Origin of the sequence: Photorhabdus luminescens subsp. luminescens, from assembly GCF_001083805.1 — a bacterium.
GTDB lineage: Bacteria > Pseudomonadota > Gammaproteobacteria > Enterobacterales > Enterobacteriaceae > Photorhabdus > Photorhabdus luminescens.
The window spans coordinates 634,384-692,054 of the sequence record NZ_JXSK01000002.1; the positions used below are offsets into that span (position 1 = coordinate 634,384).

General features: G+C 42.2%; 54 protein-coding genes and 1 pseudogene (2 of these 55 only partly in view). 22 read left to right on the top strand and 33 right to left on the bottom strand.

The features are described 5' to 3' along the window. From yhdP to mreB, 6 genes are all read right to left on the bottom strand, one after another. Nucleotides 1-1,584: the 5' end (the start) of an AsmA2 domain-containing protein YhdP gene (gene yhdP / locus TI10_RS07715; RefSeq protein ID WP_049582719.1), read on the bottom strand. The gene continues 2,229 nt to the left of window position 1, outside the view; the window shows 1,584 of its 3,813 coding nt (coding positions 1-1,584); its start codon is at nucleotides 1,582-1,584; its stop codon lies beyond the left edge, outside the window. Nucleotides 1,585-1,631: 47 nt separating this feature from the next. Beyond that, nucleotides 1,632-3,101: a ribonuclease G gene (rng, locus tag TI10_RS07720; protein WP_049582720.1), complete on the bottom strand. Its 1,470-nt coding sequence runs from the start codon at nucleotides 3,099-3,101 to the stop codon at nucleotides 1,632-1,634. Continuing rightward, nucleotides 3,098-3,685 (bottom strand): Maf family protein, encoded by a 588-nt coding sequence (locus TI10_RS07725; RefSeq protein WP_049582721.1) that lies wholly within the window; start codon nucleotides 3,683-3,685, stop codon nucleotides 3,098-3,100. The genes rng and TI10_RS07725 overlap by 4 nt, the downstream gene beginning before the upstream one ends. A 208-nt stretch (nucleotides 3,686-3,893) precedes the next feature. Then, entirely contained in the window at nucleotides 3,894-4,382 is a 489-nt protein-coding gene (gene mreD, locus TI10_RS07730) for a rod shape-determining protein MreD (protein WP_049582722.1), read from the bottom strand. Further along, entirely contained in the window at nucleotides 4,382-5,416 is a 1,035-nt protein-coding gene (gene mreC / locus TI10_RS07735; RefSeq protein WP_049582723.1) for a rod shape-determining protein MreC, read from the bottom strand. The genes mreD and mreC overlap by 1 nt, the downstream gene beginning before the upstream one ends. Before the next feature lie 110 nt (nucleotides 5,417-5,526). Continuing rightward, nucleotides 5,527-6,570 carry a rod shape-determining protein MreB gene (gene mreB, locus TI10_RS07740; RefSeq protein ID WP_011148194.1) on the bottom strand — a complete coding sequence of 348 codons (1,044 nt, stop codon included), beginning with the start codon at nucleotides 6,568-6,570 and terminating at the stop codon, nucleotides 5,527-5,529. A gap of 672 nt (nucleotides 6,571-7,242) precedes the next feature. Between mreB and acuI the strand changes: the two genes are divergently transcribed. The 4 genes from acuI to accC all read left to right on the top strand — a co-directional run bounded on the left by acuI (nucleotide 7,243) and on the right by accC (nucleotide 10,744). After that, nucleotides 7,243-8,220 carry an acrylyl-CoA reductase (NADPH) gene (gene acuI / locus TI10_RS07745; protein ID WP_049582724.1) on the top strand — a complete coding sequence of 326 codons (978 nt, stop codon included), beginning with the start codon at nucleotides 7,243-7,245 and terminating at the stop codon, nucleotides 8,218-8,220. A 209-nt stretch (nucleotides 8,221-8,429) separates the two neighbouring features. Further along, nucleotides 8,430-8,882 carry a type II 3-dehydroquinate dehydratase gene (gene aroQ / locus TI10_RS07750; RefSeq protein ID WP_049582725.1) on the top strand — a complete coding sequence of 151 codons (453 nt, stop codon included), beginning with the start codon at nucleotides 8,430-8,432 and terminating at the stop codon, nucleotides 8,880-8,882. Between the two features lie 29 nt (nucleotides 8,883-8,911). Then, nucleotides 8,912-9,382 carry an acetyl-CoA carboxylase biotin carboxyl carrier protein gene (gene accB / locus TI10_RS07755; protein WP_049582726.1) on the top strand — a complete coding sequence of 157 codons (471 nt, stop codon included), beginning with the start codon at nucleotides 8,912-8,914 and terminating at the stop codon, nucleotides 9,380-9,382. Between the two features lie 12 nt (nucleotides 9,383-9,394). Next, nucleotides 9,395-10,744, top strand: coding sequence for an acetyl-CoA carboxylase biotin carboxylase subunit (accC, locus tag TI10_RS07760; RefSeq protein ID WP_049582727.1), 1,350 nt, complete (start codon nucleotides 9,395-9,397; stop codon nucleotides 10,742-10,744). A gap of 67 nt (nucleotides 10,745-10,811) precedes the next feature. Here the strand turns inward: accC and TI10_RS25870 are convergent, their stop codons facing one another. Further along, nucleotides 10,812-10,970, bottom strand: a complete 159-nt coding sequence (locus tag TI10_RS25870; protein ID WP_244161539.1) for a hypothetical protein — start codon at nucleotides 10,968-10,970, stop codon at nucleotides 10,812-10,814. Next, the gene (lhgO, locus tag TI10_RS07765) at nucleotides 10,952-11,998 is read right to left on the bottom strand and encodes an L-2-hydroxyglutarate oxidase (RefSeq protein WP_244161540.1); all 1,047 of its coding nucleotides are present in this window, start codon (nucleotides 11,996-11,998) and stop codon (nucleotides 10,952-10,954) included. Before lhgO ends, TI10_RS25870 begins: the two co-directional genes overlap by 19 nt. 474 nt (nucleotides 11,999-12,472) lie before the next feature. On the opposite strand from lhgO, the gene TI10_RS07770 reads away from it, so the two are divergent. The 5 genes from TI10_RS07770 to fis all read left to right on the top strand — a co-directional run bounded on the left by TI10_RS07770 (nucleotide 12,473) and on the right by fis (nucleotide 16,654). After that, nucleotides 12,473-12,715: a YhdT family protein gene (locus tag TI10_RS07770; RefSeq protein ID WP_049582728.1), complete on the top strand. Its 243-nt coding sequence runs from the start codon at nucleotides 12,473-12,475 to the stop codon at nucleotides 12,713-12,715. Continuing rightward, complete coding sequence (gene panF / locus TI10_RS07775) at nucleotides 12,705-14,150, top strand: sodium/pantothenate symporter (protein ID WP_049582729.1); 1,446 nt, start codon at nucleotides 12,705-12,707, stop codon at nucleotides 14,148-14,150. Before TI10_RS07770 ends, panF begins: the two co-directional genes overlap by 11 nt. A 42-nt stretch (nucleotides 14,151-14,192) precedes the next feature. After that, nucleotides 14,193-15,083 (top strand): 50S ribosomal protein L11 methyltransferase, encoded by an 891-nt coding sequence (gene prmA, locus TI10_RS07780; RefSeq protein WP_049582730.1) that lies wholly within the window; start codon nucleotides 14,193-14,195, stop codon nucleotides 15,081-15,083. Nucleotides 15,084-15,366: 283 nt separating this feature from the next. Next, entirely contained in the window at nucleotides 15,367-16,332 is a 966-nt protein-coding gene (gene dusB / locus TI10_RS07785; protein ID WP_074524945.1) for a tRNA dihydrouridine synthase DusB, read from the top strand. Nucleotides 16,333-16,357: 25 nt separating this feature from the next. Continuing rightward, the gene (fis, locus tag TI10_RS07790; protein WP_010847912.1) at nucleotides 16,358-16,654 is read left to right on the top strand and encodes a DNA-binding transcriptional regulator Fis; all 297 of its coding nucleotides are present in this window, start codon (nucleotides 16,358-16,360) and stop codon (nucleotides 16,652-16,654) included. Nucleotides 16,655-16,845: 191 nt separating this feature from the next. On the opposite strand, the gene TI10_RS07795 is transcribed toward fis, so the two are convergent. Continuing rightward, the gene (locus TI10_RS07795) at nucleotides 16,846-18,009 is read right to left on the bottom strand and encodes an MFS transporter (RefSeq protein WP_049582731.1); all 1,164 of its coding nucleotides are present in this window, start codon (nucleotides 18,007-18,009) and stop codon (nucleotides 16,846-16,848) included. A gap of 103 nt (nucleotides 18,010-18,112) precedes the next feature. On the opposite strand from TI10_RS07795, the gene TI10_RS07800 reads away from it, so the two are divergent. After that, on the top strand, nucleotides 18,113-18,892 hold the full coding sequence (locus TI10_RS07800; protein WP_049582732.1) for an AraC family transcriptional regulator: 780 nt from the start codon (nucleotides 18,113-18,115) through the stop codon (nucleotides 18,890-18,892). A 282-nt stretch (nucleotides 18,893-19,174) separates the two neighbouring features. Here the strand turns inward: TI10_RS07800 and TI10_RS07805 are convergent, their stop codons facing one another. The 7 genes from TI10_RS07805 to TI10_RS07835 all read right to left on the bottom strand — a co-directional run bounded on the left by TI10_RS07805 (nucleotide 19,175) and on the right by TI10_RS07835 (nucleotide 26,633). Beyond that, nucleotides 19,175-20,434 (bottom strand): insecticidal delta-endotoxin Cry8Ea1 family protein, encoded by a 1,260-nt coding sequence (locus TI10_RS07805; protein ID WP_049582733.1) that lies wholly within the window; start codon nucleotides 20,432-20,434, stop codon nucleotides 19,175-19,177. A 29-nt stretch (nucleotides 20,435-20,463) separates the two neighbouring features. Beyond that, a complete protein-coding gene (locus TI10_RS07810; protein ID WP_049582734.1) occupies nucleotides 20,464-20,865 on the bottom strand; it encodes a hypothetical protein in 402 nt (133 codons plus the stop codon). A 919-nt stretch (nucleotides 20,866-21,784) separates the two neighbouring features. Continuing rightward, nucleotides 21,785-22,486, bottom strand: coding sequence for a high-affinity branched-chain amino acid ABC transporter ATP-binding protein LivF (gene livF / locus TI10_RS07815; RefSeq protein WP_049582735.1), 702 nt, complete (start codon nucleotides 22,484-22,486; stop codon nucleotides 21,785-21,787). Between the two features lie 2 nt (nucleotides 22,487-22,488). Further along, entirely contained in the window at nucleotides 22,489-23,262 is a 774-nt protein-coding gene (gene livG, locus TI10_RS07820; RefSeq protein WP_049582736.1) for a high-affinity branched-chain amino acid ABC transporter ATP-binding protein LivG, read from the bottom strand. Then, nucleotides 23,259-24,536 (bottom strand): high-affinity branched-chain amino acid ABC transporter permease LivM, encoded by a 1,278-nt coding sequence (locus TI10_RS07825; protein WP_049582737.1) that lies wholly within the window; start codon nucleotides 24,534-24,536, stop codon nucleotides 23,259-23,261. The genes livG and TI10_RS07825 overlap by 4 nt, the downstream gene beginning before the upstream one ends. After that, nucleotides 24,533-25,459, bottom strand: a complete 927-nt coding sequence (gene livH / locus TI10_RS07830) for a high-affinity branched-chain amino acid ABC transporter permease LivH (protein ID WP_049582738.1) — start codon at nucleotides 25,457-25,459, stop codon at nucleotides 24,533-24,535. The genes TI10_RS07825 and livH overlap by 4 nt, the downstream gene beginning before the upstream one ends. A 61-nt stretch (nucleotides 25,460-25,520) precedes the next feature. Next, nucleotides 25,521-26,633, bottom strand: coding sequence for a branched-chain amino acid ABC transporter substrate-binding protein (locus TI10_RS07835; RefSeq protein ID WP_049582739.1), 1,113 nt, complete (start codon nucleotides 26,631-26,633; stop codon nucleotides 25,521-25,523). Between the two features lie 387 nt (nucleotides 26,634-27,020). On the opposite strand from TI10_RS07835, the gene panM reads away from it, so the two are divergent. Then, nucleotides 27,021-27,419, top strand: a complete 399-nt coding sequence (panM, locus tag TI10_RS07840) for an aspartate 1-decarboxylase autocleavage activator PanM (protein ID WP_049582740.1) — start codon at nucleotides 27,021-27,023, stop codon at nucleotides 27,417-27,419. Here the strand turns inward: panM and TI10_RS07845 are convergent. Then, the gene (locus TI10_RS07845; protein WP_049582741.1) at nucleotides 27,407-28,546 is read right to left on the bottom strand and encodes a glycerate kinase; all 1,140 of its coding nucleotides are present in this window, start codon (nucleotides 28,544-28,546) and stop codon (nucleotides 27,407-27,409) included. The two genes, panM and TI10_RS07845, sit on opposite strands and share 13 nt — an antisense overlap. Before the next feature lie 194 nt (nucleotides 28,547-28,740). Between TI10_RS07845 and TI10_RS07850 the strand changes: the two genes are divergently transcribed. Beyond that, entirely contained in the window at nucleotides 28,741-29,124 is a 384-nt protein-coding gene (locus TI10_RS07850) for a DUF2599 domain-containing protein (RefSeq protein ID WP_049582742.1), read from the top strand. 99 nt (nucleotides 29,125-29,223) lie between these two features. Here TI10_RS07850 and TI10_RS07855 read toward each other — a convergent pair. The 5 genes and pseudogenes from TI10_RS07855 to ftsY all read right to left on the bottom strand — a co-directional run. Then, nucleotides 29,224-29,439 (bottom strand): annotated as a pseudogene (locus TI10_RS07855) (hypothetical protein); the annotation flags it as partial. Between the two features lie 104 nt (nucleotides 29,440-29,543). After that, entirely contained in the window at nucleotides 29,544-30,398 is an 855-nt protein-coding gene (rpoH, locus tag TI10_RS07860) for an RNA polymerase sigma factor RpoH (RefSeq protein WP_049582744.1), read from the bottom strand. Between the two features lie 281 nt (nucleotides 30,399-30,679). After that, entirely contained in the window at nucleotides 30,680-31,654 is a 975-nt protein-coding gene (gene ftsX, locus TI10_RS07865; protein WP_049582745.1) for a permease-like cell division protein FtsX, read from the bottom strand. After that, the gene (gene ftsE, locus TI10_RS07870; protein ID WP_049582746.1) at nucleotides 31,647-32,312 is read right to left on the bottom strand and encodes a cell division ATP-binding protein FtsE; all 666 of its coding nucleotides are present in this window, start codon (nucleotides 32,310-32,312) and stop codon (nucleotides 31,647-31,649) included. Before ftsE ends, ftsX begins: the two co-directional genes overlap by 8 nt. A gap of 6 nt (nucleotides 32,313-32,318) precedes the next feature. Further along, entirely contained in the window at nucleotides 32,319-33,743 is a 1,425-nt protein-coding gene (gene ftsY, locus TI10_RS07875) for a signal recognition particle-docking protein FtsY (protein ID WP_049582747.1), read from the bottom strand. 159 nt (nucleotides 33,744-33,902) lie between these two features. On the opposite strand from ftsY, the gene rsmD reads away from it, so the two are divergent. From rsmD to TI10_RS07895, 4 genes are all read left to right on the top strand, one after another. Then, entirely contained in the window at nucleotides 33,903-34,487 is a 585-nt protein-coding gene (rsmD, locus tag TI10_RS07880) for a 16S rRNA (guanine(966)-N(2))-methyltransferase (protein WP_049582748.1), read from the top strand. Nucleotides 34,488-34,510: 23 nt separating this feature from the next. After that, nucleotides 34,511-34,777 carry a DUF1145 family protein gene (locus tag TI10_RS07885; protein WP_049582749.1) on the top strand — a complete coding sequence of 89 codons (267 nt, stop codon included), beginning with the start codon at nucleotides 34,511-34,513 and terminating at the stop codon, nucleotides 34,775-34,777. A 254-nt stretch (nucleotides 34,778-35,031) separates the two neighbouring features. Continuing rightward, nucleotides 35,032-35,658: a lysoplasmalogenase gene (locus TI10_RS07890; RefSeq protein ID WP_049582750.1), complete on the top strand. Its 627-nt coding sequence runs from the start codon at nucleotides 35,032-35,034 to the stop codon at nucleotides 35,656-35,658. 151 nt (nucleotides 35,659-35,809) lie between these two features. Continuing rightward, nucleotides 35,810-38,089: a zinc/cadmium/mercury/lead-transporting ATPase gene (locus TI10_RS07895; RefSeq protein ID WP_049582751.1), complete on the top strand. Its 2,280-nt coding sequence runs from the start codon at nucleotides 35,810-35,812 to the stop codon at nucleotides 38,087-38,089. 150 nt (nucleotides 38,090-38,239) lie between these two features. On the opposite strand, the gene tusA is transcribed toward TI10_RS07895, so the two are convergent. After that, nucleotides 38,240-38,494: a sulfurtransferase TusA gene (gene tusA, locus TI10_RS07900; protein WP_049582752.1), complete on the bottom strand. Its 255-nt coding sequence runs from the start codon at nucleotides 38,492-38,494 to the stop codon at nucleotides 38,240-38,242. A gap of 186 nt (nucleotides 38,495-38,680) precedes the next feature. On the opposite strand from tusA, the gene TI10_RS07905 reads away from it, so the two are divergent. Beyond that, nucleotides 38,681-39,355 (top strand): 7-cyano-7-deazaguanine/7-aminomethyl-7-deazaguanine transporter, encoded by a 675-nt coding sequence (locus TI10_RS07905; protein ID WP_049582753.1) that lies wholly within the window; start codon nucleotides 38,681-38,683, stop codon nucleotides 39,353-39,355. Between the two features lie 117 nt (nucleotides 39,356-39,472). On the opposite strand, the gene fucR is transcribed toward TI10_RS07905, so the two are convergent. The 4 genes from fucR to fucP all read right to left on the bottom strand — a co-directional run bounded on the left by fucR (nucleotide 39,473) and on the right by fucP (nucleotide 45,027). Then, nucleotides 39,473-40,180 carry an L-fucose operon activator gene (gene fucR, locus TI10_RS07910; RefSeq protein WP_049582754.1) on the bottom strand — a complete coding sequence of 236 codons (708 nt, stop codon included), beginning with the start codon at nucleotides 40,178-40,180 and terminating at the stop codon, nucleotides 39,473-39,475. A 214-nt stretch (nucleotides 40,181-40,394) separates the two neighbouring features. Beyond that, complete coding sequence (fucK, locus tag TI10_RS07915; RefSeq protein WP_049582755.1) at nucleotides 40,395-41,840, bottom strand: L-fuculokinase; 1,446 nt, start codon at nucleotides 41,838-41,840, stop codon at nucleotides 40,395-40,397. A gap of 57 nt (nucleotides 41,841-41,897) precedes the next feature. Further along, complete coding sequence (gene fucI, locus TI10_RS07920; RefSeq protein WP_049582756.1) at nucleotides 41,898-43,676, bottom strand: L-fucose isomerase; 1,779 nt, start codon at nucleotides 43,674-43,676, stop codon at nucleotides 41,898-41,900. A gap of 28 nt (nucleotides 43,677-43,704) precedes the next feature. Continuing rightward, nucleotides 43,705-45,027: an L-fucose:H+ symporter permease gene (fucP, locus tag TI10_RS07925; protein ID WP_049582757.1), complete on the bottom strand. Its 1,323-nt coding sequence runs from the start codon at nucleotides 45,025-45,027 to the stop codon at nucleotides 43,705-43,707. A 465-nt stretch (nucleotides 45,028-45,492) separates the two neighbouring features. Between fucP and fucA the strand changes: the two genes are divergently transcribed. Continuing rightward, on the top strand, nucleotides 45,493-46,143 hold the full coding sequence (fucA, locus tag TI10_RS07930; protein ID WP_049582758.1) for an L-fuculose-phosphate aldolase: 651 nt from the start codon (nucleotides 45,493-45,495) through the stop codon (nucleotides 46,141-46,143). Nucleotides 46,144-46,635: 492 nt separating this feature from the next. Then, entirely contained in the window at nucleotides 46,636-47,736 is a 1,101-nt protein-coding gene (locus TI10_RS07940; RefSeq protein ID WP_049582760.1) for a glycerol dehydrogenase, read from the top strand. Nucleotides 47,737-47,962: 226 nt separating this feature from the next. On the opposite strand, the gene TI10_RS07945 is transcribed toward TI10_RS07940, so the two are convergent. Then, a complete protein-coding gene (locus TI10_RS07945; protein ID WP_049582761.1) occupies nucleotides 47,963-48,394 on the bottom strand; it encodes a DUF29 domain-containing protein in 432 nt (143 codons plus the stop codon). Nucleotides 48,395-48,586: 192 nt separating this feature from the next. Continuing rightward, a complete protein-coding gene (locus TI10_RS07950) occupies nucleotides 48,587-49,018 on the bottom strand; it encodes a DUF29 domain-containing protein (RefSeq protein ID WP_049582762.1) in 432 nt (143 codons plus the stop codon). Nucleotides 49,019-49,623: 605 nt separating this feature from the next. Here TI10_RS07950 and glpT point away from each other — a divergent pair. Next, entirely contained in the window at nucleotides 49,624-50,976 is a 1,353-nt protein-coding gene (gene glpT, locus TI10_RS07955; RefSeq protein ID WP_049582763.1) for a glycerol-3-phosphate transporter, read from the top strand. A gap of 179 nt (nucleotides 50,977-51,155) precedes the next feature. After that, nucleotides 51,156-52,232, top strand: coding sequence for a glycerophosphodiester phosphodiesterase (gene glpQ / locus TI10_RS07960; protein ID WP_049582764.1), 1,077 nt, complete (start codon nucleotides 51,156-51,158; stop codon nucleotides 52,230-52,232). Nucleotides 52,233-52,282: 50 nt separating this feature from the next. On the opposite strand, the gene epmA is transcribed toward glpQ, so the two are convergent. The 4 genes from epmA to TI10_RS07975 all read right to left on the bottom strand — a co-directional run bounded on the left by epmA (nucleotide 52,283) and on the right by TI10_RS07975 (nucleotide 55,494). Further along, nucleotides 52,283-53,260 (bottom strand): elongation factor P--(R)-beta-lysine ligase, encoded by a 978-nt coding sequence (gene epmA, locus TI10_RS07965; protein ID WP_049582765.1) that lies wholly within the window; start codon nucleotides 53,258-53,260, stop codon nucleotides 52,283-52,285. A gap of 241 nt (nucleotides 53,261-53,501) precedes the next feature. Then, nucleotides 53,502-53,651, bottom strand: coding sequence for a hypothetical protein (locus TI10_RS24905; protein WP_155416466.1), 150 nt, complete (start codon nucleotides 53,649-53,651; stop codon nucleotides 53,502-53,504). 557 nt (nucleotides 53,652-54,208) lie between these two features. Continuing rightward, nucleotides 54,209-54,622, bottom strand: a complete 414-nt coding sequence (locus tag TI10_RS07970; protein ID WP_049582766.1) for a fascin domain-containing protein — start codon at nucleotides 54,620-54,622, stop codon at nucleotides 54,209-54,211. A gap of 458 nt (nucleotides 54,623-55,080) precedes the next feature. After that, nucleotides 55,081-55,494, bottom strand: a complete 414-nt coding sequence (locus TI10_RS07975; protein WP_049582767.1) for a fascin domain-containing protein — start codon at nucleotides 55,492-55,494, stop codon at nucleotides 55,081-55,083. A 604-nt stretch (nucleotides 55,495-56,098) separates the two neighbouring features. Here TI10_RS07975 and frdA point away from each other — a divergent pair. After that, nucleotides 56,099-57,671, top strand: partial view of a fumarate reductase (quinol) flavoprotein subunit gene (frdA, locus tag TI10_RS07980; protein ID WP_049582768.1) — the 5' portion only. The gene runs 233 nt beyond the window's last position; only the first 1,573 of its 1,806 coding nucleotides appear in the window; its start codon is at nucleotides 56,099-56,101; its stop codon lies off the right edge, out of view.

Consider the following 57,671-nt stretch of genomic DNA (forward strand, 5'->3'; position numbering starts at 1 on the left):
AATTGAAGCTGTCAGATAGTCAGTCAGAGGTTTCCCCATCAAAGGTTCTGGAAAATATCGCCAGGCATCACCTGCATCATAAACCCGGACTCCCGCCAAAATACTTAGCGCAGGAGGTTGTTCTTTAGGCTGTTGATAACGAAAATCACCATTAACCCACAATGATTTCGCTTGCAAATCCAGCCCTTGACTCCAAAGTTGTAAACCTCGCTCACCTTGCCGCCAGAGTATTTCGCCGTGACTTTGGGATATCTCAAACGGCGCCAGAAACATATTTCGATAATCAACGACACTATCCTGCAAAGCAAAACTCAGTTTGCCTTGCCGCAAGCTGCCATTGAGAGAACCAGAGAAATTATCAATAGAGGGCAATTCCTGCCAGCGCTGCCAACTGACATTCTGCCATTGCATACTGATTCGGGAATCATCTGCCATTCTGGGTGTAATATCGAGAGCAAGATACTTTACCAATCCTTGTGGCTGACGACGCTGCCAATCCTTCACAACATCAGGAGTCAAAAAAGAAAAAGTCGGTAAAATGCTACTTAGCCGTTCAAGTTGAATGTTTTTTGCCCGGACACGCCAATGATCATGACCATCAGCTCTCTTGGCTTCCGGCAGATAGAGCACTGATACTTTCCCTGACGGCCATTGCTGACCATCAGTGATCAAATTTGCCAACTCAGGCGCATCAAACAACCAACCATTATCTTGGCGACGCATTCGTAATACCAGATCACTGACAGAAAGGTTGTGGGGTTTGCCAGCAACTTTCCAATTAGCTTCTCCCTGACGGAGTTGTAACTGGCCGCCATCAATTCGACCATCTTTAAGCATAATCCAGCTAGACAAACTAAACTCGGCATCCTTCAACCCAGTATTATCCTGCAACCAATGACTTAACCACGGGTGAATATCAACATTATCTGCCTGCAAATAAATAGTACCGTTATCCAGTACGCCATTAGTGTCATGCAAATCAAATTTAACTTGTATATCCCCATGCTGATTATTGATAGAAGAGAGACTAATTTTCCCTTGAGCACGGTGACGATTATCTTTATTCAGCCAGGTTAATTGTGGTAACAGCAGATCAGCACGTTCACCAGAAGGAGTCAGGAAAGTAAAACGACTATCTTGCAGATTAAAATGATCAAACTGCTCTAGAAACAGATCAGAAAATAGATCCGATTGGGAAAACATATTACCGCTTTGATTATTAAACAGCGGTTGATAGTAATCTACTTGTAATTGATAAAAAGTAAGATCGCGGAAATTCCAACGCATTCTTAGCAAAGATAACCAGATATCCAATGCAACCGTGATCTTTTTGGCTTTCACATCTGCATTTGCAGTTTTTACACTGATATCACGTAATTCAAAAACAGGCCCAAAAGATTCCCATTTTCCCGCAATATATCCAGCATCAATAGGTACACCAATAATTGACTCAACTTTAGCGAATAATTGTGGGCGGTAATCATTAATATGTGGCAGTAGAAAACGTAACCCACTGACAAGCAAAGCCACAATGATAATGACTATTGCGGCTGTCGCTAATAATACTCCCGGCAGTCGCCTCACACACATCTCCTTGGTTACCAATGCTAATATGACAGAAAATCAAATGGTTACATCATAACTACGTCAAATTGTTCCTGACTGTAGAGCTGTTCTGTATGAACTTTTACCTGTTTACCGACAAAAATCTCCACTTCCGCCAGTGCATGAGATTCCTCCCCTTTCAGCGCTTCGGACACTGCTGGCGAGGCATAAATAAGGAAACGATCTGCATCAACTGCCCGGTGCACACGCACAATTTCACGCATAATCTCATAACAGACAGTTTCAACCGATTTTACAGTTCCCCTTCCCTTACAAGTCGGGCAGTCGCTGCAAAGTATATGCTCTATACTTTCACGAGTCCGCTTACGGGTCATTTCCACCAGTCCGAGTTGGGAAAAACCATTAATCGTCGTTTTAACACGATCTTTACTCAGCGCGTGTTCAAGAGAAGCTAATACCCGTCGACGATGCTCTTCGCTATTCATATCGATAAAATCGATAATAATAATACCACCCAGATTACGCAGCCTTAATTGTCTGGCAATAGCTTGCGTCGCCTCAATATTGGTATTAAAAATAGTTTCTTCCAAATTGCGATGCCCGACAAATGCGCCAGTATTAATATCAATTGTGGTCATCGCTTCAGTTTGGTCAATAATCAAATAACCGCCTGATTTTAATTCAACTTTGCGATCGAGTGCTCGCTGAATTTCATTTTCTACATCAAACAGATCGAAAATAGGCTGACTACCGTTATAAAGTTCCAATCTGGCGGTCATTTTAGGAATATATTCGCGAATAAATTCCTGTAACTGAGTAAACGTCAAACGAGAATCCACACGAATACGATCAAGGGCTGCGCCGGCGAAATCACGCAAAATACGATGGGCCAAAGCCAATTCGCCATAAAGTTTATTTTTAGTGATATTGCGCTTTTTACGCTCCATCACCTTACTCCACAATCGTTTCAAGAAAGCCGCATCTTGAGCTAATTCTTCGTCACCAACGCCCTCGGCAGCCGTCCTAATAATGAAACCGCCATGTTCATCACAATAGTCAGCAACAATATTTTTCAGACGATTACGCTCTTCTTCACTTTCAATACGTTGTGAAACCCCGACATGAGATGCACCGGGCATAAATACAAGATAACGGGAAGGTAAGGTAATATCGGTCGTTAACCGAGCGCCTTTAGTGCCAAGGGGATCTTTCACTACCTGAACCATTAAATCTTGTCCCTGGCGAACCAACTCAGCAATATCTTTGACATGAAAGTTCTTTTGCTCCTCACCAGCAATACATTCTGTATGAGGCACAATGTCTGAAGCATGAAGAAAAGCGGCTTTTTCCAGACCAATATCCACAAAAGCAGCCTGCATCCCTGGTAATACCCGGCTTACACGACCTTTGTAAATATTGCCGACAATTCCTCTTTTGGCTTCCCTTTCTATATGGATTTCTTGCAAAATCCCACCATCAATGTAAGCAACGCGCGTTTCGGATGGTGTAATATTGACTAATAACTCTGCTGTCATGTGTTCCCCTTTCCATCAACTAACGCAAAAAACTTTGTGATTAATTCGTGCGTTTCCACCAATGGCAGACCAACAACTGAGTGATAACTACCATTAAGCGTTTTAACAAAGCAACCCGCTTTTCCCTGAATACCATAAGCACCCGCTTTGTCCATCGGCTCACCGGTTGCTACATAATCCAAAATTTCCTGTGTGGATAATTGGCGAAAGGTCACATCTGTAATGACTATATCACTTAAAGTACGCTGATTATCTGATAAAGCAATAGCGGTAATCACCTGATGACACTGACCGGAAAGTGCGCTGAGCATTTCAACGGCATGTTGTTCATTGCGCGGTTTTTCCAAAATCTTACCATTCAATACAACAACAGTATCCGCTCCTAGCACCGGAAAATCTTCTGGCGCAATAGCAACCCCCGCCTGAGATTTATCTTTTGCTAATCGGCTAACATATTGACGCGAAGTTTCACCCTCTTGCCATTGCTCCTTTACCTGAGGAGAAAGAATTTCAAATTTAAAGTCCAATAACTCAACCAGCTCACGCCGCCTTGGTGAGCCGGAAGCCAGATAAAGGGTTTTCATGATGATATCGTCCTTACTACTACCTATCTCATTAGGCTATTTCATTTGCCATTTTGAATCTGGAGCAGAGCTTAATCCTCACGTAATCCAGGCACGCTTCGGTTACACTCTCTACTCGCATCCTCAAGTTACTTGGAAAGAATGGCCTGCATCAGTAACGCCTGCTGGAATAAGCTCTATCAGGACATTAAAAACTGCGATCCGACCACTAATGTACATTAAACTGACGACGGATTTTTCGCATTAACAGGAACAACCACGGCCAAAGAATACCATTGACCAAACTGTTCCAGAATACTTCTGGATGAAAAGCAACATTTGATAACAAAAATTCTGCCCAAAACACACTGAAATCCATCAGTACCGATAAAGCAATGACGACCAAAGCCTGCTGCCAAAGCGCCATATTGCGGAATAATTGAAACTTAAATGACACCAAATAACTCACAAGACTGTAAGCCAAAGCGTTAACACCCAGTGTCGCCCCCTGAATCAAATCTACGATGATCCCCAATACAAAACCGGTCCCAACACTGACTCTATGAGGTAACGCCATTACCCAATAAATCAACAATAGCGCCGACCAAGTTGGCCGATACATATAAATTTGCTCCGGCCACGGCATAATTTGCAGCACCATTGCAACCAAGAAAGATAACCAAATGATCCAACGCCCATGACTCCGGTATTGATTCATTAACGATTTCCCGAATTTATAAATTTAGCAGACGTTATTGTCGATTCAGCATTTTTCACTCTTTCTGTTGTCTTGGTTGTTTCATCAGAAACAGACGATGGTGCTGGTGGCCCCATTTCATTCGCATGCGGCAATACCTGAGGCATCATTTGCATTAAACGTTCATTGGCTACACGATAAACCTCTGATGGAGGTAATGGTTCAGATGGATTATTATCCGCTCCCCACAACAACAACAAATAACGCAAACGCTGTAATTCTGCCGTTGGTCGGGCGTGAATCACCGTATAGGCCCGCTGATTATCGACTTTAACTGACGAAACCACCGCTACCGGATAACCTTCCGGGAAACGCCCCCCTAACCCAGAAGTCACCAACACATCTCCAACCCGAATGTCTGTGTTGCTTGGTAATAGCTCAAACTGCAAATCATCAGCACAACCCGCACCCGCAATAATAGCCCTGATATCATTACGTAAAACCTGAATTGGCAAAGCATGAGTCGTATCACAAATCAGTAATACCCGGCTAGTAAACTGACTGACAGCAACGACTTGACCAACAATGCCTTTATCACTGATAACAGGTTGTCCTTCATAAACACCTTCTCTTGATCCTTTATCGATGACGACCTGATCACTATAAGGATTAGCCCTACCGGAGATCACCTGCGTCACCATCATGTGTTCATCCTGACGTAAAGGCGACCCCAATAGCTCACGCAAACGGGAATTTTCCTGTTTAAGTTGCCCTAATAACAGCATATCACTGTTTTTCATCAATAATTCTTGGCGTAAAGCCCGATTTTCCAATCGAAGTTGTTCACGGGAAGCAAGGGTTTCTGATACACCATCAAGCACTTGACGCGGGCCATTGGCGAGAAAATAAAATGGACTGACTACCGTATCCATATAATTACGGACTTTACTGAGAGCATCAAGGCGGCTGTCTGCCACAACCAAAGCAATGGCAACAATAACAGCAAAGAAAAGTCGTAATTGCAGGGAAGGCCCCCTGCTAAAAATTGGCTTCATAAGCTGCGCTATTCCAAACTGTACTGTTTCATAAACAATGGAATTCCCAGACAGCAATCGCAAGGAGGTCTGAGCTGCCCGTCATTCCTCCCTCACTTGCAAGTTAACACTCACTCCTCACTGAAGAGTTCACCGCCATGCATATCGATCATTTCAAGCGCTTTTCCGCCACCACGGGCAACGCACGTCAATGGATCTTCCGCAACAATGACAGGAATACCCGTTTCCTCTATCAGTAAACGGTCAAGATTGCGTAATAATGCGCCACCACCAGTCAAGATCATGCCTCGTTCTGAAATATCAGAAGCCAATTCTGGCGGACACTGTTCAAGAGCGACCATGACAGCACTGACAATACCCGTTAAAGGCTCTTGCAAAGCTTCAAGAATTTCGTTGGAGTTAAGCGTAAAGCCGCGTGGCACACCTTCAGCCAAGTTACGACCACGAACTTCAATCTCCAACATCTCATCGCCAGGATAAGCAGAACCGATGGTGTGCTTAATACGCTCAGCGGTTGCCTCGCCAATCAGTGAACCATAATTACGACGAACGTAATTGATAATAGCCTCATCAAAACGATCGCCACCGATACGTACAGAAGATGAATAAACAACCCCGTTCAAAGAGATAACCGCCACTTCCGTGGTGCCGCCGCCAATATCCACAACCATTGAGCCTGTGGCTTCAGAAACAGGTAAGCCAGCACCAATCGCCGCAGCCATAGGTTCTTCAATCAAAAATACTTCTCGAGCGCCAGCACTAAGCGCCGATTCACGGATTGCCCGACGCTCAACTTGAGTTGCGCCAACCGGTACACAAACCAAAACTCGCGGGCTTGGACGCATGAAACTGTTGCTATGAACTTGCTTAATAAAGTGTTGCAGCATCTTCTCAGTAACATAAAAATCAGCAATCACCCCATCTTTCATCGGACGAATTGCCGCAATATTACCCGGTGTTCGACCCAGCATTTGCTTTGCTTCCTGCCCAACGGCAGCAACACTTTTCGATGAACCTGCACGATCCTGACGGATTGCGACAACAGAAGGTTCATTCAATACAATACCCTGACCTTTGACGTAGATAAGGGTATTGGCGGTACCCAAGTCAATAGACAAGTCGTTGGAAAACATGCCACGAAATTTTTTAAACATAGCGAAAGGATAATCCTGCAAGCTGGGGACGGAACAAAACCCGTCTACTCTACCAACCACATGAAGCAGCGACAAGGCGCACAAACACCTGCTTCAATAAAAAAGTGGCTACGTTATTCATATCAACAGCGCGATATTCTACGTTACTTCTCCCAAACGGAGCAGAAAAAAACTGCATAAAAATGGGTTAATTTTACCAATTGTTCCATAACGAAATGCAAGAACCACCTAATTTTGCATAATTCAACATTATGGCGCTACTGGATGATACCACTGGTACCGTACTGGCTAAATCCGCCGCTGCTTTTGACCAATAGTTATTCCGGTAAGTTCACATCAAACTCATACCTATAAATTCATACCTCTGCTCACCATTACCAACACTTAACCACAAGTACATAGTCTGTGTAGTGAACAAATTAATGATGTAATAAACTGCGACTAAAATACAATACTTTCTGCTAAAAAATAATAAAAAACAGAATTTTCTGAAATAGAACGCCATATGCAACTAATGCTGGAATATGACAATGAGATTACAGATAAAAATGCGGATAAATTCTGTTTTATAATCCACCAACACTTTATTTTTTCTTATCTACCTTATGTAAATTACTCATTTTTATCTATCCTTATTTAATGACAAAATCGATTACAGAGAACGGAACAATAATGAAAGCCCTGCTACTCAAACAACAACAGAACCAATTATCAGCGTCCATAGAAGAAGTTGATGCTTCTCATCTTCCTGTGGGAGATGTTACCGTCGATATTCACTGGTCAACTCTCAACTACAAAGATGCATTAGCAATTACAGGCAAAGGGAAAATTATCCGTCAATTCCCGATGATACCGGGTATTGATTTCTCTGGCATTGTACACAGTACCGAAGATCCCCGTTTTCATATCGGTCAACATGTATTATTAACCGGCTGGGGTGTAGGAGAAAATCATTGGGGTGGACTGGCAGAACAAGCCAGAGTTTCAGGCGAATGGTTGACACCTTTACCTACCGGTCTGGATAGCAGACAAGCAATGATCATTGGTACTGCTGGTTTTACCGCAATGCTGTGCGTTATCGCCCTGGAACAAGGCGGCGTTAAGCCAGAAAGTGGCGATGTTATTGTGACAGGCGCCAGCGGTGGTGTAGGGAGTACAGCGATAGCGCTACTCTCACAACTTGGCTATTCCGTTGTTGCCGTTAGCGGTAGACAAGAAAATCATGAATATTTGTTATCTCTGGGGGCAAAAAAGGTTTTGCCACGCCATGAATTTAGCCAACCACCTCGCCCACTGGAAAAACAACTTTGGGCCGGAGCTATTGACACTGTAGGCGATAACGTACTGGCAACAATACTGGCTCAAACTCACTATAACGGTACCGTTGCAGCCTGCGGCCTCGCCGGTAATGCAAATCTGCCAACCACAGTGATGCCATTTATTTTACGTAACATACGTCTACAAGGAGTAGAGTCCGTCACGGTGCCATCAGCCAAGCGACCTGCCGTATGGCAACGCCTGCAAGAGCTGTTACCCGCTTCTTTTTATCGGCAGGCAACAACTGAGATAACACTGGAGCAAACAGTGGAATATGCTAATAAATTGATAACTAATCAGGTTACAGGACGTACTTTAGTAAGAGTTCGTTAAGAATTGTGATTAGCCTCTAAAGTAGAGTGGTTTTATTCTTGACATTTTTTCTGATAAGACCAGTATTTAGCTGCTAAATGCTACGATATGATTATAATGTCGCGCTTTATCGTGGAAATAAACTGAGTAGCTGTTACAAAAAGATGACAAATCGTTAATATCGGATTATGTTGGGGCATTGTTGACAAATCGCCGGAGATACCAGCACAATGGCAGACAAGTTTCACATTTTACTCCTTAACGGCCCTAACCTGAATATGTTAGGAAGCCGGGAGCCTGATATCTATGGCAACTTAACACTTGATGATATCGTCAGCAAATTGTCTGAAGAAGCCCACCAATTAGGGGTCAAATTCAGCCACCTGCAATCTAACGCAGAATTTGAGCTGATAAATAGAATTCATTCTGCACAGGGCAACATTGATTTTATCTTAATTAACCCTGCTGCATTCACGCATACCAGCGTGGCGCTGCGTGATGCATTGTTGACAGTAAAGATCCCATTTATTGAGATCCACCTCTCCAATGTTCACGCGCGCGAGCCATTTCGTCATCACTCATATCTTTCAGATATTGCCGTTGGTGTAATCTGCGGTCTAGGGGGAGATGGCTATAGCTTTGCATTACAGGCAGCGGTAAACCGCTTGTCAAAACTCAACTAAATAAAACAGAAGAGTACGGAATCACACTCATGGATATTCGTAAGATAAAAAAACTGATCGAGCTGGTTGAAGAATCTGGCATTTCTGAACTGGAAATTTCTGAAGGGGAAGAGTCAGTGCGCATCAGCCGCGCATTAGCCCCCCAGAGTTTTCCGGTAGCTCAACAATATATTCCCATCCAAGCGCAACAACCTGCGTTGGCTAGCGCTGTTGCGCCTTCTCAAGCGCTACCAGAAACAATTAGCGATAGATCGGCAGCAATCGACGGTCACGTTGTTCGTTCTCCAATGGTAGGTACCTTCTATCGTACGCCTAGCCCAGATGCAAAACCGTTTATCGAAATCGGCCAACGCGTCAATGTGGGTGATACCCTTTGCATCGTTGAAGCAATGAAAATGATGAATCAGATCGAAGCCGACAAAGCAGGTGTGGTTAAAGCGATTCTTGTGGAAAGCGGTCAACCCGTTGAATTTGACGAGCCGTTGGTCGTCATCGAATAACGAGGCGTTCCCATGCTTGATAAAATTGTAATTGCTAACCGTGGTGAAATTGCCCTGCGTATCCTGCGAGCTTGTAAAGAATTGGGGATCAAAACCGTTGCGGTACATTCCTCTGCGGATCGTGACTTAAAACATGTACTGCTGGCAGACGAAACTATCTGTATAGGCCCGGCAGCTTCTGCAAAAAGCTATCTGAATATTCCGGCGATTATTTCTGCGGCAGAAATCACCGGCGCAGTAGCCATTCACCCTGGCTATGGTTTTCTGTCTGAAAATGCAGATTTTGCTGAACAGGTTGAGCGTTCCGGCTTTATTTTTATCGGTCCAAAAGCAGAAACGATCCGCCTGATGGGTGATAAAGTTTCTGCTATCAATGCGATGAAAAAAGCAGGCGTTCCTTGCGTACCTGGCTCTGATGGCCCATTGTCTGATGACACAGAGAAAAACAAAGCCTTCGCTAAACGCATCGGCTATCCTGTCATTATCAAAGCATCCGGCGGCGGCGGCGGTCGCGGTATGCGCGTCGTTCGCAGTGATAAAGATCTGGAACAATCAATCAATATGACCCGTGCGGAAGCAAAAGCGGCTTTCAATAACGATATGGTTTATATGGAAAAATTCCTTGAAAACCCACGTCATATTGAAATCCAGGTATTGGCTGACGGTCAAGGTCAAGCAATTTATCTGGCTGAACGTGATTGCTCCATGCAACGCCGTCACCAGAAAGTTGTCGAAGAGGCCCCTGCGCCAGGTATCACGCCAGAAATGCGTCGCAGTATTGGTGAACGCTGTGCTAACGCCTGTATCGAAATTGGCTATCGTGGCGCCGGTACTTTCGAATTCCTGTATGAAAACGGCGAATTCTATTTCATTGAGATGAACACCCGTATTCAAGTCGAACATCCAGTTACAGAAATGATTACCGGTGTTGACCTGATTAAAGAACAGTTGCGGATCGCCGCTGGTATGCCACTTTCAATTAAGCAGAAAGATGTTGTTGTTCGTGGTCACGCTATTGAGTGTCGTATCAACGCCGAAGATCCGAACACGTTCCTGCCAAGCCCAGGTAAAATTACTCGCTTCCACTCACCAGGTGGATTCGGCGTACGTTGGGAATCGCATATTTATGCTGGCTACACCGTCCCGCCTTACTATGATTCAATGATTGGTAAGCTGATTACTTACGGTGAAAATCGTGACAATGCCATTGCCCGTATGAAAAACGCATTGGCAGAATTGATCATTGATGGCATCAAGACAAATATCGAGCTTCAACAGGCGATTATGAATGATGAAAACTTTCAGAATGGTGGCACTAATATCCACTATCTGGAGAAAAAACTGGGATTACAGGAAACTTAAAACCGGTTTAATAACATCAGCATGTTTTTAAGGAGCGTTCAAACGCTCCTTTTCATCTATTTTACATTCACACAGACAAATATTGCTGAACAATTTCACGACCTATTTCAATTGAAGCAGTCGCTGCTGGTGAAGGCGCATTACAAACGTGTAGTGAGCGCATACCCGTCACGATATGAAAATCATCAACCAACTTGCCATCGGCAGTCAGTGCTTGAGCACGCACACCTGCGGGCCAGAAACAATATCCTCAGCATTAAGTTCAGGTATCAGACAACGAGCATTAGCGACAAACTGTTTTTTACATAATGAACGACACACCTCCGCCACTCCTTCGCCAAAATAGGTACGTGCAATTTTCCAAAAACCACGGTAGCCCAATATTTCACTCAGATCTGCCAGATTAATATCGGTTTTTTTATAGCCTTCACGCTTAAATGCCAATACAGCATTCGGGCCAATATCACGTTTACCGTTATACATACGGGTAAAATGTACACCAAGGAAAGGAAAATCTGGATTAGGTACTGGATAGATCAAATGGTTGACCAAGTAATTCTTTTCACTATTCAACACATAATATTCACCACGGAAGGGAATAATCTTCATACCAATATCATAGCCAGACAAACGAGCAATACGATCGCTATGCAATCCGGCGCAATTTATCAACCATTTTGCCTGATAACTATTCTGTGGCGTAACAACTTCTACTCTGTCACTATTCTCTCTAATGGCAGTAACCATTTGACCATAAATCAAGGTAGCGCCACGCTGCTGGATAATTTCTGCCAGTTTATCAGCCACCTCTTTATAGTTCACAATACCAGCATCGGGAACAAGTAACGCCTCCAATCCGTTGACATGCGGCTCACGCTCATTGAGTTGCAAACGGTTTAGACGGCTAACTTCCAGACCATTTTGCAATCCACGCTGATAGAGATTTTCCAGTAATGGTAATTCTTTTGGTTGTGTAGCAACAATGACTTTGCCACAACGATCATGATACAAACCATGCTGGCGACAAAAAGAGAACATGGTTTTATTACCGCGCGTCGCCAAGCGGGCCTTCAAGCTGCCAGGTTTATAATAAATGCCTGAATGTACTACATTGCTATTGTGACCGCTTTGATGGCTGGCTGGCATGTTCTCTTTATCCAACATCAATATCTTGATGCCAGGCCGAACTTCCTGCAATGCATTAGCAACACCAAGCCCAACAATACCAATACCGACAATAATATAATCATACATACCTTATTTATTCCCTATTATTGATTCAGCTACCGTTCAGCCTATTTTTCTAGATTTTTTTCAATGAGTAAAACTACACCTATACTAATGTCACTCTTGATAAAAATGTTTTTCCGATATTTTCGATTTTTCCCTCAATAGCAAATTATGATAACCAATATCAGATAAATTATTATCAGCAATAATTTAATTTCATTGTATTGCATATTGCTTTTCACAGTATTAGTCACCAATAAATAAACAACCTAAATTTGTCTATAACATTACCCATCATCTTATAGGAAAAATATGATAAAAATGCATTTCCTTATATGAGTTATGCTACAAGAATACGAGATAATCTATTCATGTAGAAAAGTTTTTAAGCAAAACTCAAATGACTTACTTCGTATCACATTTTTCCTGAATAAATTCGCATCTTGCCGTACAATCCTTCCCTTCCCATCCTAATTTATCTAATTACCGGAAGAACGAATGGACAGACGATTTGTTCAATCCCATAAAGAAGCACTTTGGGCTGTATTGTTAACGCTTGCTTACCTTATTGGCTGGCTATTGACAGCCTATTTACCCAATGATACTCCCGGTGTCACTGGCTTACCTCGCTGGTTTGAAATGGCATGTTTGTTACTACCAATTGTATTCATCATCCTCTGCTGGTTAATGGTGAAGTTTATTTTCAAAGAAGTCCCGCTGGAGGATGAGAATGCAAAGTGAAGTTATCTTACCTCTGCTTGGTTATCTTGCACTGGTATTTCTGCTGTCAGTCTACGCTTATCGACGCCGCCAGAAAGGCTCGTTCCTGACTGAGTATTTCCTTGGCAACCGGTCAATGGGCGGCTTTGTATTGGCAATGACCATTACTGCCACCTATATCAGCGCCAGCTCATTCATCGGCGGGCCAGGAGCAGCCTATAAATATGGTCTGGGATGGGTATTACTGTCGCTGATTCAATTGCCGGCAATATGGCTTTCTCTGGGTGTGCTAGGTAAAAAATTCGCCATTCTCGCCCGCCGCTATAATGCCGTTACTCTTAATGACATGTTGTATGCCCGTTATGGCAGTCGCTTTCTGGTCTGGTTTGCCAGCCTAAGTCTTTTAGTCGCTTTTGTTGGCGCGATGACCGTTCAGTTTATTGGCGGCGCACGCCTGCTGGAAACTGCTGCGGGTATCCCTTATAGCACTGGATTAATGATTTTCGGTATCTCTATCGCTCTCTATACCGCATTTGGGGGGTTCAGAGCGAGTGTCCTCAATGATGCCCTGCAAGGGCTGGTAATGTTGCTAGGCACTGTTCTACTGCTGATAGCGATTATCTATAAGGCGGGGGGTCTGTCAGAAGCGGTCGCCACATTACGAACAATTAATCCTGAGCTGGTTTCCCCACAAGGCGCAGACCATATCCTCAGCGGACCTTTCATGGCATCGTTCTGGATACTGGTCTGTTTTGGGGTAATTGGATTACCTCATACCGCCGTTCGTTGCATCTCCTACCGCGATAGCAAAGCTGTTCACCGTGGGATCATTATCGGCACCATCGTCATGACAATCCTGATGTTTGGTATGCACTTAGCGGGAGCGCTTGGTCGAGCGATTATTCCTGATCTGACCATTCCCGATCAGGTGATCCCAACATTGATGATCACGGTATTGCCGCCATTGGCTGCTGGAATTTTTTTAGCCGCGCCAATGGCCGCCATTATGTCCACAATTAATGCGCAACTGCTGCAATCTTCTGCAACTATCGTCAAAGATCTTTACCTAAACTTGTTTCCACAACAAATCGTACAGGAAAAAAGACTCGCCCGAATTTCCAGTTTTTCTACCCTGATTCTTGGTTTGTTGCTACTTTTAGCCGCCTGGCGCCCACCCGAGATGATTATCTGGCTGAATCTACTGGCCTTCGGTGGCTTACAGGCCGTATTCCTCTGGCCATTAGTACTGGGCCTATATTGGGAAAAAGCCAATGCCTATGGCGCTATCAGTTCGATGATTACAGGGGCAACAAGCTACACTCTACTCGCTAGTTTCAATATCCATCTATTGGGCTTCCATCCAATCGTGCCATCATTGCTACTTAGCCTGCTGGCTTTCTGGATAGGCAATACCATCGGTCAGCGATTACCGCCAAAAGCAGTCAGACCACACTAAGTTGGTCACTTTTAATCTATATTTTAATAAGGAGAATTTTTTATGCCTTGGATACAACTTCGATTAAATACTACAGGACAGCTCGCTGAATCCCTTGGAGATACTCTAATGGAAAATGGAGCAGTATCAGTCACCTTTCAAGATAGCCACGATAACCCGGTATTCGAGCCCCTACCAGGCGAGACTCGTTTATGGGGAGATACAGATGTCATCGGGCTTTATGATGCGGAAACGGATATGAAAGCCGTTATCAACCAGCTCGAACAAGTTCCTGAGTTGGGTGAAGGATTTATTCATAAGATTGAGCAGTTGGAAGACAAAGACTGGGAGCGTGAATGGATGGATAACTTCCACCCAATGCGTTTTGGTAACCGCTTGTGGATTTGTCCAAGCTGGCGCGACGTCCCTGATCCAGATGCTGTCAACGTTATGCTGGACCCTGGACTGGCTTTTGGTACAGGTACTCACCCAACCACATCGTTATGCCTGCAATGGCTAGACAGTCTCAATCTAGAAGGTAAAACAGTTATCGATTTTGGTTGCGGTTCCGGCATACTGGCAATTGCCGCGCTAAAACTCGGTGCAACGCACGCTATTGGCATAGATATCGACCCACAAGCTATTCAAGCCAGCCGAGACAACGCAGAACGTAACGGCGTTCTGGAGCGTTTAACGCTATATTTGGCGAAAGATACGCCAAACGGTCTTGAATCTGATGTAGTAATTGCTAATATTTTGGCAGGCCCTCTGCGTGAACTCGCTCCTGTAATTGGCGCATTACCAAAACCGGGCGGCCTGTTAGGTCTATCGGGTATTTTAACAAATCAGGCAGAAAGTGTTATTCAGGCCTATACTGATAAATTCGTCATCGATCCTGTCGCAGAGAAGGAAGAATGGTGTCGGATATCTGGGGTAAAAATAACAACAAATTAGAATTATTTTATTTTGTTATAATCACAAGAGTAAATTTTGATCGCTTATTGATCGTAATCCGTGCTATCAGCAAACTTGCTGATAGAAAAATCCTAAGTGACAAACTTTACCAATAACATATAACACTATGTTATTTATGAATAATTATATTTACCACAGAAGAAAAGCTGGAAAAAAGTTGTAACAAATGACGATTTGCTCAAAGTTTGGCCTTTCATATTTTGCGAAAAATGCGTAATATACGCGCCCTTGCAGTCACAGTATGGCCACTCTTTCTTCGTCTATGCGTATCGGACAATACCAGCTGAAAAACTGTCTTATTGCGGCCCCAATGGCTGGCATAACTGACCGCCCGTTTCGGTCGCTATGTTACAAAATGGGTGCGGGTATGACAGTATCGGAAATGCTATCTTCCAACCCACAGGTCTGGAGGACAGACAAATCCCGGCTACGTATGGTTCACAGTGACGAACCGGGAATTCGTTCCGTGCAAATTGCTGGCAGTGATCCCGATGAAATGGCAGCAGCAGCGAAGATCAACGTCGCTAATGGTGCTCAGATCATTGATATCAACATGGGGTGTCCAGCCAAGAAAGTGAATCGTAAGCTAGCAGGTTCGGCTTTACTACGTTACCCAGAATTGGTGGAAAAAATTCTTTCTACCGTTGTAAACGCAGTAGATGTTCCTGTTACGCTGAAAATCCGCACTGGATGGTCGCCAGAAGAACGAAACTGTGTAAAGATTGCCCAATTGGCCGAGCATTGTGGTATTCAAGCTCTGACGATCCACGGCAGGACTCGTGCCTGCTTATTTAACGGAGAGGCAGAGTACGACAATATTCGGACAGTTAAGCAGACTGTTGCCATTCCGGTTATTGCCAATGGCGACATTACTGACCCGCTTAAGGCCAGAGCAGTGCTTGAATACACCGGGGCTGATGCCCTGATGATAGGCCGCGCTGCTCAGGGAAGACCCTGGATCTTCCGGGAAATCCAGCACTATCTGGCAACAGGGGAATTGCTGTCACCGATGCCGATTGGCGAAGTGCGGCATTTAATGAACGAGCACATACGGGAATTGCACGACTTTTACGGTCCAGGCAAGGGAGCCCGTATCGCACGTAAGCATGTATCCTGGTATCTCCGGGAACATGCTCCTGATGACCAGTTCCGGCGCACATTCAACACCATAGAGGATGCCAGCGAACAGCTGGAGGTGTTGGGGGCATATTTCGAAAATTTTGCGTAATATAAAGAAAAGAGCTGACAGAACTATGTTCGAACAACGCGTAAATTCTGACGTACTAACCGTTGCTACTGTAAATTCACAAGATCAGGTAACTCAAAAACCTTTACGTGATTCAGTTAAACAAGCACTGAAGAACTATTTTGCTCAATTAAACGGTCAAGATGTTAATGATCTGTATGAGCTGGTATTGGCTGAAGTAGAACAGCCATTGTTGGACATGGTGATGCAATACACCCGTGGCAACCAAACACGTGCTGCCCTGATGATGGGCATCAACCGTGGCACACTGCGTAAGAAATTGAAAAAATATGGCATGAACTAATTAATCATTAGTTCATTAAAAAAGGCGCTGTACCTCTTGGTAAAGTGCCTTTTTTGCCGAACCAAAAATATCTACGAACCTGACATGGCAACGTCTACGCTATTTCGTTCCCAAAAATCCACATTATCTGCATTAAATCTCTCTTTTACCTTGATTGATTTACCATAATTCCAAATTCTCCCAATGTCAGGTTATTCCATAACTGAGAGGTTATTTTCAGCTCTCATGAATATGAAGTAATTGGTTACAGCCAATAATAAGATAAAACAACCACAACATATCAAGACAACGCCAAGATGTTGGTTCCAACCTGCTAGCGCCAAACCTCCGCCTAACATCAAATAATATAGCAAGCCCAATAATGCTCCTGCCGTTCCCAATCTATCCGTATAATCAGTCAAGGCAGAAGCCAGGATGTTAGGAATTGCAATTCCGTAGGCCACAACAATCAAAATCATAGGCAGAATAAACAACCCGGTATCTTCCAAAACCATGATTAACCCACCGCCAATCAGGACAATAACAGAAGCAAGCAACACTAAATTTGATGAATTCCACTGTCTGCTTAGCAAGAGTTTATTCAACCAAGCGCCAATGCCTACTCCCAATGCCAAAAATAATCCCGTGTAACCAAACATCTCAGGAGAGAATCCTAACCGCTCAAAATTAAATGGAGCTAATTGGTAATAACTGAACAAACATAGGTTAAAGAGGGCTATTAACAGCGCATTGCGCCAAATTGCTACATCCTTAAGCATCATCATTAAAGTACCTATTAGCGGTATTGTTAACATTGACGCTGGGCGGGTTTCAGGCAGACAAATAGCAGACCAACCCGATAGTAATACCGCAAGTAAAGACAAGCCGGAAAAGACGCCTTTATACCCCCAGGAGTACACCAAAATAGAACCACTTATCATGCCAACTGCCGGGCTGACAGCCAAGGCGACTCCCATAATAGAAAATACCCGAGCTAATTCACTTCCCTGATAAGAGTCTCTCAGCATTGTTTGCGTTCCTATCGAACCCACTGCGGCCCCAAATGCAGATAACATTCTGGCAGCCAGTAACAACTCAAACTGACAGCTTAGTAATGCCATTAACGAAGCGCCACTATAGAGTAACAATCCACTCAATATAGTTGGCCGTCTGCCTATGAGATCACATAGACGCCCCCAAACAACCACTCCGATAGCAAAAGCGAAAAAATATAAAGATAAAGTTTGAGCTGCCTGTCCGGCGCTTACTTTGAATTCTTTTGCGATATTGGTTAATGCCGGGCTATAGATGGTTTCTACAATTTGTGGAAACATCATCAGCGCTGTCGCCAGCATAAGTCCAAGTTTACGTTGCATTGTATTTTTCTTAATCAATTAAACAATAAAACGTAAATTAGCATGCTCTTAATTGTCGCATTATAATAATAAAGACAATTTATTTATTAAATCGGACATAAATATGGCATGGCTTTCCCGTGATGATAGTTTTGATCCTGATAACCTTGGAGTACCGGTAGTGGGGATTGCTGCTGAACTAGGTCAGCATGACTCAGGATTTCATCAACATGAAATGGGGCAATTATTATTTACCCAACAAGGATGTATCAATATCACCTTGGAAGATCACTTATGCATACTTCCACCCACTCGAGTTGCCTGGATTCCACCACGTACTATTCATAGAGCAGAGATAAAAGAATCCGTCGGGTATCGCTCGATTTATCTAAATATAAATCAGATCGGGTGCTTAGCAGAAAACGTTGAGGTGTTGGAAGTTACACCTCTATTACGTGAAGTATTAGAACGAATAGCATTGTCACCTTTCAATACAGATTGGTTACATAGACCTGCGGCTAACCTATTAGCTGTCTGTCTTGACGAAATCCATCTGGCAAAAAGAGAACCGACATTATTACCGCTCCCTTTCGACCGTCGTTTAGCCAGCATCCCGATGACCACACTGCCGCCACCACTCAAAATATTAGCAATGAATATCGGAGCCAGCGAGAAAACGATTAGTCGGATATTTCGCCGGGAAACAGGACTCAGTTATCAACAATGGCGACAACAATGGCGTTTAATCAAATCTATAGAATTACTGACAAAACAGGGGAATTTGTCATCTGTCGCTAATGAATTAGAGTTTTCCAGTGATAGCGCTTTCACCATCTTTTTTAAGAAAATGACCGGTCGATCACCAAGGGAATATATGTCTGCTTATAAGAAGTATAATTATTGAGGTAATATACAAAAAATTGCCGACATCAAAAGAACTATTCATCCAAAAAACTATTCACTATATGAACATAGACGCCGGCAAATGCATCAAATAAAGAAGATAATTAAATAAAAGCTAATAACATTCTATACTCTTCATCTTTCAAGCTGCTGCTTTGTTGGCTGCTTTCACTCACCCCAGTCACATAGTTATCTATGCTCCTGGGGATTCGTTCACTTGCCGCCGCACTGCAACTCGAAATCTATTAGGTATATATACATAAAATATACTTGTTAAAAGCGACTATTTTTCATCATCATTTATCAACTGATAAGATACAGCAATATTTGCTGCCTGACCTGCTAATGGGTTGTAATCACTGGACAAATATATCCCTGAAATATAGTGACTATCACCAACATAAAATTTCCTATATCGAGATGTTCCAGGATCGCCAAATAACAAAAACCGACCATCACTCAAAGTAAAGACGGCTCTATCAACAGCACCATTGCCCCATACTTCCAAACTGGTAATTCGACTACCATTCAGAGAAATAGATGCCGTCTCACCAGATATTGTACCTAATCGATGGCTACTGCCGTCATCAAATACAACTGTCAGCCCTCCTACTCTCGGAGCTCCTCCAATACGTACAATATGTCCCATTAAAGAATCTATCTTTCTTCTCTTCCCTCCATTAAGAGCTGGTTTGAGAGGCGGAGCCATATCTTGCTCTGGAGTCAATGCCTGAATTCTGGCTTTTGCTGTTTGACGATCAAAGAAAGTAGAATAACTTAAAACATCAACATAGATTCTATTATTTACAGACTCAGATTCACTTAATCTATCCCAAATACTGATATATTCAATCCCATGTAAACGACAGTGACCATGAACAGACATAACATTATTTGCAACAGTGTCCGCCGTCGAGTTATTAAGAGCATCATTAAGCTCTCTATCATAGATACTATTAATATAACTATTAGCTTGTTCTACCGTCTTTTTGATTAATCCTCGGACTTTTTCAATATCAATATCACTAAGCCCAATTTCAGCTCTTCTCTCTAAACCAGCAACCCAATAGGTTATCTGCATCATAACCGTAGTAGAAAACATGGGTAATATTTGATAGTTAACATCATCCGAAAAATTATTAAATTTTTTGTGATAACCATCTATATTTTCTGCCAGGTTATTAAAGGCGCTCCTCGCTTCGTCAGATCCTGGATGCTTATCAAGAAGATCAGCAACGGTTGCCATGCGCTCTTGTATATAGGCAATATCACCCGCAAGGATACCTTTAATCGTCTTTAACGCAGACTCCTCTATCATCCTCTCAATTTGTTTGACAATTCCTTCCCATATATTTTCTTTCGATTGAGGCCAGAATAAACCGACCAAAAAAGATATCGCAGGACCAACCGAAGGTATAAAAGAGATACCCCCTATGATTGCATTTTTTACAATATCCGTAACATCCCACTCTAATGCACTCGTTTTTACCACATATTCATTAGCCACAATGGTTCTGATGTCTAAAACATTTTCTGTATGCATAATGAAACCCTTAAATTAAAATAAGATGTTTAAACCAAATTTGCCGTAACATAAGCCACTCTATCCGTGTTATTATAGATAACAAATTTACTATAATAAAAAGAGCTGCTAGGCACGTTTAATACCTTATCTTCTCCTAATCCTACATCTATAGATCCAGCTTCAAACCATTCAGAGGTAAAACTATGAGACCAGTAAAATTTAGCCGTAACACTATTTGCTAACCCTGTATTTACAACTCTCAGAGAGCTTCTGGATTCTGGAATTATTGGGGTGTCTATTCTAAATACTTCCACACTAGCATGAGGTGATATAGTCACATCACTCAAAGGACCAACTGCATTTAAATCTCTATGTACCGGCACAGGAGAATTAGAATAAACTTCTGCTTTTTGTGTATCTGAATCAACAACAATGGTTATTCTAGACATATTTATTTTCCTCATTAAAATTTAAATAAAATATACTCAACTTACATATAAATATTTTCAAAAAACAGTATTACATTTAATTAAAGATACTCTTTAACTATCATAGAACCACTATTAACTTTGAAATTTAATTCCCCAATATATTACGTGGACTTTATATACCACAATAAATCACCAGAACACTAATATATCCATATTATAAGTAAGTCATTAATGAGACATATCTAAAAAAATCACAATAATATAAAAACTATAGCAGAAATATAGTTCGTGTCAACGTCCTGACTCAATGAATTCACTATTATTTAAGAGTTTGTGAAATTATATTAAATATAAAAAATATATATAAAAATATTAAAATTTAAATTATTGACATTACGTTATTTACCTGAAATTAATAATATTGGTTACTATAGTACTATATAATTCTATTTTTTATTTTCTAATTTTATCTTTATGTAGTGACTATAATAATTCACAAATTCACTCACAACGTTAAAATGATAATCAATAAAACAGTCTATTATCCTGACAATATATTTTTATTACATCCTAATCAATAATATTTTAATTACCAATTGATTATATCTTTTATAAGATAACGAATTAATATTCTCAAAAACATTCCCTTTCTGATGAAATAAAATTAACTTAATAATAGCAAAATAATTTTGACTGTAGATTTTAGCTACTTAAATATTCTTAATACAATTAATTGATCTTTAAAATATGATGAAAAAATACAGAAAAAATGAGGGCAGATTTCAAAGCATGTAAAACCACACTCGTTGCCCCGATTCCAAATAATACAAACTTAAAGCATTATTAATGGCGTCCTCACCTTGGGAAAAACAACCTTCCCAGTACTACGAGGATAATCAACCATTTAAATTCCCTTCTTGTGAAAAAGAATACGTCTCTATCCTCCCAAGTACGCATTCCTCACAGCTTCATTAACCAATAATGCAGACCCACTATCTTCCAGTACGATCTTACCGTTTTCCAGTACATATCCTCGGTCAGCCAGTTTCAACGCCTGATTTGCATTCTGTTCAACCAAAAAGATTGTCATCCCCTCTTCTCTCAACTGTTGAATAGTATCGAAAATCTGAATGATAACTATCGGCGCCAGTCCCAATGAAGGCTCATCCAGCAACAATAACTGCGGCTGACTCATTAAAGCGCGGCCAATCGCCAACATTTGCTGCTCACCACCGGACATCGTTCCAGCCCGCTGATTACGCCTTTCCTGTAAGCGCGGAAATAAATCATAAACCCGTTCAATACGCTGCTGATACTGAGTTTTATCAGCAAAAAAACCTCCCATCGCCAAATTCTCTTCCACTGTTATACGAGCAAACACTCTGCGCCCTTCAGGAACAATAGCAATATCCTCACGCATAATACGTGCTGTCGACCATTGGGTGATATCTTTGCCCCGAAAAATAATGGAACCTTCGGTTGCCCTAGGTTCACTACATAAGGTACTGAGCAACGTTGTTTTTCCTGCACCGTTTGCACCTATCAGAGTGACGATTTCTCCCTGCTGAATATTCAGGCTAACCTGATGTAATACCTGAACTTCCCCATAATGGGCGGATACCCGCTTAAATTCCAACATAATTAATACACCTCGCCCAGATATGCCCGGATAACATCCGGGTTGTTACGAATCTCTTCTGGCCTCCCTTGCGCCAAAGACATCCCCTGATTAACAACATAGATACGATCTGAAATTCCCATCACCAATTTCATATCATGCTCAATTAACAATACAGAAACTTGATGATATTCCCTCAATTCAACAATGAAAGCATTAAGCTCTGCTGTCTCTTTCGGATTCAACCCCGCAGCAGGCTCATCCAGCATCAAAATTTCCGGACGAGCTGCCATACAGCGAGCAATCTCCAAACGCCGTTGCTGACCGTATGCCAGATTACCTGCCTGTCTGTTCGCCAGTGGTAATAAACCAATCCGCTCTAACCAAGTTATGGCGCAATCTACCGCATTAGATTCTGCCCGGCGGAATGCCGGCGTCTTAAAAAGGCCGGTAAAAAGGCCCCTTTTCAAATGCTGATGCTGCGCCACTAATAGATTTTCAATCACCGTCATCTCTCGGAACAACCGCACATGCTGGAATGTTCTGATAACGCCCATACGAGCGATAGCCTGCCCAGATAACCCTTCCAGATGCTTTTCCCGCAGCTTTATAGTACCGCGAGTCGGACAGTAAAATCCTGTCAGGCAATTAAAGATCGTCGTTTTCCCTGCACCATTAGGACCAATAAGAGAAACAATTTCACCTTGATTGAGCCTCAGGGCAACGTTGTTAACCGCCAGTAAACCACCGAAGCGCATGGTCAGATCGGAAACTTGCAATAATGGTGTCGCACTCATGCTGGCTTTCCTCCCTGTACCTGTCGTTCCAATTTAACATGACGGCGTTTTGTCGGTAGCAACCCTTGCGGACGCCAAACCATCATCAATACCATCATTGCCCCTAGCAGCAACATACTGTAAGCATTCAGATCACGCATCATCTCACGGGAAACCACCAACAAAACGGCCGCTAGAATCACCGCAGTCTGTGAACCCATCCCTCCGAGTACCACAATCGCCAGCACAAAAGCAGATTCAGCAAAAGTGAAGGACTCTGGACTGACGAAACCCTGCCGGGCAGCAAATAAAGTACCAGCAAAACCGGCAAATGCAGCGCTGATAGTAAACGCAGCCAGTTTAATTCGGGTTGGACTTAAACCAAGAGAGCGACAAGCAATCTCATCTTCACGCAGCGCTTCCCATGCGCGACCTAATGGCATACGTAGTAGTCGATTAATAATAAATACTGTCAGCATTACCAACAGTAACACCACCAGATAGAGGAAAATGACCCGATCACTTGGATCGTATTTCAAACCAAAGAAGTTGTGGAACGTATCCCAACCTCCCTCTTTCACACCGCGGTTAAATTCTAACCCGAAGAAAGTCGGTTTCGGGATCTGGCTGACACCATTCGGGCCACCTGTTATTTCAGTATTATTCAACAGTAGAATGCGAACAATTTCACCAAAACCCAGCGTAACAATTGCCAGATAGTCACCTCGCAATCGCAATACCGGAAAGCCTAACAACAGTCCTGATAAAGCAGCCGTTAACCCCGCCAGCGGCAAACTCTGCCAAAATCCTAATCCGTAATAGTGAGTTAGCAAAGCGTAGGTATAAGCACCGATAGCATAAAAACCTGCATACCCAAGTACTAACAGCCCCGACAAACCAACCACTACATTCAAACCTAACCCCAGCATGACATAAATTAACGTCAGCGTAGCAATATCAACACTACCACGAGAAACAATAAACGGCCAGACAATTGCAGCAATAATGACCAATATTGCCAGTAACTTTTGTCCTTTGATTGAACCATTGAAATCCGGCAACGACCAGCTTTTAATCGGCACTTTATTGATTGTTTTCTGAACAACCGGACGCAATAGTTGGAACAAAAAAACAACCGAACAGCCAATGCCAATCCATAACCATCGCACTTCATCAGCACGGTGGACAACCAACTTCGTACCGTCCAGCGACAACTGCATCCCCATCATAAAGGCAGACAACACAAATAAGACGACTGAGGCGATAACAGCATTCACCCAATTGGCATGTTTCATATCTTTTCTACCTCTGGACGGCCTAAAATCCCAGTCGGCATAAACAACAGCACAACAATGAGCAGAGCAAAGGAAACGGCATCTTTATATTCGGTGCTCAAATAAGCGGAAGTCAGGGCTTCAGAAATTCCCAAAATCAAGCCGCCAATCATCGCCCCCGGAATACTGCCAATTCCTCCCAATACTGCTGCGGTGAAAGCTTTCATTCCTGCCATAAAACCGATATACGGATTTATCACACTGTAGAACTGCCCCAACAAAACACCCGCTACTGCGGCCATGACTGCGCCGATAACAAAGGTTAAGGAAATCACTCGGTTAGTATTGATCCCCAACAAACTGGCCATTTTCAGATCTTCCGCACAAGCACGACAGGCACGTCCCATGCGGGAATAGCGAATAAACAGTGTCAATATCAGCATGGCAAGAAATGTCACTATCCAGATGGTCAGTTGCATTGCGCTAAGACTGGCAGAAAATCCATCACTTTCGCCTAACACCCACTGTCCGGTAATCAAGCTTGGCAATGCCAGATCGCGAGAACTTTGTGACAGACTGACATAATTTTGCAAGAAAATAGACATCCCAATCGCTGAAATCAGGGCAATCAGTCGCTTAGAATGACGAACAGGCCTGTAAGCCACTCGCTCAATACTCCAACCATAAGCAGCGGCAATGACAATCGATGTTAAAAAAGCAGCAGTAATCAGCAACCAACCCAAATCAATTCCCATCATCATTAGAGCCGCAATGACAATAAAGGAGACATAGCTACCAATCATGTAAACTTCACCATGAGCGAAGTTAATCATCCCGATAATGCCGTAAACCATCGTATAACCAATGGCAATCAATGCATAAGTACTACCCAGAGTCACTCCATTTAACATCTGTTGTAAAAAATAGAGAAATTGCTCCGACATACGTTGTACCTCTGGAATAGCAGCTCCTGACAAACAAGAGCTGACGACCGTTCCGATGACGTTATTTCACAGAAGTAGAAGAACCATCTGCATGCCATTCAAAAATACCGAATTCGAATCCTTTTAGATCGCCAACAGCATTCCAGCTCAGTGTTCCCATTACGGTATCCACTGGATTCGCTTTCAGATCTTTCACCAAATCAGTCGGTTCCATACTACCGGTACGGTTCATTGCCGTAGCCAGAGATTGCAGAGCAGCATAAGTGGTCCAGACGAACGGACCTGTCGAATCGCCTTTCTTACCTTTGATCGCCTCAACAATAGCTTTGTTCACCGGTACCTGATCGTAACGCTTAGGGAGAGTGACTAACATGCCTTCAGAAGCGACTCCGGCGATATTGGATAGCGAGGAGTTACCTACACCTTCTGGTCCCATAAAGCGAATATTCAGACCGGCCTGCTTAGCCTGACGCAGAATTTGCCCCATTTCAGGGTAGTAGCCGCCAAAATAGACAAAATCCACATTTTCTTTTTTCAGGCGGGCAACCAGAGCCGAAAAATCTTTATCGCCCGCAGTGACGCCTTCAAACAAGACAATATTGACTCCCGCTTTTTTCAATTTATCGAGAACAGATCGCGCCAACCCTTCACCGTATTGCTGTTTATCATGAACAATCGCTATACGCTGAGGTTTAATCTTGTCAACAATATATTTCGCTGCCGTTGGTCCCTGATCAGAATCCAACCCGGTAGTACGCAGAATCATCTGGTAGCCACGAGTCGTCAAATCGGCATTGGTTGCCGCCGGAGTAATCATAATGACACCTTCATCTTCGTAGATGTCAGATGCCGGTTGAGTAGACGAAGAGCACAAGTGGCCGATAACATAGCGAATGTTGTCATTAATCACTTTATTAGCGACGGCTACAGCCTGCTTCGGGTCACAGGCATCATCATATTCAACGCCCACCAGCTTATTGCCATTAATACCACCGTTAGCATTAATATCTGCAATCGCCTGACGGGCGCCAGTAAATTCCATATCACCATATTGAGCAACTGGACCAGACATTGCCCCCACAATCGCCACTTTGATCTCTTGTGCCCACAGTGAGTGACTCATCATCATGGCAATACAGCCTGCAAATAGTGTTTTACCTGTTATGATTTTCATTTTATTTATCCCCTGTTGTGATTGGTCTAATTTATTGTGTTTGCCTTTAAGATCCCCCATTATCTGACGGGAAATCATGATTTTTTGTAATTAATGGTTAGATAAAGTGATTTTTATTAACAAGACTTTATTTTTCATATTATTAAAATAGCATTTCATGCTTAAAATCAAATTAACAAGGTAGATAAAAGCATCAATTACAGAATAAAATACGGCAAAAATTGATTGGATTTTAGACGAAACATAGTGTGATATTCTGGTTAAATATTAATAAAGCAATCTTTAGCTCGAAATATCGACTATGTTAAAAACATTTTTCCGGTAACGTAAAAAAACGGTTACACAACACACTGTTTATCTATTCATTTAAACTGATATGGAAAAGCCATGAAGCTAACTATCGAACAACTTACTGTTTTATCAACACAAGATATGATTGATCTAAAGAAAATCTGGCCTCAACAGACATCTGAGCAATGGCAAACTTGGTTAAAAAATGGAAATAAACTATTTGCTGCTCGTTTTAATGATAGATTACTGGCCGCAGTAAAAATGACTCTTAATAATCAATCCGGCCTGCTTAAAGATTTATCTGTCCGTGAAATAACACGCCGCCGGGGAGTGGGTTTATATTTGATAAATGAAATAAAAGCTCAACATCCCACGGTTAACCAGTGGAAATTAAGCCTTGAAGGGTTCTCAGATGCTAACGAACCAGCATTAAAAGGTTTCATGAGCGCCTGTGGTTTTTACTACGATACCAAGTCAAATTGTTATTCTAGCTGACCCATTTTCCAGACCGCAGCCACATTGCGGGCAGTCACCCTCAAATTCTCATGCCCGCAAGCAAACGCGTCAGAAAGAGAACAAACGCCGGGCATAATTGAGAAAACGGCATCCAATCCGTGCCGATGAACGATGTCATAGTCCTGACTTATACTGCCAACCAACGCAATAGTCGAAATAGCATGTTTTTTAGCAATACAGGCAACACCAATCGGCGTTTTACCGTAAATAGTCTGGCTGTCCATCCGTCCTTCACCAGTAATAACCAGATCAGCGCCTTGTACTGCCTTTTCCAATTCCAGCGTGGAGATAACAATATCAATTCCCGGTTGCAATTTAGCGGCTAACCAACCAAGTAAAGGAACACCCATTCCCCCTGCTGCTCCGGTACCGGGTACGTCAATGACCTTAATGCCGGTCAGTAATTCAATTTTTTTACCATAATGGCGTAGAGCCGCATCTAACTCTTTCACCATCTCTGGTGTCGCTCCTTTCTGTGGTCCAAAAATAGCAGACGCGCCAAACTCACCACATAACGGGTTAGTCACATCACAGGCGACGATAATTTCGGTTCGATTCAAACGCGCGTCTAAACCGGAAAGATCAATTTTAGCAAGCCGACTTAGCGCAGCCCCGCCAGACTCCAACTCTTTACCATCAGAATCAAGTAAACAAACCCCCAACGCCTGCATCATACCGGCACCGCCATCATTAGTCGCGCTACCGCCAATACCTAAAATTATCTTTCTGACACCTTGATCTAAAGCAGCCAACATCAGCTCACCGGTACCATAAGTCGTAGTTATCAGCGGATTACGCTTTTCCATCGGCACCAGATGTAAGCCAGAAGCCGCCGCCATTTCAATAACCGCGGTTTCTCCATCACCTAGCACACCGAAAAAACTATCTACCGGCTGATTTAATGGATCGGTGACTGACAGACGTACAATCTTTCCACCGGTGGCTGCCGCCATCGATTCAACTGTACCTTCCCCTCCATCTGCCATCGGCAATTTAATGTATTCAGCTTGTGGATAGATTTCACGAAATCCTTGTTCTATCGCTTCAGCGACTTGTAAGGCGCTGAGGCTTTCTTTAAATGAATCAGGCGCAATAACAATTTTCATAGATCCTCCGCAAGGAAACCCTCGACTTTAAAGGGTGTCGCAAAAAGCCAGCATTGAAAATAAACCCACAGTGATTCACATTGTTTTATGTGCAACATTTAATGTACACATAGTAAAAAAAAATATTTTTCAGTATCATAATCATAACTGGGTAAACACATTGGCCACAATTTATGGGCAGTTTAGGAGGTGATATGAAAAGGATAGGGTTTGTATTGTTGGTGTTATTCTTCGGCATGGCTGTTTTCCCTGCGAGCGCTAACAATGGGCACAGTAACTGCCGCCACGGGCCGTATATTGAATCGGGCAAGTGGATAAAGCGCTTTGGCAAGATGACATTGGCGGTTGTGCCAACCAAATGTGGTCGCAATCTTCACTTCGGTAAAACCAATGAGGCATTCAACGAACTGAAGCGTAAGTTCGGGAACAGCCCACACTGGTACAATACGAAAGGTATGCGTAATCAGTTCGATTGCCACGTAGATATTGCCCGTAACAAAGATAAATGGAACCTCGATCCTTACCGTAAACATGTGGGATATCGCGCAACGAAAAAAGCTGGCTGCAATCCACAATAATATTGTAAAAAAGGAGCTGAATCAGCTCCTTTGCTTTTTTAGTGATGCTTCCAATTTAGTAGAACATATGCTGTTCAATGAAAGCGCTGATGACTTTTTCAAGCTGGTCATCGGCCAACGTCCGGTAATTTCGCGCTTCAAGTGGGCCAGATTCATTGGTTCTTGTTGGAGGTCGAGTGGTGTGATGGAAATCCGGTTTGTATCGAAATCTAGCGGGAGATCTTCATCGGGGTTACGATAACGGTCAGCATCCACCACCCAGATTTCCTTACAACGTAAGCGTTTTCGTAACGCCTGCAAGACACATATTTCATAGAATTAACTGAGTGAGTGACAACAGTGAAAAATGAAACAAAAAAGGCGATAAACCATTATCGCCCTTTTAATATATTAAATACATTAACGCAAAATCACTCTATTTATGCCTCAATTGCGACACGCAATTTTTTCATGGCATTTTTTTCAAGCTGACGTACACGCTCCGCAGAAACACCGTACTTATCCGCCAACTCTTGCAGGGTAGATTTATTATCATCATCTAACCAGCGGCAACGGATAATATCCTGACTGCGCTCGTCTAAGCTTTCTATCGCCACCGACAATTTATCAGCCGCATGGTTTTCCCAATTGTCCTCTTCAATGCCGTCTGCAAAATCAGAAGCTTTGTCCTGAAGATACAGCACTGGCGCAACCGGTTGACCTTCCTGATCATCATCGGCAGACATATCAAACGCCATATCCTGCGCTGACATACGAGATTCCATCTCACGCACATCTTTACTGGTCACACCAAGTTCTTTGGCGACCATTTCTACTTCGTCCTGATTGAACCACCCCAAGCGCTGTTTAGTTTTACGCAAGTTAAAGAACAGCTTACGCTGCGCTTTAGTTGTTGCAACTTTAACAATACGCCAGTTACGCAGTACATATTCATGGATTTCAGCTTTAATCCAGTGAACGGCAAAAGAAACCAGACGCACCCCTACTTCCGGGTTAAAACGACGTACTGCTTTCATCAGGCCAATATTCCCTTCCTGAATTAAATCCGCCTGAGGCAGCCCATAACCAGCATAGCTACGAGCGACATGAATAACGAAGCGCAGATGAGACAGAATCAGCTTCTTAGCTGCATCCAGATCTCCCTGGTAATGCAGCCTTTCAGCCAGTTCCTTCTCTTCCTCTGCTGTCAGCATTGGATAGGCATTAGAGGCACGGATATAGCCCTCTAGACTTCCTTGAGGAACTAACGCTAAGGTTTGCATTTCTTTGGCCATTCAAATCCTCTCAAATAAGGCTCAAATCGTTAGTATGGATTAGATTATCAATGTATATGAACCAACGTTCAACACACAGCGGTACAGTCTATCACCAGAATGTGCATATTCAAGTTACAGATCCGTGGAAGAGTAATAATTTCAGCACCAGCCATCCCTACAATGGGATCTCAGAACAAAAAATAACAGATAGTTTTATATTTATGCAACTAACTTTATTTGTACTATCCCCGACAAATATTAATTCCATTTCACAAAATGGGTCCGCCGGATTCATCGTTCTATTCTGGCGTAAAATGGCGCAAATGCTGAGTTGTCGCCAACCAGGCAGCGACCCAACCAATCATCGCGGAGAGCAAAACTAGCAGCAGGGATTCATCCCATGAAAGCCCATGTAAATTAAATGTCGTGCCAAACACACTGGCAACCTGTGTGACAACATCAGAAAGCTTCCACACCAACAGTGCGGATAAGATTAACGATAAAATTGCCCCCAAAGCTCCTAACAAAGCACCACCATTGAGGAACGGACGCAAAATAAAGCCATCCGTTGCGCCAATAAGCTTCATCACGTTAATCGTATCACGATGACTGAAAATACTGAGACGCACACTATTACCGATGACCAAAAACAGCGCAACGATCATCAGAATACCGATCACTGTCGCAATCTGACCAACAAGACCGGTCAGCGCCGCCAGACGGGCAAACCAGCTATCATCCATCCGAACGTCTTCAATACCTTTAACCTGAGAAACTCTATCACGCAGTGTGGTTAGCGTCTGTGAACTCTGAAAATCGATTTTCGGTGTGATAATCGCCACCGCAGGCAACGGATTCTCTTCCAACATATCCAGCGCACTACCAAAACCAGACCAGGCGCGGAATTCTGTCATTGCTTCCTGACGTGAGAGATAGTTGACATTGTCCACACCATCCAGTGCTTTCAGCTCACTTATTAATTTCTGAGCACTATTATCATCCAGTGATTTATCGAGATACACCGTCAGTTGAGGAGTGGGATACCATTTTTCCGCAGCCTGGCTGACATTCTTCCACACAATGTAACAGACGCTTGGTAATGTCAGGGAGATCGCAATCACCATCACGGTTAACAACGTCGCCAGCGGCTGACGTGACATATCTGTCAACGTATTCATCCAAGCATAACGCCACTGCTCACGCCATCCTCCTTGTAAAACCTTACTTTTCGATCTTGTTACTTTCCCCGCTGCCTTACGCGCATTTTTAACCATGATGCTCTCCCGCCATACGGCCCTGGCTCAGAGTCAGAATACGATATTTCCGCCTTTCAATCAGTGCCATATCATGGGTCGCCATCAGCACTGTCACCCCTACCCGATTAAATTCTTCAAACAGTCGTAAAATACCCTCAGACAACTCGCCATCCAGATTACCGGTAGGTTCATCCGCCAACAAAACAGTCGGCTTATTCACAACCGCGCGAGCAATGCCAACACGTTGTTGTTCACCACCCGAAAGCTGAATTGGGAAATTTTTCGCTTTGTCCAGCAGACCAACCTTATCCAGAGCAGCAGAAGTCCGACGACGGATATCTTCAAAACTGGCTCCTGAAATAATCAGCGGCATTGCCACATTATCGTACACCGTCCGATCCAGCAGCAGATGATGATCCTGGAAAATCATACCAATCTGACGACGTAGAAAAGGTACCTCACGACTCTTTAACCGACTGATATCATGACCGGCAAACCAAATATGTCCGGCGCTAGGCCGCTCAATGCCACAGATGAGTTTCAGCAAGGTACTTTTACCTGCTCCTGAGTGACCGATTAGAAATGCCATTTCCGCAGGGCGCAAATGAAAATCCACCCCTTGCAGGGCTTGCCGTCCCCCCAGATAAGCTTTACTGACCTGTTCAAAGCGAATCATAGGTAATTAATCCTCTCGGGCAAAAAGCGCCTCTATAAAGTCGTCTGCCTTAAATGGCCGTAGATCTTCAATGCCTTCACCAACCCCAATATAACGGATAGGAATTTCAAACTGATCAGCAATGGCGAAAATTACCCCGCCTTTGGCAGTACCATCCAATTTTGTCAATGAGATACCTGTCAATCCAACAGCTTCATGGAACAGTTTAGCCTGACTTATCGCATTCTGACCGGTGCTCGCATCCAATGTCAGCATAATTTCATGTGGAGCATCTTCGTCCAGTTTTTTCATCACCCGGACAATCTTCTTCAATTCTTCCATCAAATGAGATTTATTTTGCAAACGACCAGCGGTATCTGCAATCAATACATCTACACCTTTAGCTTTAGCTGACTGAATAGCGTCGAAGATCACGGAAGCGGGATCAGCGCCAGTATGTTGCGCTACCACCGGAATATGGTTACGTTCCCCCCACACCTGTAACTGTTCAACAGCGGCTGCCCGGAAAGTATCTCCGGCTGCCAGCATGACAGATTTACCTTGTGCCTGGAATTGACGGGCCAATTTACCAATCGTGGTGGTTTTTCCCACACCATTAACACCAACCATCAGAATGACGTACGGTGTCTTTCCTTCAATATCCAGAGGCGTATCCACTTTAGTCAGAATCCCAGACATCTCTTCTTTCAGTTTGGCATACAAGGCTTCTGCATCTTTTAGCTCTTTACGGCTGGCATGCTCTGTCAAACTGCTAATGATTTTACGGGTAGTCTCGACACCAACATCAGCAATCAATAACTGCTCTTCCAATTCATCAAACAGGTCATCATCGATCTTTTTACCACTGAATAGGCTGAGAAAACCGGACCCTAGATTCTGACGAGTTTTAACCAAACTGCGTTTCAAACGAGAGAAAAAGCCCTCTTTAGTCGGACGCTCTTGCTCTTTTAATATAACTGGCTTTGGCTGTTCAGTTTGTGCCTGCTCTGCCGCCAACCTTGCAGCTTCCTCTGCAACACGTTGTTGTTCTGCCTGCTTCGCCGCCAATCTTGCGGCTTCTTCTGCAACACGCTGTTGTTCCGCCTGCTCCGCCGCCAATCTTGCGGCTTCCTCTGCAACACGCTGTTGTTCCGCCTGCTCCGCCGCCGACCTTGCGGCCTCCTCTGCAACACGTTGTTGTTCTGCCTGCTCTGCCGCCAACCTTGCGGCTTCCTCTGCAACACGTTGCTGTTCTGCCTGCTGCTCCGCCAACCTTGCGGCTTCCTCTGCAACACGTTGTTGTTCTGCCTGCTCTGCCGCCAACCTTGCGGCTTCCTCTGCAACACGTTGCTGTTCTGCCCGCTCTGCGGCCAATTGTTCTTCTTTTTGCTGCTCTTCCTGACGGCCACGCCCGAACCAGGAGAAAAAGCCTCTTTTTTTCTCTTTTGCCATTAGCCACTGCACTCCTCAAGGTTAAATCATGGCGTTACAACAAGGAATAATAACGAAATTAGAATCAGTCTAACATTTTCGTAATAGCTCAACACATATCAATCATAAATTTCATGGTAAATTAATGCCTGTAAGTCTTAACAACTGTTACGCAAATTTATGGCAAAGAAATCACAACAGCAATCAATGGGACAAATCCGCATTATTGGCGGAAAATGGCGAGGCCGGAAATTACCTGTACCGAATAGCCCCGGATTACGTCCAACGACAGATCGCGTCAGAGAGACGCTATTTAACTGGCTAGCCCCGGTTATTCAGGAAGCACACTGTCTGGATTGCTATGCAGGCAGCGGAGCGCTTGGATTAGAGGCGCTTTCTCGTTATGCATCGCAGGTTACCCTGATTGAATATGAACGTAATATAGCCAAACAGCTTTCCGCGAATTTGGATCTGCTCAATGCCCAAAATGCCGAAGTCATTAACGACAGTGCATTAACCTATTTATCTCAATCAGGAAAACCCTACGATGTCGTTTTCCTTGATCCTCCTTTTCGTAAAGGTATGCTCAGCGAAACCATAAAATTGTTGGAAGAACAAAATTGGCTGGCAGATGAAAGCTGGATTTATGTTGAAGCTGAATCTGAATCAACGGCGATTGATGTGCCTGTTAACTGGCAACTTCATCGTGAAAAAGTAGCCGGACAAGTCGCATACCGGCTCTATATTCGTTACTTACCTGCATAATGATTACTTTGGAGTACACACTGATGTTTATTCAATTGGGCAAACTGTTAATGATTTGCGTTTGGGGATTTCTGATCTTTAACCTGATCCACCCATTTCCCAAACCATTGAAGTATTTTATGGACGTCGCCATGATTTTCATGGTGGTGATGCATGCATTTCAAATGCTGCTTCTGAAAGCCAGTCAGCCCAAAGATCAAAAACTCTCTGGCCTGATGCAAACCAAGATCTTCTTTTTTGGTGTCTTTGAACTACTGTCAATGCAGAAAAAACAACGGAAAGAGAGCTGAACAGATAAATCATTTCTTCATTCACTGCCTATTTCCGCACAGATACTTAAACTAATCTCTATTATTTAAGTCTATATTTTGCTAGTAAATAGAGTATACCCGTTATCTTTCAAGTTGCCTCTTTGTTGGCTGCACTCACTCACCCCGGTCACATAGTTCTCTATGCTCCCGGGGATTCGCTCCCTTGCCGTCGCGATGCATCTTGAAATCCATTGGGTATAGATCCCTTACCCATCACTTATTAAGGAACAAATATGAGCTGGCCATTTATTGCAGTATTTCTTTCTGGTTGGTTGTATGTTGACGCAGCTTACCGTGGTCCAAACTGGCAAAGATGGCTATTCAGGCCGATTACTTTGCTATTGTTATTATTGTGGGCATGGCAAGCGCCTGAGCTGCATATTTCAGGCTATTTAATCTGTCTTGGGTTATTTACTGCTTTAATATCAGATGCTCTGCGTATGCTCCCCAGTAAGTATTCACTACTCTCTCTAGGCACATTATTCCTCTGTTATCTGCTCTACACGATAAGCTTTGTATTACAGATGAATTTCAGTTTCTTCTTCCCGTTGCCATTAATTTTACTGGTTCTGGGTTCCATTATTCTGCTGGTTATTTGGAATAAACTGGAAAAAATGCGTTGGCCGGTCGTTGCCTCGGTCGTTATGCTCCTGATCATGGTGTGGATGGCAGGTGAACAATACTTCGCCCTTAATACAGATTATGGTTTCTCCCTATTAGCAGGCAGTATCTTGTTGCTACTGTCACATAGTTTCTGGCTGATCAACCATTACCGCCTCCAACTCAAATCTTCTAAGGCGATTGTGGCAACCTGTTATTTTATCGGCCATTTTCTGATTATTCGTTCTATTTATCTTTAATAAAAAGATCAAGTTGAAAATAGATATCAGCATTCAGTCGCACGATTTGCCAACTTTATTTTCTCTTTTTATTGACTCTGGAGTGGGCTCCAAAGTGTAGAGTTTAACCATTAGCCATTATCTTTGAGTTAACTCTATCCAGGGGGAGTCCATGTACTCAAATTCAAACAAAAATAGTGCTCATCAACATAACCACCAGCATGGAAGCTGCTGCGCGACTACCACTTGTTCAGATCAAGCTAAACAAGTTAGTGAGCATTTACATAATCATGAACATGGTAAGGCTTGCTCACATGAGCATCACCCTTCCCATGATACACAACAGACACAAGCACCTGAACTTTTGGCAAACCAACGTTTTAGTTGGGTGGTTAATGGCATGGATTGTCCAAGTTGTGCTCGCAAAATTGAAACTGCGGTCAGCAAAATTCCAGAGGTAAAACAAGCCAAAATTCTATTCGCAACTGAAAAACTAGTCGTAGATGCTGATACAGATATACGTTCAGCGGTTATTCAAGCTGTTAATCAGGCTGGGTTTTCCCTACATACTCCCGATTCAAATCAGCAAGCAGCAAAAAGTAGCCGCTGGAAAGAATTCGCGCCGATTATCACTCTTTCATTGATGATGCTGATAAGTTGGGGAATCTCCAACACCAATCCTTCATTTGGTCGTATTGCCTTTATTATCACTACCGTGATTGGATTGGTTCCCATTGCCACCAAGGCTTGGCAACTTATACGATCAGGCACGCCATTCGCTATTGAAACCTTGATGAGTGTTGCCGCAATCGGAGCGCTATTTATCAATGCCACCGCTGAAGCGGCAATGGTGCTACTGTTGTTTATGCTTGGTGAAATGTTGGAAGCTTATGCTGCCGGCCGTGCTCGTCGAGGAGTAAGCGCATTGATGGCATTGGTGCCGGAAGAGGCACTGCTAGTAAAAAATGGTGAGAAAAAAACTGTCCCAGTTTCAGACCTTCGTCCGGGCGATATTATCGAGATTGCGCCAGGCGGACGTTTACCCACTGACGCAGAATTACTTAATTCATTCGCCAGCTTTGATGAAAGTGCGCTGACAGGCGAATCTATTCCGGTTGAACGCATGCAGGGAGAAAAAGTTCCGGCAGGTTGTTTATCCGTAGATCGTGCCGTCCAAATGAAAGTGCTATCCGAACAAGGTAACAATGCCATTGACCGTATTCTGCAACTGATTGAAGAAGCCGAAGAACGCCGCGCACCGATTGAACGCTTCATTGACCGTTTTAGCCGAATTTATACTCCGCTGATTATGCTGTTCTCTGCGTTGGTTATCATTATTCCACCTACGGTATTCAGCCAGCCTTGGGAAACATGGATCTACCGTGGTCTTACTTTGCTACTGATTGGCTGCCCTTGTGCTTTGGTGATTTCCACCCCCGCTGCAATTACCTCTGCCCTTGCAGCAGCAACCCGCCGAGGAGCTTTGATTAAAGGTGGCGCGGCGCTGGAACAACTAGGGTTAATTACCACAATCGCTTTTGATAAAACCGGGACGCTGACCGCCGGTAAACCTCAAGTCACAGATGTTCAACCAGCAGAAAATATCAGCGAATCTCAGCTATTAACATTGGCTTCCGCAGTAGAAAGCGGCTCCCATCACCCACTGGCTAAAGCCATTTTGCAATATGCAGAAAGTAAAAACGTTAATATTACCGAAGCTGAACACCGTAAAGCATTGGCGGGGGTTGGTGTTGAAGGTCAGTTAGACGGTAAACGTATTCTCGTCAGCGCACCCGGAAAACTGCCAGCAAACACGTTATCTGATTATTGGAAACAAAAAATTATTCAGTTAGAAGATTGTGGTAAAACCGTTGTTGCCGTGACGCATGATGAACAATTTACCGGCCTTATCGCGATGCAAGATACGTTACGTCAGGATGCAATTGATGCTATCCGTTTACTGAAAGATCAAGGCATTAAATCAGTGATGTTAACGGGAGATAACCCACGTGCAGCAACTGCAATTGCTGGTCAATTAGGAATAGATTTCCGCGCCGGGTTAATGCCGGAAGATAAAGTCAAAGCGGTCATTGCATTGAATAAAGATCACAACACAATGATGGTCGGTGACGGCATCAACGACGCACCTGCAATGAAAGCTTCCAGCATCGGTGTAGCAATGGGAAGTGGAACCGATGTCGCTCTGGAAACCGCAGACGCAGCATTGACTCACAACCGCCTGACAGGTTTGTCGGAAATCATCACCCTTTCCCGCGCAACGCACAATAATATCCGCCAAAATATTGCTATTGCCTTGGGGCTAAAAGGGATCTTCCTTGTCACCAGCCTATTGGGCATCACAGGCTTGTGGATGGCAGTACTGGCGGATTCTGGCGCAACCGCTCTTGTAACGGCGAACGCAGTAAGGTTATTAAGGATTAAACTGAAATAACGAAAATCGCTTGGCTATTTAAGGATATGGGTCTTATTTCCGGCTCATATCCTGTGCTATAGCAAGATCAATTCAGTGATGAAAACTCATTGGCATTCAAAGGCACGGTAGAAAAACAAAAACGTTCATTTCTCAACTTGGCGGTTATATTCAGAATTGATTCTCTTTTTTTCTAACCAGATAGCGATAAGGCATTTGTTCCGTTTCTTGGGCAACCAACTGATGCTCCATAAAACGACAAAAACTGGGAATATCACGCGTAGTTGCCGGATCGTCAGCAAGAATTAATAACATCTGCCCTGCTTCCATATGACGTACGGTTTTCCGCACCATCATTACGGGTTCAGGACAGCGAAGCCCTTGTGTATCAAGGGTTTTATCTGGATTAGTAAACACATCGGGCATAATTTATCTCTACAATTTCAGGCAATCTATGAAACTGGATTATATTATAAAAAAACCAGCAAAAATTAACTTTACAGACGGCATTTTGAATTTGTGCATAACCGACGTATCATGTGAGGCGTCGTCAGTTAAAACGGCAGATTCTTCATTGGGTTCCCTCACCCCATTTTCCAAAAAGGTACAATCATGTTTTTATCAACTACAATTACACAGCAACGCGCTACCGCTTTAATTTGGCTTTCGTTATTTCACATTCTGATTATTATTTCCAGTAATTATCTGGTGCAACTACCTGTCTCTATTTTCGGTTTTCATACCACCTGGGGAGCCTTTACTTTCCCATTTATTTTTCTTGCAACCGATTTGACGGTTCGCATCTATGGCGCGCCACTGGCAAGGCGAATCATTACTACCGTTATGTTCCCCGCATTGTTGATCTCTTATATAATTTCTGCCCTATTTTTCCAAGGCATGTGGCAAGAGTTTACTGCGTTGTCTGAATTCAATCTCTTTGTTGCCCGTATTGCCTGCGCCAGCTTTATGGCTTACTTCCTTGGGCAGATACTGGATGTATACGTCTTCAATCGTCTGCGCCAGAGACGTAATTGGTGGGTCGCTCCCGCAGCGGCGATGTTCTTCGGCAACTTACTTGATACCCTTGCCTTTTTCTCTATCGCTTTCTACCGCAGTACCGATGCTTTCATGGCGGCTAACTGGATTGAGATTGGATTAGTAGATTACTGTTTTAAGCTATTAATCTGCTTACTCTTTTTCCTACCCGCTTACGGCATTTTATTGAACCTGATTCTCAAGTATTTCTTTGCCTATCAAGCTAGCAATACCCATATCCAAGCTCGCTGATTTTTATACGCCTGACAAACACCTGTCTCTTAATCAGATCTCCTGATTAAGAGATTGGGCAGAGCGATAATCTTCCATTTTATTTTTCTATGCCAATGCACTTATCAACATTAACAACTACACCTGATAATTCGATATTACATTAGTGATATTACTGCGATTTCCTATTTTAATTTCGCTTTTTCGGTTAATTTTACTCTTATCAATTAACAAAATTGATTGTAATGATCGTCTTATAAGAATATCTTTGAATTCCGCATTATCAATATTCGAATCCCATAAATCACCATTTTCATCAATACCATCACAGGAAAAAATAAATAGATCGATCTCTAAATTTTTTAATTGTGTAATAAGTGATGAACTAATATAACAAGCATATTTACGATGCAGAACTCCCCCTGAACTGATTAATTGAATATTTTTTTTCTTTGATAATTGATGGCAAATACGAATGCTATTGGTAAAAATAGTAATATTAATATCAGGAAGTTGCTTTGCCAGATACCAACATGTTGAACTTGCATCAAGCGCAATTATCATTCCTTCGCTTATCCAAGTCACCGCTCGTTGAGCAATAAGCGATTTACTCGAAAAATGGCTTTTAACCCGCATGTTAAAGGGGTCGCCATTATCCTGTGTTTCTCTGTTTAAGCTTTTTGCTCTTCCATGTAAACGAAGAAGATGACCATGCTCTTGAAGAAATCGCAGATCCCGGCGTATTGTTTCTTTACTCACTTGTAAAGCTACGGAAAGTTCAGAGGTTGTTAATGATTCATGATGATGGAGAAGATCCATGATTTTCTGGTGACGTTCATTTCTCATAAAGGAATCCCTTTTATATTGGGACAGAATAGGATTATTTTGTCCAATACCAGAATTAGAAAATCACGTCTTTTTTAGCAATATATTTCCACATTTAGTCGTTTTCTCTGTGACGACGATAGCAAAAGCGTTATCATTTCCTACTTTAGTCAGCATGTTTAAAAGAGATAACAAGAAGAAATAACTAGTATAGTCATTTTTAACAGAAGATTACCTATTCCTGTATAAAATTTTTAAATAATAAATTATAAGCTTCCTGGTGCTCACCGGGTGTATAAAGTTCATAGTGATAAGAAAACTGCTCACGGGCTTGTTCAGACGATTTATAATAACCCACACCAAACCAAGCAAAGAAAGAAGCGCCTAATACCGTCGTCTCTGATTCATTAAGTACTTTTATTGGTAAGTTTAAAATATCTGCTTTTATTTGGTTCCAGAGATGGTTACGGCTACCTCCCCCCACTAACACCAATTCTTTAGCATGAAATCCACTTATTTTCTCTAAAAGAGATAAGTTTTGTTTTAATTGATACCCCAACGCCTCTAATGCAGCACGATAAAAATGACGTCGTTCAGTATCCAACGTTATTCCACACCACCCTGCCTCAGAGGTTAACAAACGACAATTCATTCTTAAGTTATTAGCACCAGGAGGAACAGATAAAGCTTCATGGATCATTTGCAGATAGGCCTCCGAAGGGGAAATACCTTGCCAGAAAAGCTGTCTGATCCATTCAAGTATTCCAGAAGCTAACCATTGCAATCCTGGGTTAAAGATCCCTTTTCTTGCGTCTAATTCACATGTAGAACCAGCATAATAAGGTAAAATATGGGTATTCACATGAGAGGCGCGTACCATCAGAATCTCCCAAGTGCCGGAAGATAAGATGGGTTGATTTAAATCTGCGCCAGAGCCAAATAAAGCAAATTGGGTATCATGTCCAGAGGAAATAACGGGAATTCCTGAAGGCAAGTTCAACTTTTTAGCTGCCTCTGGAATTAAAGTACCAATCTGTTCACCGGCATAAACGAGTTCGGGAAATAAACTCTCTGGAATAGAAATAGCATCTAAAATTTCCCCACTAAACTGCTCATGATGAATATTTAGCAACTGACTGGTCCCGGCCATCGTTCTATCAGTTGACATCACTCCGGTTAATCGATAATTGATTAAAGAAGAAATAAACAGCCATGCATGGGCTTTATCGTAAAGAGTAGAATGATTTTCCTTTAACCAAATTAACTTATAAAGCGTATTAAAATTAAATTTCCCAACACCGGATATCGTTTGCAATTTCTCAGCAGAGAAATAATGCTCAATATTTTCAACAATAGGAGTTGTTCGCGGACATTTCCAACTAATAATGGGATAAAGTAGGTCACCCTTTGCGTCGACCAGTGTTCCATCAACACCAAAAGTGGTTACCGTTATTGCGCGTATCTTATAACTTGATAATTGGGGGATAATGATACGACAACAGCCTGCCAACCGTTCTAAAATGGCATCCAGCGACCATATGTGCCAGTGAGAATTGGCTTTATCAGGCTCGCTGGTATTCGGTGTTGACTCCCTTGCAATCACATTACCCTGAGAGTCAACCGCAATAGCCCGCACATTCGTAGCTCCGCAATCCAAAACTAAAACGACATCTTGCATCATACGCTCTCCTGTTGTGGAACAGAGGCGGTACAATTCGTATCGTACCGCCAGCAGCCACTATTTCTTATAGAGAGGACCATAGTTTTGACAGGCTCGGTAATCTGAACCTTCCGGCTCCATACCGTATGCACTCCATGCAGAAGGACGATAAATGGCTTTTTCATCCACGTTATGCATACAAACTGGGATCCTGAGCATAGAAGCTAACGTAATGAAATCGGCGCCGACATGACCAATAGAAAGCACGCCATGATTAGCTCCCCAATTCGCCATAACAGAGTACACATCCTTAAAGACACCCTTGCCGGTTAAGCGTGGAACAAACCAAGTTGTCGGCCAAGTTTCATTTGTCCGTTTATCCAGAATGTCATGAATATCTTTAGGCAATTCCGCACTCCAGCCCTCAGCGATTTGCAGGACGGGGCCAAGGCCTTTAATAATATTGACACGACTCATGGTGAAAGGAACTCCGCCTTTCGTTAAGAATTTGGAGGAAAAGCCGCCACCTCTGAAATATTCATGGAGCGCCGGGCGCCATTGTGTTGCGGCCAGACAAGCATCTACTTCCTCTTCGGTAATTTCCCAGTGAGGTTTCATCGTAGGATGGCCTTGAGCGTCTTTTTGGCAACAAGTCCCATCCAATGTTGCAGAGCCTGAATTAATCAGATGAATCACCCCATTTTCAGCCTGCCCCGTGAGTTTTTTGCCCGTAACACGCTCGACAGATTCTGGAGACCAGAAAGTTCGAACATCAGCAAAAATCTGTGCTGTCCCTGTTAGCATATGACCAAATAACATCGCAACGCCATTTAGACTGTCATTCTCTGTTGCAACCGTAAATGGCTGACGAATGCCATTCCAGTCGAATGAACTATTTAAAATCGCTTCCGCAGTATCGCCATTGGGATATTGATCTGTCCAATGACGCTGCCCCTGGAAACCCGCAACAATGGCGTTGTAACCGAGTGCTTCTTCACCATACCCTTTTTCTTTCAGTTTTGAATTCCCCAGCATCATGTCACGAATACAAATAGCCATGAGTAAACTTTCGCGAAGAACTTGATGACGACTTTCTGGTGAACGGTGATATTGTTTAGCATTCAGATCTTCACCATATTGGAAATACTTATCTGCCCAAGATAAGGCCAGCTCAAGTTCCTCTTCATCATATATTTGCAGATCAATACGACGGCGTAATTCCGTCATATCAACAGATTGGATTTTCATACCAAGCCAGGATTCAAAAAAATTATGATCAACAATTGAACCTGCGATGCCCATCGATGCGCCACCAACAGAAAGGTAAGTTTTTCCTTTCATACTAGCGACAGCTAATCCAGCACGGGCAAATCGTAGCAACTTTTCTTTGACATCATCAGGAATACGAGTGTCATCAGCATCTTGAACTTCATGCCCATATATAGAAAAAGCGGGGATACCTTTTTGCGAGTGGGCGGCTAAAGCTGCCGCAAGATAGACTGCGCCTGGACGTTCAGTCCCATTAAACCCCCAGATAGCTTTAGGTCTTGTTGGCTCCATATCTAATGTTTCACTGCCATAACACCAACATGGCGTGACGGTAATTGTCAGACCAATATTCAATGCACTGAATTTTTCATCACAAGCCGCAGACTCAGCAAGACCAGCAATACATGTGTCTGCAATAACGCATTCAACAGGGGTACCACAAGCATGGTAAATATGCCCAGTCAATAAATTAGCTGTCGCTTTTGCCATATTCAAGGTTTGCTCTTCGAGTGATTCACGCACTCCCATACGACGGCCATCAATAACTGGACGAATACCAATCTTGGGTAATTTCATATTCTTTCTCATGCGATTTCCTCTATATACAAATAAGTTATTATTTGCTTTTTAAATTAAACGGATTACCGGGTAACGCATTCGCGCGGAATTTTGCGAAAATCAAGACCACAGCAAAACAAAAAGCAGGCACAAGCTCAGCCGTTGGAATGTGGCCTACAGCATCACTGACAAATCCCATAATAGGCGTCACGACGCCGCCTCCAACAATCGTCATAACAATGAGTGAAGAACCATATTTAGTGTCCTGACCTAATCCTTTAATTCCTAATGAAAAGATAGTTGGGTATTGAATAGACATAAACATGCTACAAATGGTCAATGCAATTAAGCCAATATATCCCCCTACGAATGCGGAAATAATGCAAAGGATCATGGATATCAAGGCATAACAAGCTAATACTTTTTCCGGGGCAAATCGCTTAACTAACCAAGTCCCCGTTGATCGACCAATAAAGAAAAACACCATTGTTGCTGTCAGATAATTAGCGGCGTACCCCGGAGTCATACTCGGAATTTCATCAACAGCATAACGAATCAGGTAACTCCAGCAAGCTGTTTGCGCACCGACATAGCAAAATTGTGCTAACACTGCCCAACGCCAATGCTTGATTTTAATCAGGCGGCCTAAAGACTCAAGGAATGAGCTGTTATTATTATGCGTATCACTTTGTATCACTGGAAATTTGGTAAATAAGATCAAGAATGCAATCACTAAAACAGCAGCAGCGATAATCATATAAGGGGACTGTACCGCTAAAACGAGGCTGTGATTATAGGTATCAATCTGCTCAACAGTCATTTTATCAAGTGTTTCTTGGGATAAATGAGGGACATGAGATAAAATTAAACTTTGCCCAAAAATAACAGCGATAATTGCCCCAAACGAATTAAATGTTTGTGCCAGATTAATGCGGAAATGCCCCGTTTTCTCAGGCCCTAATACCGTGACGAAAGGGTTAGCCGCTGTTTCCAAGCACCCTAATCCAGCGGCGATAATGAAAAGACCGACCAAGAATAGCGTATAACTCATCGCTTCTGCGGCAGGCCAAAAAAGGACCGCACCAACAGCATAAAATAATAAGCCAGTAATTATCCCTGATTTATAATTTAACTTATTCATTAATATGCCAGCAGGAATAGGAATAACAAAATAACCAAAATAAAATGCAGACTGGATTAATCCCGCCTGGAAATTTGTTAAAACAAAAGCTTTTTGAAATTGAGGCAGCAATATATCATTTAAATTATTTGCCACAGCCCATAAAAAAAACAGAGAACATAAAAGAGTAAAAGGAATTAAATAACCGCTATTTTTTTTATTATCCCGCGCTATACTTGATTGCATCGATATATTATCCATAGCACCCTCATCTATCGCAGCTAATACTGTAAGCCTTCCATAATCAGTCATATTTTTAGTCATCTATAAAATAAGAACAGGATCACAATCACATTTATTTATTCATGCCGCTAAATTGTGAACCTAATCACTAAAATAAATCTATTACACATGCCCGTTTGTATCTTTTTTATTTAATTCGGTCATAAAGATGACCGTATAATATTTTTTATGAGAAAACGGTCAATAAAACCAATAAATGACCGTTTGAGTGAGAAATGAAAAATACGGAATAAAAAAAATAAATACAGACATCTGTAAAACCCAAAAAGTGATAAAAACATTTGAGCTTAATCACAAAAATTAACTTAAATATTTATTTAAAAACAATAAAGTATTACAACAAAAACAAATAGAAAACTTAATTTATTTATTTTCATTAATTAGCATAAAAGCATATTTCGAATTTAAACAAGGTAAATAACCATGAAAAGAAATACATTATCTCGTGAAATTATTAATACATGCTTAGAAATGACCCGATTAGGGCTAAATCAAGGCACTGCGGGTAATGTTAGTGTCCGTTATAACAATGGAATGTTAATTACACCGACAGGAATTCCTTATGAACAATTGACTGAAACACATATTGTTTATGTAGATGAAAATGGTCAACCTGAGGATAATAAGCTCCCCTCAAGTGAATGGCGTTTTCACCAAGCGGTCTATCATGCCAGACCCGATGCCAATGCAGTTGTCCATAATCATGCAATTCATTGCACAGCGGTTTCTATTTTAAATAAGCCAATCCCGGCCATTCATTACATGATTGCAGCGGCGGGAGGCGATTCAATTCCCTGTGTGCCTTACGCAACATTTGGCACCAAACAACTCTCTGACTATGTATTTAACGGTTTTAAAAACAGAAAAGCGATTCTATTACAGCATCATGGGATGATTGTTTGCGAAGTTAATCTACAAAAAGCACTGTGGCTCGCCCATGAAGTTGAAGTGCTCGCTCATCTATATTTAGAAACTCTAGCGATCCAAAATCCAGTTCCTATTCTAAGCCCAGAGGAAATAGCAATCGTGCTTGAAAAATTTAAGACATATGGCTTAAAAATTGAAAAAAATTGAAAAAATAGGATCACTTTATCAGACGGTCATCATGGCTCATAGCATGGTTACTAATGAAATAAGTTGGTTTGGACAAGGCGCAATTAATGAATTATTCCTGGCGTCAAAAGAAAAGAATTGTCTCTTAGTCAGAACTGCTAATTAAGAGATTGGCAAAGCAATAGCCTGCCACGCTGTCCGCTTTTTTACTACCTGTCCAACCCACTAGCTTCCCCAAACGCAGCTAGGCCCAGTGGAGAAAAAGGGCCTGTTCTAGTACAAAGATCCGGGCATAGATCAAAAAAACACACATTTCCCACGACAAAATGTGCATAACAACTTTATTTATCCATAACCAACCATTAATTTTTATAGATGGTGTTAGTCTGTTAAGTAATTTAAGTACTTTTTTCACCCGAAAACAGTTTACCGGTCTGTCACATTCTGCTCCCTGTTCGTTAGGAAAATTGATGCGACAAACAGACATTGAGTTTCCACAAAAGGAATATTCCTATGCTGAAAATTATTCAATCTCCATCCAAATACATTCAGGGACCTGATGCCCTGCTTCATATTGGTAAATATACAAAAACTATCGCCGATCACGTTTTAGTTATCATCGGTAACTCCGCGATGAAATTGGTGGGAGAGACCGTTCATAACAGCCTGGAGCAGCATGAAATTACCCGCCATTTTGAAATATTTGGCGGTGAATGTAGCCAAAATGAGATTAAGCGCCTGTCTGATATTCTTAAAAAACATGAATGCCAAGCCGTTATTGGCATCGGCGGCGGCAAAGTACAAGACACCGCAAAAGCGGTCGCTTATGAATCCAGATTACCTGTTCTGATTGCTCCTACTATCGCTTCTACTAATGCCCCAACCAGCGCACTCTCTGTTATTTACAACGATGATGGCAAATATGAAGATTATCTCGTTTTCCCAACAAATCCAGATATTGTACTCATAGATACCAACATTATCGCTAAAGCCCCAACCCGTTTTCTGATTGCCGGAATTGGCGACGCGCTGGCAACTCACTTCGAAGCCCGAGCTTGTGGAGCCACACATCAACCCCGGATGACAGGTGGTGGAATATCCCGTACAGCAATGGCCCTTTCTCATCTCTGTTACGAAACGTTGTTAGAAGAAGGCTATAAAGCAAAACTGGCTGTTGAAGCGGGCGTCAGTACATCCGCGGTAGAAAATGTTATCGAGGCCATTACTTACTTAAGCGGCCTGGGCTTTGAAAATACGGGCTTAGCCGCTGCTCATGCCGTACACAATGGTTTTACCGTATTGGAAGAATGCCGCCACATGTACCACGGCGAAAAAGTCGCTTTCGGAGTATTAGTTCAACTGATACTGGAAAATAGCCCAAATGAAGAATTAGATACTTTACTTGATTTCTGTGTACAGATAGGGCTACCGGTTACTCTGGATCAACTTGGCGTAAAAGATAGTGAAAAACTGCAAGAAAAAGTAATGGCAGTGGCGACAGCGAGTTGTGCTACGGGAGAAACCATTCACAACATGCCTTTTGAAGTGACACCGGAAAAAGTATATGCCGCTATTATGGCTGCTGACCGGATGGGACGCGACTGGTTGTATTAAGTTTAACAAGAGCGGGCAAATTGTCCGCTTTTACTCTTTTATTCAAGCAACTAAAGTTCGGAAATGAAAAAGAATAATCTTGGCTAATACAATGCATATCCACTAAAAAGCAAATAATCTCTGTTAATAGTGCTTGTAGTGAAGTGAAAATCAATCAACTGAGTTGTTGAGCAACGAGAAAACGCACTGTGCAAAATCAGTGCGTTAAGAAATAAATTTATCGAGTCTATTCAGGCCAAAAGTTTTCATCCATTATTTGCTCAAACGTCCAAGGACAAGTTTCAGGAAATATATTTCGATTAATTAGCGTTTCTTTTTCTGCTAATCGACGAGCAGCGGTGTAAGCTTTTTCCAAATGTTCATCCAACTTATTTTTCAAACTGGGAGATTCTTGCAAACAATCAATCGCCTTATCACGCTGTTCTTCAATGGTTAGTTCCCAACTCCGCCCTCTGCGATCTGCCTGATATCTCCATTTCAGTAAGTGTGCGAGTAAAATTTCCAACCGAGATCGTAATTCTCTGCGCTCACTTCGCCCCATAGCCTCAATTTCCTCAAGAAGATTTTCCGTATCCAACTGGCTAAAATCACCGGAACGAAGCAAGTCTGCCTGCTCCTGCGTCCAACCATAAAAATCGCTGTCATAACGTGTCGTCATGGTTCCTCCACTTGTATATCAGCTATGCAACTGTATAAATTATGAGTCTGGCAGATTATTGGTATACCGTCAAAACAGTATGTTTATCGTTAAAATCGATTAGCAGCCCATTCACCATAAAGGTACAACACAATATTGCAGCTTAAAGCCAGTGGTTTTAACCTTTCATTTGGAAGAGTAAATTTATCGAGTCTATTCAGGCCAAAAATTTTCATCCATTATTTGCTCAAACGTCCAAGGGCAAGTTTCAGGAAATACACTACGCCTAATATTAGTTTCCCTCTCCGCTGCAATAATGGCATCACCATAAGCATCAGAGGAAATTTCGCTAAGTTCTGACTTTAAACTGGGATTTTTTTTAAGACGACGGGCTATTTTTCTCCTCTGCCCTTCAATCGTAAGCTTCCAGCTCCGATATTGCCATTCAGATTGGAATTGCCACTTTAGGAGGTGAAGAAACAGTACCTCAAGACGAGATTCCAGCTCGTTTCTTTGGCTATTTCCCATACCTTCTATTTCCTCCGAAAGGTTTTCTCTGTCCAATTGATTCAGATCACCAGAACGAAGCAAACCTGCCTGCTCCCGCGTCCAACCATAAAAATCGCTGTTATAACGTGTCGTCATGGTTCCTCCAGTATAAATTATGAGTCTGGCAGACTATTGGTATACCGTCAAAACAGTATATTTATCGTTAAAATCGATTAGCAGCCCATTCACCCTAAATTGAGAATAGCCTTTCGTCTGGACGGATACATATATACCCGTCATCTTTCAAGTTGCCTCTTTGTTGGCTGCACTCACTCACCCCGGTCACATAGTTATCTATGCTCCCGGGGATTCGCTCCCTTGCCGTCGCGATGCATCTTGAAATCCATTGGGTATAGAATAACAAATAAAAGGAGCATGAAATCTGTGGTTTTTGTTTGATAAAGAACAAAAACGAACCAAAAACGCTCACCAACAATTAAGTAAAGCTCGTTATTGTGATAATGGTCACAATTTCATTGGTAAAGTACATTTTAAAAAGTTAACAAATCACTCAGAATTATCGCCGGGGCAAAACAACTTTAACAACTGAGGGTTGTTTCACAGATAGGTTGGGTTATTTCAACTATCATAATTTTCGTTATGGAAAATAACCACTTACAAAACCTTTCATTTTCCCATCCGGTGGCAATAGTCAACCGGCAAGCTGTTTATATAACCAAAAATGCCATCGGAGGCAAAATATGTTAAGTATTTTCAAGCCGACACCTCATAGGTCCCGGCTGTCAACAGAACAGATAGATCCCGTCTATCGTCGCTTACGCTGGCAAATTTTTATGGGCATTTTCTTTGGTTATGCTGCTTATTATCTGGTAAGGAAAAACTTTGCACTCGCAATGCCTTATCTGGTTGAACAAGGTTTTTCCAAAGGCGATCTCGGCTTCGCATTATCAGGGATTTCTATCGCATACGGCATCTCCAAATTCATCATGGGCTCCGTATCCGACCGTTCTAACCCACGATTCTTCTTACCTGCGGGTCTGATCCTCGCGGCTGTTGTCATGCTGTTTATGGGTTTCGTACCTTGGGCAACTTCCAGTATTGCCATTATGTTTGTACTACTGTTCCTGTGCGGCTGGTTTCAAGGCATGGGTTGGCCTCCTTGTGGTCGTACTATGGTGCACTGGTGGTCACAGAAAGAACGTGGCGGTATCGTTTCTATCTGGAACTGCTCACATAATGTTGGCGGCGGCTTACCACCATTGCTATTCCTGTTAGGCATGGCGTGGTTCAATGACTGGAAAGCCGCACTTTACATGCCAGCTTTTGCCGCAATTCTCGTTGCATTGATTGCGTTCGCGCTGATGCGTGACACACCACAATCTTGTGGCTTGCCGCCAATCGAAGAGTATAAAAACGACTATCCTTCTGATTACACAGAAAAAGATGAAAAAGAGTTAACAGCTAAACAGATTTTCATGCAGTACGTGTTACCTAACAAACTGCTGTGGATGGTTGCTATGGCTAACGTATTTGTTTATCTGCTACGTTACGGTGTTCTTGACTGGTCGCCAACCTATCTACGTGAAGCCAAGCATTTCGCACTAGATAAATCTTCATGGGCTTATTTCTTGTACGAATATGCCGGTATCCCAGGCACGCTACTCTGTGGTTGGATGTCAGACAAAATATTTAAAGGCAACCGTGGTGCAACCGGGGTGTTCTTTATGACGCTGGTCACCATCGCCACTATCGTATTCTGGTTGAACCCACCAGGTAACCCAACCGTAGATATGGCTTGCATGTTGATTATTGGCTTCCTTATCTACGGCCCAGTGATGCTGACGGGTCTACATGCCCTTGAGCTGGCGCCAAAGAAAGCCGCAGGTACAGCCGCCGGCTTCACCGGCTTATTTGGTTACTTAGGCGGCTCTGTTGCTGCAAGTGCTATCATCGGTTACACCGTTGAGTTTTTCGGTTGGGATAGCGGGTTTATGGTAATGATTGGTGGTAGTATCTTGTCCGTTATTCTGTTGCTAATCGTCACAATTACCGAAAAGAAACATAAACAGGAAATAGCCCAACAATATGGCTAACCTCTGTCATTAAACTGTGATATATCACTGATAATATCAATTAAGCCGCAGCATTATATATGCTGCGGCTTTTTTCAGACTCTAAACTAAGAGATTATGTCAGTGAGTATTATTAACACAGACAAACACACAGTTTAATGAGATAGATTTCATCTCATCGCTAAAACGGAGAAACACACATGCAAACTCCAATCAAAACAATAATAACAGGTATTATTTTAGCCTCATCAATGTCAGGTATCACCCAGGCGGCAGATAAGATTGTTATCGCCCATCGAGGCGCAAGTGGATATCTGCCTGAACACACTCTGCCAGCCAAAGCGATGGCTTATGCCGAAGGTGCTGATTATCTGGAACAAGATCTGGTCATGACTAAAGATGATGAACTGATAGTCTTACATGACCACTACCTTGATCGTGTCACTGACGTTGCCAACAAATTCCCTGACCGTGCTCGCCAAGATGGACGCTACTATGCCATCGACTTTACCTTATCTGAAATCAAGTCATTAAAATTCACGGAAGGCTTTGAGATTAAAAATAATCAACAAATACAAAGCTTCGCCAATCGTTTCCCGATGTGGAAATCTGATTTTCGAATCCACACTTTTCAGGAAGAGATTGAGTTTGTTCAAGGATTAAATAAATCTACCGGCAAAAACATCGGTATTTACCCGGAAATTAAAGCGCCGTGGTTCCACCAACAAGAGGGAAAAGATATTTCCACTAAGGTGCTAGCCGTGCTGAAAGAGTATGGTTATACCAAGAAAAGCGACAAAGTTTACCTGCAATGTTTTGATACCAACGAACTCAAACGCATCAAAAATGAACTGGAACCCAAGCTAGGCATGGATCTGAAACTGGTTCAACTTATCGCCTACACCGACTGGAATGAAACTTATGAAAAACAATCAGACGGTAAATGGACAAATTACAGCTATGACTGGATGTTCAAACCAGGCGCAATGAGAGAAGTAGCACAATATGCTGATGGCATCGGCCCTGATTACCATATGATCGTGGCGGAGAATTCCACACCAACCAATATTAAGTTAACTAGTCTGGTAAAAGAAGCTCACACCAATAATCTGGAAGTCCACCCATACACGATTCGAGTTGATCAACTGCCTAAATACGCCGCCAGCGGCGATCAGCTTTTCGATATCATGTATAACCAAGCGGGTGTAGATGGTGTATTCACCGATTTTCCTGACTTAGGCGTGAAATTCCTGCAAAAACATCATCAACATAAATAAGATGCAAACAGGGCGCCTCAATCTGCGCCCTGTTCTTATCGCTTTAAGAATTACGCTTTACTTATCGAAAAGGCCATAACATCACTGAGCTTTTCAGCCCGCAAAGCTAACATCACCAAACGATCGACGCCAAGCGCCACGCCAGCACACTCAGGCATCCCTTGTTTCAGGGCGCCAACCAAATTTTCATCAATCGGTCGAACAGGTAAACCTAACCCTGTGCGTTTACGGTTATCCTGTTCAAAACGCTGACGCTGCTCATGACTATCAGTTAGCTCACGGAAGCCATTTGCCAATTCAACGCCTTTAAAATAGACTTCAAAACGCTCTGCCACCCGATGATCTTCTTTACTGATTTCCGCCAGAGAAGCCTGAGAAGCTGGAAAATGGTAGATAAAAGTTGGCTTTTCAGTACCGATATGCGGTTCAACACCAACAGCAAACAAAAGTTGCAATAAAGTATCTCGATCTTCTTCTACATCAGCAATATTACTCAGATCCAATTTGGCGGCGACTTCACGCAACTTTTCTTTCTCTGCTGATAGCGGGTCAATATCCAGATAGCGCAAGAAAGCCTGTTGATAAGAGAGTGATTCTGCATTTTCACAGTCAAGGATCTGTTGAAGTAAGTCATCAACTTCATTCATCAAACGATACATATCATAGTGAGGCCGATACCATTCCAGCATGGTAAATTCAGGATTATGATAACGCCCCGCCTCTTCATTACGAAAGCAGCGACCGAGCTGATAAATAGGGCCGCTTCCTGCCGCCAGCAGGCGCTTCATGTGATATTCCGGGCTTGTCATCAGATAAAGAGTCATACCATCCGCAGCTCCTGGACCAACAAACTCCGTCTGAAAAGGAAACAATTGAATATCAGTCACTGTAAACTGACCCATCGCAGGCGTTTCAACTTCCAATACCCCACGATCTGCGAAAAAGCGCCGTATTTCTGCTAAAATAGTCGCTCGTTTCAACAAGTTGGCGATAGGTGCGCTTGGCTGCCAGTTTGCTGTTTCGCTCATGTAAATGACTCCAAAATAAAACCAAACGTGCAGTCTACCTGCATCACACATATCAGACAAATGATTACCGTCTGATCATCCCGGAACAACTTAGCTTGTCTCGTATCAAGACTATCGCAGATTGACTATGACCGGATATATTATTATTAGCTATCTGCTAAAATATTACAGTCAGATAAACAATAAAATAGTGATCGATTTTTCCTGACACAACAAAGCCAATACCAGACAAAATCACTATTTACTCTAACAGAGTTATCAATTTAAAATGACAAAATACATCTATATTGGTTTTATCCGGCTTAATATGATTAATGCCTTTTGTGCTGATCCTACTCAGATATTTTCCATTATCTTCCTGCAATGCGATAATGTGCTCTGATAATGCCATTCATACCCTCCATTTAAATATAATTAATTACTTTATAGAATACCATTTAAACCTCATGTCGATTCTTTATGCCCATAGAAATAAAATTCCCTTGTTGAATATATACTACTACCGTTAAACAATAAAATATATCCTCTCTTTATTATAAGCAACATAGCCAATTATTATTTATACCCGTCATCTTTCAAGTTGCCTCTTTGTTGGCTGCACTCACTCACCCCGGTCACATAGTTCGCTATGCTTCCGGGGATTCGCTCCCTTGCCGTCTCGATGCATCTTGAAATCCATAGGGTATATAATTATTAAATAATCAGAAGAAATTATTATACTTAAATTAGAATTTAGATATTATAAGAAAACTGAAAAATAATTTAAGATGATAATTATAATATGACCAGTAACACGAATAATACATTATTAATCAAATTATTATGGAGCATAATTAATATTTTATCTGGTGTATTAGATGACTAATCCTATCGCTTTACTATTAAAATAATAATGGTCAGGTAAAACTGACCACCATAATAAAATGTCAGCAAAGCTCATTTGTCCAATTACAGTTTTATAACTTTAAACTGGCAATATATATCTAAGTCGTACTTATCCGGTTTAATATAGTTAAAAATACCACCTGCATTGATCCGACTCAGATATTTTCCATTATCTGCACACAAAGCTATCATATTATCGTCAATATATTCTAAAGTAAAAGTAGAATAAACATCAATATCTGATTTTGTCGCTACAATATAATCGCTACCTGCCAGAGAAATCCGACTCAAATAAAGACCATTGCTTGCACGAAGTGCTATCTTATTGGCGCTAATTTGTGTTGCAGAATATTTGGTGTAAATATCAACAATAGATTTATTAGCTTCAATAAAATCAAATCCTCCTCCTCGATCAATTCGACTTAAATAGCACCCATTATCTGCCAGTAATGCAATAGGACTACTTGATAATCCCATAATATTCTCCTGCTTAAATATATTTAATTTATTTTGGTCAACTATGTTATTTATAACGCATTAATTTAAACACCACATTTTACTATTCCTGTAAATATAAAAATTTTCCAATGAATATATACAATCAATATGATTATTAAATACCAAAATATATTTTCGTATCTATTTTGAATGATATAATCATTTAAGATTTAATTATAATATTCATTAAACATAAATAGTTTTCACAGTTAAATTATAAAACCACAAACTATAAACAAAATAAAAATTATTTTAAATCATTAATTGCAACATTATAAATAACTCTAAAAACCCTTTATTATCTAATTATCTTTGAATAAGTAATAGGTTTTTATTCGATATATTAAGTATCTGATATTATTAGTTTAAAATAAGACAAAATAATAGTGGCCAGTTTTACCTGACCACCATAAAAAAACTCAAGTAAAGGCCATTAGTTATGCAATTAGTGTGGTCACTTTAAAATGGCAATACACATCTAAATTAACTTTATCCGGTTTAATGTAATCAACACCGTTCACAGTAACCCGACTTAAATATTTCCCGTTATCTGCACGTAAAGCTATCACATTACATCCAATATCCTCTACCGTAAATGTAGAATAAATATCAATACTCGATTTCACCGCTTCAATATAATCGCCATTAGGCCGAGTATACCGGCTCAAATAAAGCCCATTATCAGCAATAAGTGCTATCTTATTAGTACCAATCTGTATTAATTTATATCTTGAGTATATATCAATAGCAGATTTAACAGCTTCAATGTACTGAACTCCCGCCTGATCTATTCGGCTCAGATAGAGATTATTATCTGCTTGTAATGCAATAGTAATATTTGGTAATGCCATGACATCTCCTATTCAAATATATTTTCACACTTAAACTATATTCACCATGAATACACTATTTAAATATCAGTTATCACTATACCTGTGAAAATAAACTCCTACTAATAAATATAAAAAATAGCAAATTGTATTTATATATTTATTTTGAATGATAGGTAATTTAAAATTTAACTATAACATTCATTTATTGAATAAATGAAAATAATTTTTACATTTAAATTAAACGACCATAAATTATAAATAAAAAAACAGAAAAATCAAATTTACATTATATGGCCTTAATGCTGAGTTCTATTATTAGCGCTCTATTCTCCTCAAATAATAATGCTATCGATCAATGCCAAATAAAGTAACTAACTTTTGACCCAGATCAAGCTTGAGTAAGCAAATCCAACAAAATACCCTTTCATATCAAATTTACCTCACTTAGAACTCGCTATACTTAATCCAATACAAATAGTAATAAATAGCTACCCTTAATCGTTAAAGCAGCGGATTTTTCCTACAGAATTTTGCTATATAAGAAACAATAACAACAACATTCCAGGAAAGTTACGACGATTTTGCTCACTAATTAATTTCACTTAAACAATGGAGAAGCACAGTGCAAATCTTTAATACCGATCTCGCTATTATCGGAGCCGGAGGCGCTGGTCTACGTGCCGCAATTGCCGCCGCTGAAGCTAATCCTCAAATGAAGATTGCTCTGATCTCAAAAGTTTACCCAATGCGTAGTCACACTGTGGCAGCAGAAGGTGGATCAGCAGCCGTCACCCAAGCTCACGACTCCTATGACTTCCATTTCAACGACACGGTATCCGGTGGTGATTGGTTATGTGAGCAAGATGTTGTTGAATATTTTGTCGAACATTGCCCGACAGAAATGATCCAACTAGAACAGTGGGGCTGTCCGTGGAGCCGTAAAGAAGATGGTTCCATCAACGTGCGTCGTTTTGGTGGTATGAAAATAGAGCGTACTTGGTTCGCTGCGGATAAAACTGGCTTCCACATGTTGCATACGCTATTCCAAACCTCTCTTAAGTACCCTCAAATCCAGCGCTTTGATGAACATTTTGTCCTCGATATTCTGGTGGATGAAGGACAAGCACGCGGTCTGGTTGCACTCAATATGATGGAAGGCGCCAAAATTCAGATAAGAGCCAATGCCGTTATTATGGCAACCGGTGGTGCAGGCCGTGTATACCGCTACAATACCAACGGCGGGATCGTGACCGGTGATGGTATGGGTATGGCATTCCGTCACGGCATACCACTGCGTGATATGGAATTTGTTCAGTATCATCCAACCGGTCTGCCAGGTTCCGGTATCCTAATGACGGAAGGTTGTCGTGGTGAAGGCGGAATTCTGGTCAATAAAGATGGCTACCGCTATTTACAAGATTATGGCCTCGGCCCTGAGACTCCATTAGGCAAACCTGAAAACAAATATATGGAACTGGGTCCCCGTGACAAAGTTTCTCAGGCTTTTTGGCATGAATGGCGTGCCGGTCGTACTATTTCAACTCCGCGTGGCGATGTGGTTTATCTCGATCTACGCCATTTGGGAGAGAAGAAATTACTTGAACGCCTGCCTTTTATCTGTGAATTAGCAAAAGCATACGTCGGTGTTGATCCCGTTAAAGAACCTATTCCAGTCCGGCCTACAGCACATTACACTATGGGCGGTATCGAAACTGACCAAAAATGTGAAACCCGCATCAAAGGGCTGTTCGCTGTCGGCGAATGTTCTTCTGTTGGCCTGCATGGCGCAAACCGCCTTGGTTCCAACTCTCTAGCTGAATTAGTGGTCTTTGGCCGTCTGGCGGGTGAAGAAGCGGTAAAACATGTTCAACAAATCAAACCTGTTAATGACCGAGCATTGGATGCCCAAGCGCGTGATGTAGTCGCACGTTTGAACAACTTACTGAAACAGGAAGGGGCGGAAAGTTGGTCAAAAATCCGTGATGAAATGGGTATCTCAATGGAAGAAGGTTGCGGTATCTATCGTACTCCTGAACTCATGCTAAAAACGATCGATAAGATCGCTGAACTAAAAGATCGCTTTAAGCGGGTGAAAATCACCGATAACACCAATGTGTTCAACACGGATCTACTGTACACCATTGAGCTTGGCTTTGGCTTGGATGTAGCCGAATGTATGATTCACTCAGCGATAA

Excerpts from the sequence above, each read along its gene's own strand:
- rng (WP_049582720.1), bottom strand. The coding sequence starts at position 3,101 with ATGACAGCAGAGTTATTAGTCAATATTACACCATCCGAAACGCGCGTT.
- TI10_RS07725 (WP_049582721.1), bottom strand. The coding sequence starts at position 3,685 with ATGAAAACCCTTTATCTGGCTTCCGGCTCACCAAGGCGGCGTGAGCTG.
- mreD (WP_049582722.1), bottom strand. The coding sequence starts at position 4,382 with ATGAATCAATACCGGAGTCATGGGCGTTGGATCATTTGGTTATCTTTC.
- mreC (WP_049582723.1), bottom strand. The coding sequence starts at position 5,416 with ATGAAGCCAATTTTTAGCAGGGGGCCTTCCCTGCAATTACGACTTTTC.
- mreB (WP_011148194.1), bottom strand. The coding sequence starts at position 6,570 with ATGTTTAAAAAATTTCGTGGCATGTTTTCCAACGACTTGTCTATTGAC.
- acuI (WP_049582724.1), top strand. The coding sequence starts at position 7,243 with ATGAAAGCCCTGCTACTCAAACAACAACAGAACCAATTATCAGCGTCC.
- aroQ (WP_049582725.1), top strand. The coding sequence starts at position 8,430 with ATGGCAGACAAGTTTCACATTTTACTCCTTAACGGCCCTAACCTGAAT.
- accB (WP_049582726.1), top strand. The coding sequence starts at position 8,912 with ATGGATATTCGTAAGATAAAAAAACTGATCGAGCTGGTTGAAGAATCT.
- accC (WP_049582727.1), top strand. The coding sequence starts at position 9,395 with ATGCTTGATAAAATTGTAATTGCTAACCGTGGTGAAATTGCCCTGCGT.
- lhgO (WP_244161540.1), bottom strand. The coding sequence starts at position 11,998 with ATGTATGATTATATTATTGTCGGTATTGGTATTGTTGGGCTTGGTGTT.
- TI10_RS07770 (WP_049582728.1), top strand. The coding sequence starts at position 12,473 with ATGGACAGACGATTTGTTCAATCCCATAAAGAAGCACTTTGGGCTGTA.
- panF (WP_049582729.1), top strand. The coding sequence starts at position 12,705 with ATGCAAAGTGAAGTTATCTTACCTCTGCTTGGTTATCTTGCACTGGTA.
- prmA (WP_049582730.1), top strand. The coding sequence starts at position 14,193 with ATGCCTTGGATACAACTTCGATTAAATACTACAGGACAGCTCGCTGAA.
- dusB (WP_074524945.1), top strand. The coding sequence starts at position 15,367 with ATGCGTATCGGACAATACCAGCTGAAAAACTGTCTTATTGCGGCCCCA.
- fis (WP_010847912.1), top strand. The coding sequence starts at position 16,358 with ATGTTCGAACAACGCGTAAATTCTGACGTACTAACCGTTGCTACTGTA.
- TI10_RS07795 (WP_049582731.1), bottom strand. The coding sequence starts at position 18,009 with ATGCAACGTAAACTTGGACTTATGCTGGCGACAGCGCTGATGATGTTT.
- TI10_RS07800 (WP_049582732.1), top strand. The coding sequence starts at position 18,113 with ATGGCATGGCTTTCCCGTGATGATAGTTTTGATCCTGATAACCTTGGA.
- TI10_RS07805 (WP_049582733.1), bottom strand. The coding sequence starts at position 20,434 with ATGCATACAGAAAATGTTTTAGACATCAGAACCATTGTGGCTAATGAA.
- TI10_RS07810 (WP_049582734.1), bottom strand. The coding sequence starts at position 20,865 with ATGTCTAGAATAACCATTGTTGTTGATTCAGATACACAAAAAGCAGAA.
- livF (WP_049582735.1), bottom strand. The coding sequence starts at position 22,486 with ATGTTGGAATTTAAGCGGGTATCCGCCCATTATGGGGAAGTTCAGGTA.
- livG (WP_049582736.1), bottom strand. The coding sequence starts at position 23,262 with ATGAGTGCGACACCATTATTGCAAGTTTCCGATCTGACCATGCGCTTC.
- TI10_RS07825 (WP_049582737.1), bottom strand. The coding sequence starts at position 24,536 with ATGAAACATGCCAATTGGGTGAATGCTGTTATCGCCTCAGTCGTCTTA.
- livH (WP_049582738.1), bottom strand. The coding sequence starts at position 25,459 with ATGTCGGAGCAATTTCTCTATTTTTTACAACAGATGTTAAATGGAGTG.
- TI10_RS07835 (WP_049582739.1), bottom strand. The coding sequence starts at position 26,633 with ATGAAAATCATAACAGGTAAAACACTATTTGCAGGCTGTATTGCCATG.
- panM (WP_049582740.1), top strand. The coding sequence starts at position 27,021 with ATGAAGCTAACTATCGAACAACTTACTGTTTTATCAACACAAGATATG.
- TI10_RS07845 (WP_049582741.1), bottom strand. The coding sequence starts at position 28,546 with ATGAAAATTGTTATTGCGCCTGATTCATTTAAAGAAAGCCTCAGCGCC.
- TI10_RS07850 (WP_049582742.1), top strand. The coding sequence starts at position 28,741 with ATGAAAAGGATAGGGTTTGTATTGTTGGTGTTATTCTTCGGCATGGCT.
- rpoH (WP_049582744.1), bottom strand. The coding sequence starts at position 30,398 with ATGGCCAAAGAAATGCAAACCTTAGCGTTAGTTCCTCAAGGAAGTCTA.
- ftsX (WP_049582745.1), bottom strand. The coding sequence starts at position 31,654 with ATGGTTAAAAATGCGCGTAAGGCAGCGGGGAAAGTAACAAGATCGAAA.
- ftsE (WP_049582746.1), bottom strand. The coding sequence starts at position 32,312 with ATGATTCGCTTTGAACAGGTCAGTAAAGCTTATCTGGGGGGACGGCAA.
- ftsY (WP_049582747.1), bottom strand. The coding sequence starts at position 33,743 with ATGGCAAAAGAGAAAAAAAGAGGCTTTTTCTCCTGGTTCGGGCGTGGC.
- rsmD (WP_049582748.1), top strand. The coding sequence starts at position 33,903 with ATGGCAAAGAAATCACAACAGCAATCAATGGGACAAATCCGCATTATT.
- TI10_RS07885 (WP_049582749.1), top strand. The coding sequence starts at position 34,511 with ATGTTTATTCAATTGGGCAAACTGTTAATGATTTGCGTTTGGGGATTT.
- TI10_RS07890 (WP_049582750.1), top strand. The coding sequence starts at position 35,032 with ATGAGCTGGCCATTTATTGCAGTATTTCTTTCTGGTTGGTTGTATGTT.
- TI10_RS07895 (WP_049582751.1), top strand. The coding sequence starts at position 35,810 with ATGTACTCAAATTCAAACAAAAATAGTGCTCATCAACATAACCACCAG.
- tusA (WP_049582752.1), bottom strand. The coding sequence starts at position 38,494 with ATGCCCGATGTGTTTACTAATCCAGATAAAACCCTTGATACACAAGGG.
- TI10_RS07905 (WP_049582753.1), top strand. The coding sequence starts at position 38,681 with ATGTTTTTATCAACTACAATTACACAGCAACGCGCTACCGCTTTAATT.
- fucR (WP_049582754.1), bottom strand. The coding sequence starts at position 40,180 with ATGAGAAATGAACGTCACCAGAAAATCATGGATCTTCTCCATCATCAT.
- fucK (WP_049582755.1), bottom strand. The coding sequence starts at position 41,840 with ATGATGCAAGATGTCGTTTTAGTTTTGGATTGCGGAGCTACGAATGTG.
- fucI (WP_049582756.1), bottom strand. The coding sequence starts at position 43,676 with ATGAGAAAGAATATGAAATTACCCAAGATTGGTATTCGTCCAGTTATT.
- fucP (WP_049582757.1), bottom strand. The coding sequence starts at position 45,027 with ATGGATAATATATCGATGCAATCAAGTATAGCGCGGGATAATAAAAAA.
- fucA (WP_049582758.1), top strand. The coding sequence starts at position 45,493 with ATGAAAAGAAATACATTATCTCGTGAAATTATTAATACATGCTTAGAA.
- TI10_RS07940 (WP_049582760.1), top strand. The coding sequence starts at position 46,636 with ATGCTGAAAATTATTCAATCTCCATCCAAATACATTCAGGGACCTGAT.
- TI10_RS07945 (WP_049582761.1), bottom strand. The coding sequence starts at position 48,394 with ATGACGACACGTTATGACAGCGATTTTTATGGTTGGACGCAGGAGCAG.
- TI10_RS07950 (WP_049582762.1), bottom strand. The coding sequence starts at position 49,018 with ATGACGACACGTTATAACAGCGATTTTTATGGTTGGACGCGGGAGCAG.
- glpT (WP_049582763.1), top strand. The coding sequence starts at position 49,624 with ATGTTAAGTATTTTCAAGCCGACACCTCATAGGTCCCGGCTGTCAACA.
- glpQ (WP_049582764.1), top strand. The coding sequence starts at position 51,156 with ATGCAAACTCCAATCAAAACAATAATAACAGGTATTATTTTAGCCTCA.
- epmA (WP_049582765.1), bottom strand. The coding sequence starts at position 53,260 with ATGAGCGAAACAGCAAACTGGCAGCCAAGCGCACCTATCGCCAACTTG.
- TI10_RS24905 (WP_155416466.1), bottom strand. The coding sequence starts at position 53,651 with ATGGCATTATCAGAGCACATTATCGCATTGCAGGAAGATAATGGAAAA.
- TI10_RS07970 (WP_049582766.1), bottom strand. The coding sequence starts at position 54,622 with ATGGGATTATCAAGTAGTCCTATTGCATTACTGGCAGATAATGGGTGC.
- TI10_RS07975 (WP_049582767.1), bottom strand. The coding sequence starts at position 55,494 with ATGGCATTACCAAATATTACTATTGCATTACAAGCAGATAATAATCTC.